56 protein-coding genes and 1 other RNA gene (1 of these 57 only partly in view) are annotated in these 54949 nt (G+C 66.2%); 29 read left to right on the plus strand and 28 right to left on the minus strand.

All coding sequences use genetic code 11. The annotated features are described in order from the left end of the window. Together ACQR0Z_RS04215 and ACQR0Z_RS04220 are read right to left on the minus strand one after the other, a co-directional pair. A protein-coding gene (locus tag ACQR0Z_RS04215) for an EAL domain-containing protein (RefSeq protein ID WP_434856251.1) crosses the window boundary here: on the minus strand, positions 1-295 show its 5' portion. It extends 2582 nt beyond the left edge of the window; 295 of the gene's 2877 nt are visible here — the first part of the coding sequence; its start codon is at positions 293-295; the stop codon falls past the left edge of the window. 167 nt (positions 296-462) lie between these two features. Further along, positions 463-1461 carry an NAD(P)H-quinone oxidoreductase gene (locus ACQR0Z_RS04220; RefSeq protein WP_434917772.1) on the minus strand — a complete coding sequence of 333 codons (999 nt, stop codon included), beginning with the start codon at positions 1459-1461 and terminating at the stop codon, positions 463-465. 84 nt (positions 1462-1545) lie between these two features. Here ACQR0Z_RS04220 and ACQR0Z_RS04225 point away from each other — a divergent pair, with 84 nt between their 5' ends. Further along, complete coding sequence (locus ACQR0Z_RS04225; RefSeq protein WP_434856249.1) at positions 1546-1737, plus strand: DUF1192 domain-containing protein; 192 nt, start codon at positions 1546-1548, stop codon at positions 1735-1737. A 172-nt stretch (positions 1738-1909) separates the two neighbouring features. Here the strand turns inward: ACQR0Z_RS04225 and ACQR0Z_RS04230 are convergent, their stop codons facing one another. Further along, positions 1910-2119, minus strand: a complete 210-nt coding sequence (locus tag ACQR0Z_RS04230; RefSeq protein ID WP_434856248.1) for a hypothetical protein — start codon at positions 2117-2119, stop codon at positions 1910-1912. A gap of 205 nt (positions 2120-2324) precedes the next feature. Here ACQR0Z_RS04230 and ACQR0Z_RS04235 point away from each other — a divergent pair, with 205 nt between their 5' ends. Continuing rightward, positions 2325-2837, plus strand: coding sequence for a DUF1465 family protein (locus tag ACQR0Z_RS04235; RefSeq protein ID WP_434856247.1), 513 nt, complete (start codon positions 2325-2327; stop codon positions 2835-2837). A 146-nt stretch (positions 2838-2983) separates the two neighbouring features. Here ACQR0Z_RS04235 and rpmE read toward each other — a convergent pair whose 3' ends face one another. Then, the gene (rpmE, locus tag ACQR0Z_RS04240; protein ID WP_012046762.1) at positions 2984-3211 is read right to left on the minus strand and encodes a 50S ribosomal protein L31; all 228 of its coding nucleotides are present in this window, start codon (positions 3209-3211) and stop codon (positions 2984-2986) included. A gap of 222 nt (positions 3212-3433) precedes the next feature. On the opposite strand from rpmE, the gene ACQR0Z_RS04245 reads away from it, so the two are divergent. Next, the gene (locus tag ACQR0Z_RS04245; protein ID WP_434917773.1) at positions 3434-5287 is read left to right on the plus strand and encodes an ABC transporter ATP-binding protein/permease; all 1854 of its coding nucleotides are present in this window, start codon (positions 3434-3436) and stop codon (positions 5285-5287) included. Between the two features lie 142 nt (positions 5288-5429). Continuing rightward, complete coding sequence (locus ACQR0Z_RS04250; protein WP_006614616.1) at positions 5430-5630, plus strand: hypothetical protein; 201 nt, start codon at positions 5430-5432, stop codon at positions 5628-5630. Between the two features lie 190 nt (positions 5631-5820). Here ACQR0Z_RS04250 and ACQR0Z_RS04255 read toward each other — a convergent pair whose 3' ends face one another. From ACQR0Z_RS04255 to ACQR0Z_RS04265, 3 genes are read right to left on the minus strand one after another with little or no spacing between them, the layout of a single operon-like run. Then, the gene (locus ACQR0Z_RS04255; protein WP_434917774.1) at positions 5821-6279 is read right to left on the minus strand and encodes a GNAT family N-acetyltransferase; all 459 of its coding nucleotides are present in this window, start codon (positions 6277-6279) and stop codon (positions 5821-5823) included. Continuing rightward, positions 6276-7304: a peptidoglycan -binding protein gene (locus ACQR0Z_RS04260; RefSeq protein ID WP_434856244.1), complete on the minus strand. Its 1029-nt coding sequence runs from the start codon at positions 7302-7304 to the stop codon at positions 6276-6278. Before ACQR0Z_RS04260 ends, ACQR0Z_RS04255 begins: the two co-directional genes overlap by 4 nt. A 43-nt stretch (positions 7305-7347) precedes the next feature. Further along, a complete protein-coding gene (locus ACQR0Z_RS04265; RefSeq protein WP_434856243.1) occupies positions 7348-8337 on the minus strand; it encodes a flagellar motor protein MotA in 990 nt (329 codons plus the stop codon). 184 nt (positions 8338-8521) lie between these two features. Between ACQR0Z_RS04265 and ACQR0Z_RS04270 the strand changes: the two genes are divergently transcribed. The 5 genes from ACQR0Z_RS04270 (at position 8522) to ACQR0Z_RS04290 (ending at position 15979) form a co-directional block, all read left to right on the plus strand. Next, on the plus strand, positions 8522-9334 hold the full coding sequence (locus ACQR0Z_RS04270; protein ID WP_434917775.1) for a DUF1295 domain-containing protein: 813 nt from the start codon (positions 8522-8524) through the stop codon (positions 9332-9334). Between the two features lie 12 nt (positions 9335-9346). Next, positions 9347-10375 carry an SAM-dependent methyltransferase gene (locus ACQR0Z_RS04275; RefSeq protein WP_434917776.1) on the plus strand — a complete coding sequence of 343 codons (1029 nt, stop codon included), beginning with the start codon at positions 9347-9349 and terminating at the stop codon, positions 10373-10375. A gap of 270 nt (positions 10376-10645) precedes the next feature. Further along, the gene (locus ACQR0Z_RS04280; protein WP_434917777.1) at positions 10646-11839 is read left to right on the plus strand and encodes an efflux RND transporter periplasmic adaptor subunit; all 1194 of its coding nucleotides are present in this window, start codon (positions 10646-10648) and stop codon (positions 11837-11839) included. Positions 11840-11845: 6 nt separating this feature from the next. Next, positions 11846-14998, plus strand: a complete 3153-nt coding sequence (locus ACQR0Z_RS04285) for a multidrug efflux RND transporter permease subunit (protein WP_434856239.1) — start codon at positions 11846-11848, stop codon at positions 14996-14998. A gap of 372 nt (positions 14999-15370) precedes the next feature. Further along, positions 15371-15979 (plus strand): outer membrane protein, encoded by a 609-nt coding sequence (locus ACQR0Z_RS04290; protein WP_434917778.1) that lies wholly within the window; start codon positions 15371-15373, stop codon positions 15977-15979. A gap of 11 nt (positions 15980-15990) precedes the next feature. Here the strand turns inward: ACQR0Z_RS04290 and ACQR0Z_RS04295 are convergent, their stop codons facing one another. The 11 genes from ACQR0Z_RS04295 to tkt form a co-directional block, all read right to left on the minus strand. Then, positions 15991-16521 (minus strand): hypothetical protein, encoded by a 531-nt coding sequence (locus tag ACQR0Z_RS04295; RefSeq protein WP_434917779.1) that lies wholly within the window; start codon positions 16519-16521, stop codon positions 15991-15993. 77 nt (positions 16522-16598) lie between these two features. Next, positions 16599-17390: an inositol monophosphatase family protein gene (locus ACQR0Z_RS04300; RefSeq protein ID WP_434856236.1), complete on the minus strand. Its 792-nt coding sequence runs from the start codon at positions 17388-17390 to the stop codon at positions 16599-16601. Between the two features lie 131 nt (positions 17391-17521). After that, positions 17522-18625, minus strand: coding sequence for a tetratricopeptide repeat protein (locus tag ACQR0Z_RS04305; protein ID WP_434917780.1), 1104 nt, complete (start codon positions 18623-18625; stop codon positions 17522-17524). Between the two features lie 9 nt (positions 18626-18634). Next, complete coding sequence (locus ACQR0Z_RS04310; protein WP_434917781.1) at positions 18635-19312, minus strand: thiamine phosphate synthase; 678 nt, start codon at positions 19310-19312, stop codon at positions 18635-18637. Next, positions 19313-20335, minus strand: a complete 1023-nt coding sequence (locus tag ACQR0Z_RS04315; RefSeq protein WP_434917782.1) for a class I fructose-bisphosphate aldolase — start codon at positions 20333-20335, stop codon at positions 19313-19315. 455 nt (positions 20336-20790) lie between these two features. After that, the gene (gene fba, locus ACQR0Z_RS04320; RefSeq protein WP_434856232.1) at positions 20791-21858 is read right to left on the minus strand and encodes a class II fructose-bisphosphate aldolase; all 1068 of its coding nucleotides are present in this window, start codon (positions 21856-21858) and stop codon (positions 20791-20793) included. Positions 21859-22069: 211 nt separating this feature from the next. Further along, positions 22070-22339 (minus strand): hypothetical protein, encoded by a 270-nt coding sequence (locus tag ACQR0Z_RS04325; RefSeq protein WP_434917783.1) that lies wholly within the window; start codon positions 22337-22339, stop codon positions 22070-22072. Positions 22340-22384: 45 nt separating this feature from the next. Continuing rightward, positions 22385-23575 (minus strand): phosphoglycerate kinase, encoded by a 1191-nt coding sequence (locus tag ACQR0Z_RS04330; protein ID WP_434917784.1) that lies wholly within the window; start codon positions 23573-23575, stop codon positions 22385-22387. Positions 23576-23602: 27 nt separating this feature from the next. Beyond that, complete coding sequence (locus tag ACQR0Z_RS04335; RefSeq protein WP_434917785.1) at positions 23603-23746, minus strand: hypothetical protein; 144 nt, start codon at positions 23744-23746, stop codon at positions 23603-23605. Positions 23747-23856: 110 nt separating this feature from the next. Further along, a complete protein-coding gene (gap, locus tag ACQR0Z_RS04340; protein ID WP_434856228.1) occupies positions 23857-24864 on the minus strand; it encodes a type I glyceraldehyde-3-phosphate dehydrogenase in 1008 nt (335 codons plus the stop codon). Between the two features lie 215 nt (positions 24865-25079). Next, positions 25080-27065: a transketolase gene (gene tkt / locus ACQR0Z_RS04345; RefSeq protein ID WP_434917786.1), complete on the minus strand. Its 1986-nt coding sequence runs from the start codon at positions 27063-27065 to the stop codon at positions 25080-25082. Positions 27066-27335: 270 nt separating this feature from the next. On the opposite strand from tkt, the gene ACQR0Z_RS04350 reads away from it, so the two are divergent. Both ACQR0Z_RS04350 and ACQR0Z_RS04355 read left to right on the plus strand, forming a co-directional pair. Further along, positions 27336-27683: a DUF4164 domain-containing protein gene (locus ACQR0Z_RS04350; RefSeq protein ID WP_009029343.1), complete on the plus strand. Its 348-nt coding sequence runs from the start codon at positions 27336-27338 to the stop codon at positions 27681-27683. Then, positions 27680-28063 carry a cell division protein ZapA gene (locus ACQR0Z_RS04355; RefSeq protein WP_434856226.1) on the plus strand — a complete coding sequence of 128 codons (384 nt, stop codon included), beginning with the start codon at positions 27680-27682 and terminating at the stop codon, positions 28061-28063. Before ACQR0Z_RS04350 ends, ACQR0Z_RS04355 begins: the two co-directional genes overlap by 4 nt. Positions 28064-28196: 133 nt before the next feature. On the opposite strand, the gene ACQR0Z_RS04360 is transcribed toward ACQR0Z_RS04355, so the two are convergent. Together ACQR0Z_RS04360 and ACQR0Z_RS04365 are read right to left on the minus strand one after the other, a co-directional pair. Continuing rightward, positions 28197-28583, minus strand: coding sequence for an ester cyclase (locus tag ACQR0Z_RS04360; RefSeq protein WP_434917787.1), 387 nt, complete (start codon positions 28581-28583; stop codon positions 28197-28199). A gap of 67 nt (positions 28584-28650) precedes the next feature. Beyond that, entirely contained in the window at positions 28651-28854 is a 204-nt protein-coding gene (locus ACQR0Z_RS04365) for a hypothetical protein (RefSeq protein WP_434879949.1), read from the minus strand. Between the two features lie 207 nt (positions 28855-29061). Between ACQR0Z_RS04365 and ACQR0Z_RS04370 the strand changes: the two genes are divergently transcribed. Both ACQR0Z_RS04370 and ACQR0Z_RS04375 read left to right on the plus strand, forming a co-directional pair. Continuing rightward, positions 29062-30336 carry a serine hydrolase domain-containing protein gene (locus tag ACQR0Z_RS04370; RefSeq protein WP_434917788.1) on the plus strand — a complete coding sequence of 425 codons (1275 nt, stop codon included), beginning with the start codon at positions 29062-29064 and terminating at the stop codon, positions 30334-30336. A 3-nt stretch (positions 30337-30339) separates the two neighbouring features. Continuing rightward, positions 30340-30981: a glutathione S-transferase family protein gene (locus ACQR0Z_RS04375; protein ID WP_434879947.1), complete on the plus strand. Its 642-nt coding sequence runs from the start codon at positions 30340-30342 to the stop codon at positions 30979-30981. Positions 30982-31134: 153 nt separating this feature from the next. Here ACQR0Z_RS04375 and ACQR0Z_RS04380 read toward each other — a convergent pair whose 3' ends face one another. After that, entirely contained in the window at positions 31135-32382 is a 1248-nt protein-coding gene (locus ACQR0Z_RS04380) for a TAXI family TRAP transporter solute-binding subunit (protein ID WP_434917789.1), read from the minus strand. A 111-nt stretch (positions 32383-32493) separates the two neighbouring features. After that, on the minus strand, positions 32494-32949 hold the full coding sequence (locus ACQR0Z_RS04385; RefSeq protein WP_434917790.1) for a DsrE family protein: 456 nt from the start codon (positions 32947-32949) through the stop codon (positions 32494-32496). Positions 32950-34360: 1411 nt separating this feature from the next. On the opposite strand from ACQR0Z_RS04385, the gene ssrS reads away from it, so the two are divergent. The 3 genes from ssrS to ACQR0Z_RS04400 all read left to right on the plus strand — a co-directional run bounded on the left by ssrS (position 34361) and on the right by ACQR0Z_RS04400 (position 36034). After that, positions 34361-34522, plus strand: a non-coding RNA gene (gene ssrS / locus ACQR0Z_RS04390) — 6S RNA. Positions 34523-34626: 104 nt separating this feature from the next. Continuing rightward, positions 34627-35208 (plus strand): 5-formyltetrahydrofolate cyclo-ligase, encoded by a 582-nt coding sequence (locus tag ACQR0Z_RS04395; protein ID WP_434879961.1) that lies wholly within the window; start codon positions 34627-34629, stop codon positions 35206-35208. 1 nt (position 35209) lies between these two features. After that, a complete protein-coding gene (locus ACQR0Z_RS04400; protein WP_434879945.1) occupies positions 35210-36034 on the plus strand; it encodes a TIGR00282 family metallophosphoesterase in 825 nt (274 codons plus the stop codon). 41 nt (positions 36035-36075) lie between these two features. Here ACQR0Z_RS04400 and ACQR0Z_RS04405 read toward each other — a convergent pair whose 3' ends face one another. Next, a complete protein-coding gene (locus ACQR0Z_RS04405) occupies positions 36076-37821 on the minus strand; it encodes a methyl-accepting chemotaxis protein (RefSeq protein ID WP_434917791.1) in 1746 nt (581 codons plus the stop codon). Between the two features lie 227 nt (positions 37822-38048). Here ACQR0Z_RS04405 and ACQR0Z_RS04410 point away from each other — a divergent pair, with 227 nt between their 5' ends. The 7 genes from ACQR0Z_RS04410 (at position 38049) to ybgC (ending at position 43037) form a co-directional block, all read left to right on the plus strand. After that, entirely contained in the window at positions 38049-38795 is a 747-nt protein-coding gene (locus tag ACQR0Z_RS04410; RefSeq protein WP_009026704.1) for a YebC/PmpR family DNA-binding transcriptional regulator, read from the plus strand. A gap of 74 nt (positions 38796-38869) precedes the next feature. Beyond that, positions 38870-39397: a crossover junction endodeoxyribonuclease RuvC gene (ruvC, locus tag ACQR0Z_RS04415; protein WP_172109985.1), complete on the plus strand. Its 528-nt coding sequence runs from the start codon at positions 38870-38872 to the stop codon at positions 39395-39397. Then, positions 39394-40011, plus strand: coding sequence for a Holliday junction branch migration protein RuvA (ruvA, locus tag ACQR0Z_RS04420; RefSeq protein WP_434917792.1), 618 nt, complete (start codon positions 39394-39396; stop codon positions 40009-40011). The genes ruvC and ruvA overlap by 4 nt, the downstream gene beginning before the upstream one ends. Positions 40012-40057: 46 nt before the next feature. Then, positions 40058-40477 carry a cytidine deaminase gene (locus ACQR0Z_RS04425; RefSeq protein ID WP_434856215.1) on the plus strand — a complete coding sequence of 140 codons (420 nt, stop codon included), beginning with the start codon at positions 40058-40060 and terminating at the stop codon, positions 40475-40477. After that, the gene (gene ruvB, locus ACQR0Z_RS04430) at positions 40474-41523 is read left to right on the plus strand and encodes a Holliday junction branch migration DNA helicase RuvB (protein ID WP_434917793.1); all 1050 of its coding nucleotides are present in this window, start codon (positions 40474-40476) and stop codon (positions 41521-41523) included. Before ACQR0Z_RS04425 ends, ruvB begins: the two co-directional genes overlap by 4 nt. An 83-nt stretch (positions 41524-41606) precedes the next feature. Next, positions 41607-42527 carry a metallophosphoesterase gene (locus ACQR0Z_RS04435; protein WP_434917794.1) on the plus strand — a complete coding sequence of 307 codons (921 nt, stop codon included), beginning with the start codon at positions 41607-41609 and terminating at the stop codon, positions 42525-42527. A 60-nt stretch (positions 42528-42587) separates the two neighbouring features. Further along, positions 42588-43037: a tol-pal system-associated acyl-CoA thioesterase gene (ybgC, locus tag ACQR0Z_RS04440; protein WP_434879941.1), complete on the plus strand. Its 450-nt coding sequence runs from the start codon at positions 42588-42590 to the stop codon at positions 43035-43037. A 4-nt stretch (positions 43038-43041) separates the two neighbouring features. Here the strand turns inward: ybgC and ACQR0Z_RS04445 are convergent, their stop codons facing one another. Further along, on the minus strand, positions 43042-47802 hold the full coding sequence (locus ACQR0Z_RS04445; protein WP_434918022.1) for a DUF3320 domain-containing protein: 4761 nt from the start codon (positions 47800-47802) through the stop codon (positions 43042-43044). Between the two features lie 87 nt (positions 47803-47889). After that, positions 47890-48534: a glutathione binding-like protein gene (locus ACQR0Z_RS04450; protein ID WP_434917795.1), complete on the minus strand. Its 645-nt coding sequence runs from the start codon at positions 48532-48534 to the stop codon at positions 47890-47892. Positions 48535-48625: 91 nt separating this feature from the next. Between ACQR0Z_RS04450 and ACQR0Z_RS04455 the strand changes: the two genes are divergently transcribed. Further along, positions 48626-49297 (plus strand): TetR/AcrR family transcriptional regulator, encoded by a 672-nt coding sequence (locus ACQR0Z_RS04455; RefSeq protein ID WP_434856211.1) that lies wholly within the window; start codon positions 48626-48628, stop codon positions 49295-49297. A 4-nt stretch (positions 49298-49301) separates the two neighbouring features. Here ACQR0Z_RS04455 and ACQR0Z_RS04460 read toward each other — a convergent pair whose 3' ends face one another. After that, entirely contained in the window at positions 49302-50267 is a 966-nt protein-coding gene (locus ACQR0Z_RS04460; RefSeq protein ID WP_434879938.1) for a 2-hydroxyacid dehydrogenase, read from the minus strand. A gap of 89 nt (positions 50268-50356) precedes the next feature. On the opposite strand from ACQR0Z_RS04460, the gene ACQR0Z_RS04465 reads away from it, so the two are divergent. The 5 genes from ACQR0Z_RS04465 (at position 50357) to ACQR0Z_RS04485 (ending at position 53331) form a co-directional block, all read left to right on the plus strand. Continuing rightward, the gene (locus tag ACQR0Z_RS04465; protein WP_434917796.1) at positions 50357-50644 is read left to right on the plus strand and encodes a hypothetical protein; all 288 of its coding nucleotides are present in this window, start codon (positions 50357-50359) and stop codon (positions 50642-50644) included. A gap of 99 nt (positions 50645-50743) precedes the next feature. Beyond that, positions 50744-51112, plus strand: coding sequence for a YciI family protein (locus ACQR0Z_RS04470; RefSeq protein ID WP_434917797.1), 369 nt, complete (start codon positions 50744-50746; stop codon positions 51110-51112). Further along, on the plus strand, positions 51109-52380 hold the full coding sequence (locus tag ACQR0Z_RS04475; protein WP_434917798.1) for an RNA polymerase sigma factor: 1272 nt from the start codon (positions 51109-51111) through the stop codon (positions 52378-52380). Before ACQR0Z_RS04470 ends, ACQR0Z_RS04475 begins: the two co-directional genes overlap by 4 nt. A 138-nt stretch (positions 52381-52518) precedes the next feature. Then, positions 52519-52887, plus strand: coding sequence for a DoxX family protein (locus ACQR0Z_RS04480; protein WP_434918023.1), 369 nt, complete (start codon positions 52519-52521; stop codon positions 52885-52887). A 24-nt stretch (positions 52888-52911) separates the two neighbouring features. Next, positions 52912-53331, plus strand: coding sequence for a VOC family protein (locus ACQR0Z_RS04485; RefSeq protein WP_434917799.1), 420 nt, complete (start codon positions 52912-52914; stop codon positions 53329-53331). A 106-nt stretch (positions 53332-53437) separates the two neighbouring features. Here ACQR0Z_RS04485 and ACQR0Z_RS04490 read toward each other — a convergent pair whose 3' ends face one another. Together ACQR0Z_RS04490 and ACQR0Z_RS04495 are read right to left on the minus strand one after the other, a co-directional pair. After that, positions 53438-53884 (minus strand): hypothetical protein, encoded by a 447-nt coding sequence (locus ACQR0Z_RS04490; RefSeq protein WP_434917800.1) that lies wholly within the window; start codon positions 53882-53884, stop codon positions 53438-53440. A 21-nt stretch (positions 53885-53905) separates the two neighbouring features. Beyond that, positions 53906-54706, minus strand: coding sequence for an SDR family NAD(P)-dependent oxidoreductase (locus ACQR0Z_RS04495; protein WP_434879935.1), 801 nt, complete (start codon positions 54704-54706; stop codon positions 53906-53908). Positions 54707-54949 lie beyond the last annotated feature (243 nt).

The raw sequence follows: 54949 nt of genomic DNA on the forward strand, positions 1-54949 counted from the left end.
CCACGATCAGGCGGTCGAGCTGGTCGTCGGTATTGTTGGCGAGCGCGAACACGATCCAGTGCTGGCCGCCCTCGCGAGCGCGCACCTCGATGCGGCGGACGATGCCGTCGGTGCCCGGCGCGGTCGAGACCTGGATGCGGTCGTTTTCGCTGCGCTGATGATCGAGGATGCCGGTGAGGTCGATGGCAGGCGCGTCGCTGCGAACGCTGACGGCGTCAACGGCCCGCGCGGCGGTAACGGCACCACACATCACGAGACCCAGCGCCAGTGACGCAAGGCACCTGATCAGACGCAATGTCAAATCTCCGCGTTCGACACCAACTCAGAGCGCAACAAGCCAATTCGAAAGACGTCGTCGCAGGCGAATGGAGCCGTTCCAGGCACGGTTCAGATGTGCGCGATCATTGGCACGAAAGCGAGGAAAATCAAAGAGTTTCCAAACACGCTCTGTTTAGACCGCGCCTAGATTTCCAACACAATTTTGCCAATATGTTGGCTCGTCTCCATGCGTGCATGCGCTTTTGCTGCATCCACCAGTGGAAAGGTCGAGTCCATCAGCGGCTTGATGCGGCCTTCACGCAGGAACGGCATCACCTTGGCCTCGATCGCGGCCACCATTGCCGCCTTATCGGCATTGCTGCGCGGCCGCAGGGTCGAGCCGGTGTGGGTGAGACGTTTCACCATCAACTTGACGAAGTTGACGGTCGCCTTGGGACTGCCCAGGAAGGCGATCTGCACGATCCGGCCATCGGTCGCGGCCACGTCGTAGTTGCGCTCGATGTAGTCGCCGCCGACCATATCGAGGATGACGTTGGCGCCCTTGCCACCGGTGGCTTCCTTCACCACGGCGACGAAGTCTTCCGTCTTGTAGTTGATGGCGCGGTCGGCGCCGAGCTTGACGCAGGCGCCCGCCTTGTCCTGCGAGCCGACGGTGACCAGCACCTTGGCGCCGAACGCCTTGGCGAGCTGGATCGCCATCGTGCCGATGCCGGAGGAGCCGCCGTGCACGAGCAGGGTCTCGCCGTCCTTCAGGGCGCCGCGCTCGAACACGTTGTGCCAGACCGTCATCAGGGTCTCGGGCAGGGCTCCGGCCTCCAGAATCGACAGCGCGGGTGGTACCGCCATGGCCTGAGCGTCCTGCGCGATGCAATATTCAGCGTAGCCGCCGCCGGCGACCAGCGACATCACGGTGTCGCCGAGCTTGTGCCGGACAGCGCCTTCGCCGAGCGCCACGACTTCGCCGGCGACCTCCAGGCCCGGCAGGTCGCTGGCACCGGGCGGCGGCGGGTAGCTGCCGGAGCGCTGCGCGACGTCGGGCCGGTTCACACCTGCGGCTTTGACCTTGATCAGGATCTCGCCGGGGCCGGGCTTCGGAACCGGCCGCGTCTCCGGCTTCAGCACCTCGGGTCCGCCGGGCTGGCTGATGGCGACCACGGTCATTTGCGCAGGCAGCTGTTCCATGAGAAATCCTCGGAAGGCGATGAAGCGTGTGCTGCGGCGTGCTTAAGCCAGCCGGGGCATGGCTGGCAACCGGGAGAGGACCAGATGGCAAATGACGATGACGACCGGCCGAAAAAGGCCGTTTCGCACGAGATCGGGCAGGATCTGTCGATGCTCTCGGTCGAGGAGCTGACCAGCCGGGTGGCGCTGCTGCGCGGGGAGATCGAACGGATCGAGCAGGCGGTCGCCAGGAAGCGTGCCTCGCGCGACGCAGCCGCCAGCATCTTCAAATCGTAAGGCAGTCGCCACGTAGAAACACGGTCGGCCAGTGGCCGACATGGCTAACGAAGTTTGAAAAATTTTCGCCATTTACGGTTGATTAAGCTTTCGGGTTTACAACCGGAACTGTCCTCGTTTGGACACCGAGTGGCTCCTGTCCACTCTGTTTGACGCCTCCCTGTTATCAACTTCAAAGCCGCCGGCAACGGCGGCTCTTTTTTTGCGCGCTCGCGATCGGCCCGTCGCGGATGCTCGGCCGGCGCGCCTGGAACGATGCCCAGACGCCGTGCTTGAAGAACGTCGCTTGCGCGAGCAGCGGCAGGACCGAGCTAACAATCCTGTGCAGCGCAATGTGGATGATGAGGATCGTCCGGTTACCGCAAACTATTGCCGCGATCATGTCTGCTAATAGCGCAAGCGCAGCAAATCGGCCTGATCAGCCGCATCACAGCTGCAAGTGGTACGAGGGCACGGCATGTCCCACGCCGTGGAAACCATAAACGGCGTTGCTGCTGGACTCTCGAAAGCGGCCGCGCAATGATTTGTTCATCATACCGGCGCGGTTGCCGGATTGCGTAACCAGTCGCGTTTAAGAGGCGTTAACCATGTCGGACCGTTTGCTGGGCGATGGCGCTCTTGTTCAGTTCAATGAGCGGCTCACCAACTCAGCTGCATTCGGCGCGCTGTTCCGGGAAGGCATGGATCTGGTCGAGGAGACCGCTGCCTATCTCGACGGTGACGGCCGCAACGAGGCCAAGGCGCTCGACCGCGCCGTCAGCCTGACCTACGCGACGGAGAGCATGCGGCTCACCACGCGGCTGATGCAACTCGCTTCATGGCTGCTTCTTCACCGCGCGGTGAAGGAGGGCGAGATGACCCTGAGCCAGGCCAACCGCGAAAAGACCAAGGTCAAGCTGACCGCCGCCGATCCGGGCCCGGACGATATGCTGGAGAAGCTGCCGCAGCAGCTGCAGGACCTGATCGCCCGCTCGATGAGCCTGCAGACCCGGGTCCGCCGCCTGGACTCGACCATCCATTCGCCGCCGCCGGACCAGAGCGCGATCGGCAATCCCCTGGTGCCGCATCTGAACCGGCTGAAGGCCGCTTTCGAGCAGTAAGCCCGGCTCCGGGCGGCTTGGTCGATCCGGGCCGCTCCTCCCGATCCGCCAGCGGACCAGAAACAAAAACGCCCCCGTTTCCGGGGGCGTTTTGCTGTCTGCCATCCGTCGGGCGGGGGCCAAAGGCCGGCGCCACGGCGCAAGGATCAATCCTTCTTGAGGAAGCCCTGGAACTTCTTCTGGAAGCGCGAGACGCGGCCGCCGCGGTCCATGATCTGCTGGGTGCCGCCCGTCCAGGCCGGGTGCGACTTCGGGTCGATGTCGAGGTTGAGCTTGTCGCCCTCTTTGCCCCAGGTCGAGCGGGTCTGGTACTCGGTGCCGTCGGTCATCACGACCGTAATCGTATGATAATTCGGGTGAATGTCGGCTTTCATGGCTTCATCCTAGGGCAATGCGAAGACATGACCTCGCGCGGCCGCGCCTGATCCTGTCGTCACTGAAGGGGGACAATTGGCGCGCTCTATAGCCCAAGGTCCCGCCCAAAACAAGCCAAGCTCATGGATGAGCACCTTGGTACGTTTCCGGATTTGCAAACTCCGGCCCGGAAGGCCTATCTGGACGAAGAACCGGTATTTGGAAGAATTCTCAGGTGGCCCATGAGCGCAGTGGAACGGCTTGACGAACGGCATAATGCTGCCGGGCAGGATCCGGTCGGAGATGCCGTCGCGGCCGTCGAGGCGCTGGCCGAACCGGCAAGCCCGGTCCGTCGCTCCAAGCTGCGACCGCTGCTCGCGCTCGCCCCCTATATCATGCGCTATCGGGGCCGCGCCGTGCTGGCGCTGATCGCGCTGACGGTTGCCGCGCTGACCACGCTCCTGGTGCCGGTCGCCGTCCGCCGTATGATCGACTTCGGGTTCACGCCGAAGGGCATCGAGCTCATCAACAGCTACTTCAGCGTCATGATCGCCGTCGTGGCCGTGCTCGCGGTGGCGAGCGCCGCCCGCTACTACCTCGTGATGACGATCGGCGAACGCATCGTCGCCGACATCCGCCGCGACGTGTTCGCGCATCTGATGTCGCTGTCGCCGTCCTTCTTCGATTCCGCGCGCTCCGGCGAGCTGGTCTCGCGCCTGACGGCCGACACCACCCAGATCAAATCGGCGGCCGGCGCCTCTGTCTCGATCGCGCTGCGCAACCTGCTGCTGTTTCTCGGCGCGACCGGGATGATGGTGTTCACCAGCCCGAAACTGTCACTGTTCGTGCTGCTGGCGATCCCGCTGATCGTGCTGCCGCTGGTCGCGTTCGGCCGCTGGGTGCGGCGGCTGTCACGCAACGCGCAGGACACCCTCGCCGATGCCTCCGCCTATGCCTCCGAGCTGGTCGGTGCGATCAGGACGGTGCAGGCCTATACCAGCGAGAAGCTCGCGGCCGGGCGGTTCGGCGGCGAGGTCGAGCAGGCCTATGAGGCCGCCCGCGTCTCGACGCAGGCGCGCGGCGTGCTCACCGCGATCATCATCTTCATCGTGTTCTCCAGCGTGGTCGCCATCCTCTGGGTCGGCTCGCACGACGTGCTGACCGGCAACATCAGCGCCGGCCGGCTCGGCCAGTTCGTGCTGTACGCAGCGTTCGCCGCTGCCGGCCTCGGCCAGCTCTCGGAAGTCTGGGGCGAGGTCTCGGCCGCCTCCGGCGCGGCCGAGCGCCTGTTCGAGCTGCTGCACGTGCAGCCCGAGATCAAGCCGCCGGCGCGTCCGCTTGCGCTGCCGGAGCCGGCGCGCGGCGACATCGGCTTCGATCATGTCGGTTTCGCCTATCCGAGCCGTCCCGACGTCCGCGTGCTCGAGGAGGTCTCGTTTTCCATCCGCGCCGGCGAGAAGGTCGCGATCGTCGGTCCGTCCGGCGCCGGCAAGAGCACGCTGTTTCATCTGCTGCTGCGGTTCTACGATCCGGCCTCGGGGTCGATCTCCGTCGATGGCGTGCCGGTGCGCGCGGCCGACCCGCGCAAGGTGCGCGAGCGCATGGCGCTGGTGCCGCAGGAGTCCGTCGTGTTCGCGGCGAGCGCGCGCGAGAACATCCGCTTTGGCCGGCCCGAGGCGAGCGACGCCGAGGTCGAGCGCGCCGCCGATCTGGCTCATGCCAGCGAGTTCATCCGCCGCCTGCCGGAAGGCTTCGACACCCCGCTCGGCGAACGTGGCGTGACGCTGTCGGGCGGCCAGCGCCAGCGGATCGCGATCGCGCGCGCGATCCTGCGCGATGCGCCGCTGCTGCTGCTGGACGAGGCGACCTCGGCACTCGACGCCGAGAGCGAGACCCTGGTGCAGACCGCGCTCGAAGGCCTGATGAAGGACCGCACCACGCTGGTGATCGCGCATCGCCTCGCGACCGTGCTGTCCTGCGACCGCATCCTGGTCATGGACCGCGGCCGCATCGTCGAGCAGGGCACGCATACGTCGCTGGTGGCGGCGAACGGACTCTACGCGCGTCTGGCGCGGCTGCAATTCGAGGGCGTGTAGTTTCAGCCACATTGTGGGCGGCCGGCAACACTGCGAATTTGCGCCGCAGACCCTGCAACTTTTCTTCGGCCTTGTACGTTCCCTGCGCGAAACTTCACGGCGCCATTCATGCTGTGGCGCCCTTCGCACAGGATGGACGACCATGCCCTATCGCCGCGGCAGCTTTGCCCTCACGCCCCCGTCTTTCGTGATCTTCGCCATCGCGCTGGTGCTCGCACTCGTCGCGATGCTCGCGCACTACATGCACGCCTCGGTGCCGCTGCTGTCGGCCGCCCACGCCTTCGACGCGCTGGCGATCGCCTTCGTGGTGCTGACCATCGGCGTCCTGTTTCGCGGCGTGTAGTTGCAGTTCGGCCCACACTCGGTGTCGTCCCGGCGAACGCCGGGACCCATAACCCCGGTCGAATGTTTGGTCGACGAACCTCGCCACGTCGTTCTTCGCAACACCTCTGCTGCGGAGTATGGGTCCCGGATCTGCCCTCGCTTCGCTCGGTTGTCCGGGACGACGGTTGTGGGTGTTGCTGCGTGCCGGGCTAACGGGCCTCCGGCCTCCACGCCATGCGCACCACGGGCCGCCCGGAGGTCGGATTGACGTCCTCGCCGGCCTCGACGAAGCCGCTGCGCTGGTAGAAGCGGATGGCGCGGGTGTTGTCCTTGTTCACCAGCAGGGTGATTCCGCCAGGGGATCGCCGCTTAGCGGCATCAACTAATTGCGTCGCCAGCGGCGAGCCCCAATGCTCCGGTGACACGACCAGCTGATCGAGATAGCCCGCCGCATCGATCGTGACGAAGCCGGCGAGCGTGCCTTCCGCCTCGGCGACGATCACCTCAGCCTTCGGCACCAGCTCGTCGCGCCAGCGCTCGCGCCACCACGGCACCCGCGCGGCGAAGTCGATCGCGGGGTAGGCGAGCTGCCACGTCGCCTGCCACAGCGCGATCGCCGCGTCCTCGTCCTCGGCGCGATACGGCCGCAGGGTGAAGCCGGCCGTCACCGCTCCGTCAGCTTCAATTCGATGCGGCGGTTGCGGCGGAACGCGTCCTCGGTATTCGCCGCATCCAGCGGCTGGAATTCGGCGAAGCCGGCGGCGACGAGGCGCTGGGCGGGGACGCCGAGCGAGATCATATATTGCACCACGGAGATCGCGCGTGCCGACGACAGCTCCCAGTTCGACTTGAACACCGGGCTGTTGATCGGCCTGACGTCGGTGTGGCCGTCGACGCGCAGCACCCAGGAGATCTCGGCGGGGATCTGCTTGTCGAGATCGATCAGCGCCGTCGCCACCGAGTTCAGCTCCTGCTGTCCCTCGGGCAAGAGCGTTGCCTGCCCGGTGTCGAAGAACACCTCGGACTGGAACACGAAGCGGTCGCCGACGACGCGGATATCGGGACGGTTGCCGAGGATGGCGCGCAGCCGGCCGAAGAACTCGGAGCGGTAGCGCGTCAGCTCCTGCACCCGCTGCGCCAGCGCAACGTTCAGCCGCGAGCCGAGGTCGGCGATGCGGTTCTGGGATTCCTTGTCGCGCTTCTCGGAGGCGTCGAGTGCGTCCTCCAGCGCGGCGAGCTGGCGGCGCAGCGCGCTGATCTGCTGGTTCAGCACCTCGATCTGCGCCAGCGCCCGCGCCGTGACCTGCTTCTCGGAGTCGAGGGCCCGGTTGAGCTCGTTGGCACGGCCGGTGGCATTGCTGCCGGCGTTAGCGAGGCCGTCGTACAGGCTCTTGACCCGGTCGCGCTCGGCCTCGGCGCTGGACAGCCCGGCGCGCAGCTGCGCGACCTGGTCGTCCAGTGACAGCTTGCCGAGCTTCTCCAAGGACAGCATCTCGTTGAGCTGCGCGATCTTGGCGTTGAGCTGCTCCAGCGCCTTGTCCTTGCCCGTGACCTCCTGCGACAGGAAGAACTGCACCACCAGGAAGACGGTCAGCAGGAACACGATCGACAGCACGAGCGTCGACAGCGCGTCGACGAAGCCCGGCCAGTAGTTCAGGCCGGAGTCGCCCCGGCGGGTACGGGCAAGCGCCATTCAGCGTCTCCTCAAGTCACTCGAAGCCAGCGCGGCGGACGCGCTAGCTCTTCTCCGTCTGCCGGGCCAGCCGCTCCAAGAGCCGCTTGATCTCGCGGTTCTGCTCGCCCTGGCCGTCGGCCCATTCGCGGATCATCTGCTGCTCGGTGCGCATGTGCGCGACCAGGCCCTGGATCGCCTCGGCGAGGTTGGCCATGGCGGCGGTGGCGCCGCGGTTGGAGCCTTCCTCCATGGCGGTGCGGAGCCGCTCGATGGCCACGGAAAGATCGGCGCCTGTGTCTCCGGTGCCGCCATATTCCCGCACCGTGCCGGCGAGCCAGTCCTCCAGGTCGGTATAGAAGCGGTTCTGCGCCTGGCTGGACTGCAAATCGAGGAAGCCCAGGATCAACGATCCGGCGAGGCCGAACAGCGAGGACGAGAACGAAATGCCCATGCCGCTGAGCGGCGCGGCGAGGCCGCCCTTGAGGGTGTCGAACAGCGCGCCGGCATCGCCACCGACCTTGAGCCCGTCGATGACCTTGCCGACCGAGCCCACCGTCTCGATCAGGCCCCAGAAGGTGCCGAGCAGGCCGAGAAACACCAGCAGTCCGGTCATGTAGCGGGAGATGTCGCGGGCCTCGTCGAGGCGGGTGGCGATGGAGTCGAGCAGATGCCGCATGGTCTGCTGCGAGATCGACATCCGCCCGGTGCGCTCGCGGCCGAGGATGGCGGCCATGGGGGCCAGCAGGGTCGGGTGGCGGTGCACCGCCAGGCCGGGATCGGCGATGCGGAAATTATTCACCCAGGAGACTTCCGGATAGAGCCGGATCACCTGGCGGAACGCCAGGATGACGCCGATCAGCAGCACCGCTCCGATCAGCGCGTTCAGCCCGGGATTGGCGAAGAACGCCATGATGATCTGCTTGTAGAGCACGACGCCGACCAGGGCGCACAGCACCAGGAAGACCAGCATCCGCACCAGGAAGATCCGGGGCGTGGACAGTTTGGTCGGTTCGACGTCCATCGCGGAGCGGGAAGGGGAGCCTTGAGGCATTGTCGATGACATCCGTTGCGGGGGGACCGGTCCCGAAATTCCACTATGGCACAGCAGCGGCGGGAGAAAAGCCGCGATCGGCGCAATCCCCGTCCCCTGCGCGGAACTTTGGCTGAAACCGGCGGGCGTCCGCGGCGTAGTTAGTCCCGTGGTTCATATCTAGCGGGAACGCCCTGGCTTTGTCATGACCGTCGTTGATTATCTGCTGGCGCTCCTGGCCATGGCCGTGGCGATGTCTGTGCTGATGAGCCTGGCCTGGGTGGTGCAGCAGCGCACCGGGAATTCCGGCTGGGTTGACACGATCTGGACATTTTCCGTCGGATTGGTGGGCGCTGTCGGCGCCATCTGGCCGGCGGGCGGGGCGACACCCCACGCGCGGCAATGGCTGGTCGCGATCCTGGTGGCGGTCTGGTCGCTGCGGCTGGGTGGCCATGTTGCGGTGCGCAGCCGCGGCATCACCGACGATCCGCGCTACGCGGAGTTCGCCCGGCAATGGGGCGAGGCGGCGCCACGGCGGATGTTCGTGTTCCTGCAGCAGCAGGCCTTGGGCGCGATTCCCCTGGTGTTCGCGATGTTCGTCGCGGCCCATGCTCCGGCCCCCGAGCTGCGCTTGCAAGACTATCTCGGCATCCTCGTGCTGTTCATCGGCATCGCCGGCGAGGGGCTGGCCGACGCCCAATTGAAGGCGTTCCGCACCGATCCGGCCAACAAGGGCAAGGTCTGCGATGCCGGCCTGTGGCGCTGGTCGCGCCATCCCAACTACTTTTTCGAGTGGATGTGCTGGCTCGCTTACCCCGTCATTGCGTTGTCACCTGACAACCCCTGGGGGCTCGCCAGCCTGCTGGCCCCGCTGCTGATGTACTACATCCTGGTCCACGTCACCGGCATCCCGCCGCTGGAGGAACAGATGCTGCGCTCGCGCGGCGACCGCTACCGGGCCTATCAGGCGCGCACCAGCGCCTTCTTTCCTCTCCCGCCGAACCCCGCCGGCAAGTAACGGAGCCACCGCATGAGCTTCATCTCGACCATCATCGGCGCTGCCGAGCGCGTGCCGCTCCCCGACGCCGTGATCCGCGCCGCGATCTACGAACTCTGCGCGCGCACGGCCACACGGCTCGCAGGGCCGCAGGCGATGGGCGATGCGGAGTTCGCCCGCCTGCTGACGACGCGCCCGGTCGCCGAGCATACGGATGCGGCGAATGCCCAGCACTACGAGGTGCCGGCGGCGTTCTTCGCCCGCGTGCTCGGTCCTAACCGCAAATACTCCTGCTGCTTCTACAAGGAGCCGGTCTCGACCTTGCAGGAGGCCGAGGAGGAGGCGCTGCGGCAGACGGTGGCCAATGCCGATCTGCAGGACGGCCAGAGCATTCTCGAGCTCGGCTGCGGCTGGGGCTCGCTGTCGCTGTTCATGGCCCGCCAGTTCCCGCACGCGAAAATCACGGCGGTGTCGAACTCGCACTCGCAGCGCCGCGCGATCGAGGAGATGGCGCAGGCTCGCGGCCTGCTCAATCTGCGCGTCATCACCGCCGACATGAACCAATTCGCGCCCGACGGGCGCTTCGACCGTGTCGTCTCGGTCGAGATGTTCGAGCACATGATGAACTGGCGCGAGCTGCTGTCGCGCGTGCGCTCATGGCTCACGCCCGACGGTCGGCTGTTCATACACATCTTTACCCATCGCTCCGGCTCCTATCTGTTTGATCGCAACGATCGCGAGGATTGGATCGCACAGCACTTCTTCACCGGCGGCATCATGCCGAGCCACACCTTGATCCGGCAGTTCGGCGATCTGTTCGCGGTCGAGAAGGAGTGGCGCTGGAGTGGCACGCATTATCAGCGCACGGCCAGGGACTGGCTCGCCAATTTCGACGCCGACCGCGACCGCATCCTCGAGGTGCTGCAGCCGGTCTATGGCGATGACACCGCCTTGTGGATGCGTCGCTGGCGCTGGTTCTTCCTCGCCACCGCGGGCCTGTTCGGTCACGATGAAGGCCGCGAATGGGGCATCAGCCATTACCGCCTGCAGCCGGTGACTTGATCGGGGAACCAGCGGCCCCGCGCGGGATTCGCGTTTCGCTCTGCGGAACCTGTGGGAACTCTCACGCCACAATCCGCTCACAATTGAGTGAGTCGTCAAAACGCGCAGTTAATCAGTCCCTTAGCGGATGTGACATACAGCCGCCCGACTGCTGCATTGCGTCGCAGCAGCGCGCTTTTATGGTGCGGCCACGCTCGGCACCAGAATGGCGCCATCACCCGGTCATCCGGTCGACTGTTTTCAAACATGATCGAGGGGGCACCACCGTCCATGTCTCGTTTTCGCGCGCCGCTGCTCGGCACTGCATTGATCCTCGTCGCGGCCATGCCGCTCGCCGGCTGCAACGAAACCACGCCCGCTCAGGCGTCCACCAACGAACAGGTCACCGTTCCCGACGTCGGCATCATCACCGTTGAGCAGAAGGCGCGCGCGATCGTGCGCGAGCTGCCGGGCCGCATCGCGCCGACCCGCGTCTCCGACGTGCGGCCGCGCGTGTCCGGCATCATCGTCGAGCGGCTCTTCCGCCAGGGCAGCGAGGTGAAGGCCGGCGATCCGCTGTATCGCCTGGATCAAAAGCCGTTCGAGGTCGAGATCATGTCGAGCCGCGCCGCGCTCGCCAAGGCGGAAGCCGTGCATGAGCGCGCCGTGCAGCAGGCGAACCGGATTGCGCAACTGTTCAAGGAGCGGGCGGCGCCGGCCGTCGAGAACGAAAAGGCGATTTCTTCGGAGCGCGAGGCCGCGGCCGACATCGAGGCGCGCAAGGCCGATCTCGCGCGCGCCCAGCTCAATCTCGACTACGCGACCGTCCGTGCGCCGATCGACGGCATCGTCGGCGCCGCCCAGCTCAGCGAGGGCGCGATCGCCGTGCAGAACGAGACCTCGCTGGTCACGATCCAGCAGCTCGATCCGATCTATGCCGACTTCACCCAGTCGGTCAGCGAGCTCAACCGCCTGCGCCGCGCCTTCGAGTCCGGCGATCTCGACCAGATCGCGCCCGACGCGATCAAGGTCCGCCTCGTGCTCGACGACGGCACGCCGTATTCGATTCCGGGCAAGCTGCTGTTCTCCGACGCCAAGGTCGATGCCGCGACCGGCCAGGTCACCTTGCGCGGCGAGTTTGCCAATCCCAAACGCGAGCTGTTGCCGGGCATGTATGTCCGCGTCCGCATCGAGCAGGGCATCGACAGCGATTCCGTCGGCGTGCCGCAGCAGGCCGTGCAGCGCAATGCCGCCGGCGGCTCCGAGGTCTATGTGATCCGCGACGACAACCGCGCGATCGCGCGGCCCATCCGCACCGGTCCGGTGCAGGATGGCCTGGTGCTGATCACCGACGGCCTGCGCGCCGGCGACAAGGTTGTCGTCGACGGTTTCCAGAAGTTTGCCGCGGGCGACAAGGTCACGCCGCAGGCCTGGACAGAGGTCAGCACGGCGACGCAGCTCGAAACCAAATCAGCGTCGCGGTAAGTCCCGATGCCGAGTTTCTTCATCGACAGGCCGATCTTCGCCTGGGTCGTCGCGCTGTTCATTTGCCTGATCGGCGCGATCGCGATCCCGCTGCTGGCGGTGGCGCAATATCCGATCATCGCGCCGCCCTCGATCTCGATCTCCACTAGCTATCCCGGCGCCTCGCCTGAAAATCTCTACAACAGCGTGACGCGGCTGATCGAGGAGGAGCTCAACGGCGCCTCCGGCATCCTCAACTTCGAATCGACCAGCGACTCGCTGGGGCAGGTCGAGATCACCGCCAACTTCGTCCCGGGAACGTCGACCAACGACGCCTCGGTCGAGGTGCAGAACCGCCTCAAGCGCGTCGAGGCGCGGCTGCCGCGCGCAGTCATCCAGCAGGGCATCCTGGTCGAGGAGGCCTCGGCCGCGGTGCTGCAGATCATCACCCTGCAGTCGACGGACGGCAGCCTCGACGAGGTCGGCCTCGGCGACTTCATGATCCGCAACGTGCTCGGTGAAATCCGCCGTATCCCCGGCGTCGGCCGCGCCACGCTGTATTCGACCGAGCGCTCGCTGCGGGTCTGGCTCGATCCGGCCAAGCTGATCGGCTACGGCCTGACCGCCGACGATGTCACCAAGGCGATCGGCGCGCAGAACGCGCAGGTCGCCTCCGGCAGCATCGGCGCCGAGCCGGCCACGACCGTGCAGCGCACCTCGGCGCTGGTGCTGGTCAAGGGCCAGCTCGATTCGCCGGACGAGTTCGGCGCGATCATCCTGCGCGCCAATGCCGACGGCTCCACCGTGCGGCTGCGCGACGTCGCGCGCATCGAGATCGGCGGCCTCAGCTATCAGTTCAACACCCGCCTCAATGGCAAGCCGACCGCGGGTCTCTCCGTGCTGCTGTCGCCGACCGGCAACGCGCTGGCGACCGCGAGTGCGGTCGAGGCCAAGATGAAGGAGCTGTCGCGCTTTTTCCCCTCGAACATCGCCTACGAGATCCCCTACGACATCACGCCCGTCGTGAAGGCCTCGATCAAGCGCGTGCTGATGACCCTGGTCGAAGCGGTCGTGCTGGTGTTCGTCGTGATGTTCCTGTTCCTGCAGAACATCCGTTACACCATCATCCCGACCATCGTCGTGCCCGTGGCGCTGCTCGGCACCTGCGCGACGCTGATGCTGGTCGGCTACTCCATCAACATGCTGACGATGTTCGGCATGGTGCTCGCGGTCGGTATCCTCGTCGACGACGCCATCGTCGTGGTCGAGAACGTCGAGCGCATCATGACCGAGGAGGGGCTGTCGCCGAAGGAGGCCACGCGCAAGGCGATGGGCCAGATCACCGGCGCCATCATCGGCATCACGCTCGTCCTAATGGCCGTGTTTGTGCCGATGGCGTTCTTCCCCGGCTCGGTCGGCATCATCTACCGGCAGTTTTCGGTCACCATGGTCGCGGCGATCGGCTTCTCCGCGCTGCTCGCGCTGTCGCTGACCCCGGCGCTGTGCGCGACGCTTCTCAAACCGGTCCAGGCCGGGCACGGTCATGCGAAGAGGGGCGTGTTCGGCTGGTTCAACCGCTTCATGGACGGCAGCCGCAACCGCTATGTCGGCGTCGTGCGCGGCGGCCTGCGCCGGACCGGACGGCTGATGCTGATCTACGCGATCTTCCTGGCCGGTCTCAGCTACGCCTTCATCCAGTTGCCCGGCGGCTTCCTGCCGGTCGACGACCAGGGCTTCATCACCACCGACGTGCAGACGCCGGCGGATTCATCCTACGCGCGGACTCAAGCCGCCGTCGAGGCGGTCGAGAAGTACTTGGCCAAGCGCGACGGCATCGAGGACGTCACCTTCCTCACCGGCTTCAGCTATGCCGGCCAGGGCGTCAACACCGCGCAGGCCTTCATCTCGCTGAAGGACTGGTCCGAGCGCGGCAAGCACGACAGCGCCGCGGCGCTGGTCGCCGACATCAACCGCGATCTCGCCTCGCTGCGCGATGCCAAGATCACCGCGCTGCAGCCGCCGCCGATCGACAATCTCGGCAACTCCTCCGGCTTCAGCTTCCGCCTGCAGGACCGCGGCCAGAAGGGCTACACCGCGCTCGTTGCGGCTGCGGACCAGCTGATCGCGGAAGCCAATGCCAGCCCGGTGCTGCAGAAGGTCTATGTCGAGGGCCTGCCGCAGGGACCTCAGGTCAATCTGATGATCGACCGCGAGAAGGCCGGCGCCTTCGGCGTCACCTTCGAGGACATCAACAACACGATCTCGACCAATCTCGGCTCGAACTACGTGAACGATTTCCCCAATCGCGGCCGCATGCAGCGCGTCGTGGTGCAGGCCGACCGCATCAGCCGCATGAATGCGGACGACATCCTCAACTACAGCGTCAAGAACGCCAAGGGCCAGCTGGTGCCGTTCTCGTCGTTCGCGACCATCCAGTGGGCCAAGGGACCCACCCAAATCGCGGGCTTCAACTACTATCCGGCCATCCGCATCTCCGGCGAGGCGAAGCCAGGCTTCACCTCGGGCGATGCGCTCAACGAGATGGAGCGCCTGGCGGCCAAGCTGCCGCGCGGCTTCGGCTATGAATGGACCGGACAGTCGCTGCAGGAGAAGCTGTCGGGCTCGCAGGCGCCGCTACTGCTCGGCCTGTCGGCGCTGGTCGTGTTCCTCTGCCTCGCCGCGCTGTATGAGAGCTGGACGATTCCGCTCGCGGTGCTGCTCACCGTGCCGCTCGGCATTCTCGGCGCCGTGGTGGCGGCCAATCTGCGCGGGCTCTCGAACGACGTCTACTTCACGGTGGCGCTGATCACGATCATCGGCCTCGCCGCCAAGGACGCGATCCTGATCATCGAGTTCGCCAAGGATCTGCGCGCCCATGGCAAGCCGCTGGTCGAGGCGACCGTCGAGGCGTGCTCGCTGCGCTTCCGTCCGATCATCATGACCGGCCTCGCCTTCGTCTGCGGCGTGCTGCCGATGTCGATGGCCACAGGCGCCGGCGGCGCTAGCCAGCAGGCGCTCGGCACCAACGTGATGGGCGGCATGATCGCGGTGGTGATCCTGGCGCTCTTGATGGTGCCGGTGTTCTTCGTCTCGGTGCAGCGCGTGCTGGCGGGCGATCGGGAGAAGGCGCCAGCGGCAGAGCGCGAGGCATATGGGCCGCCGGCGCCGGTGAAGTCGTAGCTGATTACGATCGCAATAGCTCGCTCGGCCGATTGAGCCACGATCTCGCCATGCGATCGGTGCGCTCCCCTCCCCCTTGCGGGGAGGGGTCGGGGGTGGGGGTCTCCGAATTCCGCTCGATGTGATGAAATCCATTTCCATCACACGGGCACTCGATCCGGGTGAGCGAGAACGGACCCGTCTGCTCTTCCGTTGGCGCACGAAGATGTGTGCCTTCCACGACATTCGGGGTTCGCGGACCCCCACCCCCGACCCCTCCCCGCAAGGGGGAGGGGAGCGCACCGCGGGTGCCGCGACATGGTGCTTCAATCCGCGTCACTGGAGTTCCCGAGGCGACGCATGTATGCTCCGCCGACATGTAACGGGTACGGCATGTCGATGCTCTCTCGCAAATCTGCTCTTGCCTTCGCGCTCGCTGGCCTCTGCTTCGGCGGCCATGCGGCTCTCGCCCAATCCGGTCCTGTCAAATACTGGCTGCCAAGCTGGCCGATCGGCTTCAGCACCGATCCCGGCGTCGTGCAGAGCCTCGACTCCTACAGCAATGTCCCGGGGTTTACGACGACTGGCAGCAACAGCGGCTTCTTTGCGCGAAGCTACAGCGTGACGAACAATTGGGCGGCGCTCTCGGGCGTCGGCCTGGCCTCCAACATCGCCAACCGCTACGGCGGGCTGGGGTCTTACACCACCGAAGGCGCGCAATACGGCTACACCTTCAAGAGCGGCGTCAGCTTCTACGGCGGCTTCGACACCTTGAAATACAATCCCGGTCTCGGCGGCCCGTTCGCGACCTTCGATGGCCGCTCGAGCTCGACGCCCGCTTACGCCATCAATGGCGGTGTCGAATTCAAGCCGACGTCCAACATCAGCCTGTCGCTCGGCTTCAGCTATGCCGGCCAGTCGTCCGACCGCGTCGACAGCGACATCAACTCGCCGGCCTTGCCCGGCGCGACGCCGCAGGCGTTCATCAGCGGGCGCAGGTAGCTATAGGACATTCATCGTGGCGCGGCTTTTCGCGCCTCGGATTTGGCCCGCTCCCGGGCGTCGCGGTACCAGCGTTGCTTTTCCTCCGGGCAATATAAGGCCTGCCAAGCCGGGGCAGTAAACTTGCCGTAGAGAGTCTTGCGAACCGACAATGTGTTTGTGTCGATCCTCTTCAGCAGCATGACTTCCCTGAATTTGCGTTCGTAAGGATGAGGATCGCCAAGCGAGATAGCCAGATTGTAGTCGTCACAGATGAGGCTCAATCGGATCGCGCCGGGCGCCGTATCCGTGAGCTTGGCGATCTTGCAAATTCGCTCATTGCTCAAGATGGCCTTTTTGGAGAGTTCGAGGATGAAATCTCCGAACTCGCCACATACCTCGTCGAAATTGTTGTCAGGGGCGGCATAGGTGCCGTCCGGCGGGCGCCAAGTTTCGGTCGGTCTTTGAAGAATATCCTGACCTTGAGCGAGTGCCGAGCCAAGGAAGCAGAAAGCGGCCGCAATGCTCGCGGACACCACCGAACTGGCGACTCCATGCACCATCTTGTGGGATCCCTCACCGGCGCAGCATTTCGTCCGCGGATCGATTCCAGGCCGATCCTGGCCGTCGCCGAATCGAGCTAACCCGCGGCCTTCAGCACCTTCACCATCTCGCGGTGAATGATCTCATTGCCGCACACGACGTGCCCCGTCGCCAGCGCATCTTCCTTGCCGTCGATGCCCGACACGGTGCCGCCGGCCTCGCGCACCATGATCATGCCGGCGGCGATGTCCCAGGGCTGCAGGTCGCGTTCCCAATAGGCGTCGAAGCGGCCGGCGGCGACGAAGGCGAGGTCGAGCGAGGCGGCGCCGAAGCGGCGCAGGCCTGCGACCTTGACCTGCAGCGAGGTCATCTCGCGCAGGAACAGCTGGTGGTCGCCGCGGCCGATATGCGGCAGGCCGCAGGCGATGACGCATTCATGCAGCTGCTTGCGCGCGGCGACGCGCAGCCGCTGGTCGTTGAGGAACGCGCCCTTGCCGCGCTCGGCGATGTACAGCTCGTCATTGGCCGGATTGTAGATCACGCCGGCGATCACGGTGTCCTCGCGCTGGAGCGCGATGGAGATCGCGAATTGCGGGATGCCGTGCAGGAAGTTGGTGGTGCCGTCGAGCGGATCGACGATCCAGGTGTGCGACTTGTCGCTGCCTTCGCGCTTGCCGCCTTCCTCGCCGAGAAAACCATAGCCGGGACGCGCCTTGGAGAGGTCCTCGTACAGCATCTCCTCGGCCTTCTTGTCGGCGCGCGAGACGAAATTGGCGGGTCCCTTCAGCGACACCTGGAGGTGCTCGATCTCGCCGAGGTCGCGCTTGAGGTTGCGGCCGGCGCGGCGCGCGGCCTTGACCATGACATTGATGAGGGCGGAATGAATCATGTGCTCGATGCGCTGGTCTGGTCGCACCTTGCGGTGCGCGCCTTGCCGGTAGCGGGGGGCGGAGGCGGATGAAAATGGGGTGGCTGTGGGTGCCCTGAAGGGGCGGCCGCGTCAAGGCCGGAAGCGGCGGATCACTTGATGGTGCCGAGCCAGCGCTTGGCGGCCTGCTCGCCCTTGGCGCGGTCCTCGGGCGGCATGTCGGCGAATTTCTCGTCGAGCTTGGGGTCGCCCTTGCCGGCGGTCTTAGCCACCAGGTGCCATTTGTAGGCCTCGACCTTGTCCATCTGGGTCGCGATTCCATACAGCAGCACCCAGGCCAGCCGGTTCTGGGCCACCGGGCTGTTCTGACGGGCCGCCCGTCGCAGCAGCGCGATGGCCGCCGGCTGGTTCTTCGGGACGCCGGTGCCGTTGAACAGCGCGATGGCATATTCGACTTCGGCGTCGACATTGTCAGCGATCGCTGCCGCCTGCAGCAGGCGGGCGGCCTTTTCGAGGTCCTGCGGAACGCCGGTTCCTTCCTTGTAGAAGGTTGCCAGCGCATATTGCGCCTCCGGATTGCCGGCATCCGCCGCCATGCGCAGCAGCTCGGCCGAGCGCTTCAGGTCCTGCGGCAGGGTCTGGCCGTCGAGATAGAGCAGCGCCAGGTTATACGCCGCCTTGGGCTCGCCGAGCTTCGCTGCGGAGGCCAGCAGCTTGACCGCTTCCGGCTTGTCGACCGGGCCGCCGCGTCCCGCCAGCCGCATCATCGCCAGCGCGAACATCGCCTCGCGGTCACCGGCCTCGGCGGCGCGCTTGTACCAGATCGCCGCCTTCTCATAGTCGCGGCGGATGCCCTGGGCATTCTCATAGAGCTGGCCGAGCATCGCCATCGCCTTGGGATCGCCAGCCTGCGCGCGCGGCGTGGCGAGGTCGAAGGCGGTTTTGTACTGGCCGCGCTGATAGGCGCCGTAGACGACATCGACGTTCGGGTCATTGGCGGATGGCTGCGCCGTGGCGGCCGGCGTAGGCGCGGCCGGCTTGGCCGACGGGGCAGGGGCGGGGCTCGCCTTTTTCGCGGCAGGGGCCGGCGCCGGCGGCTTCGGCTTCTCCGCGGCCTTGTCGGCGGGGCGCTCGGCCGGCTTGGGCTTTTCGGCGGGCTGCTGAACCGCGGGAGGCGTCAGCGAGATCTGCGCATGTGCGCCCGTCGTCGCTACCGCGAACGCAGCAACAAGACATTTCAGGCGCAGCTTCGTCATGGGCGGCGGTCAGCTCTGCCCGGCCACGGCGACCGGCGCGGCCGCATGGGCGTTCCGGATCACGGTGCCGATCTCGGCCAGCGCCGCGGCAGGCCCGCGGGCGTCGTTCCAGACGAGGTCGTCGACCAGCACGAAGTCCGCTCCGGCCGCGACGAAATCGGCGGCTTCCTTCAGCGAGATCGCGTAGCCGACGCAGGGCGGCTCGAACAGCTCGGCCCACCAGGCCAGCCGCTCGTTGACCGCATCCGGCGACGGCCGCCGGCCGTGCGCATCGCGCTCGCCGAACAGCACGTAATCGGCGCCGAGCTCGCCCGCGCGCATCGAATCATGCCGCGTCGACAGGCCGCCGCCGCCGGCGATGCGGTCCGGCTTCAGACCCGGCAAGGCCTCCTCCAGGGCGGCGATGCCGGTCAGATGTGCCCCATCCGCCCCGGCGCGGGCGACAATGTCGGGATGGCCGTCGATCAGCAGGGCAGCGCCGGTGCCCTGGATCGCGGGCGCCAGCGCCTTGACCGTCGTGATCATGCTGCGGGGGTCACTCTCCTTCAGCCGCACCAGCACCGCGGCCACGTCGGCGCTGGCGAGGATCGCCGGCAGGCTGGCGGCAAGGGCCGCCGCGTCGGTGACGACGGGCGTCGCGAGATAGAGGCGCGGCTCGGGCCGCGCGGATGTGGTCTTGGCGGTCACTTATGCAGCCTCGTGCTCGAGCGCCGGCGTCCATTGGCCGAGGCTCGCCTTCGCGTTCATGCGGGCGCGGTGGGTGAAGGCGCGCTGGCCCGCGGAGGCATTCTCGGCCTTGCCCGACCAGGCGCGCTGAGGCGCGGCCTGCAGCGCGCGGCCATAGGAGAAGGTGAGCTTCCACGGCAACGGATCCCGCCGGTTCATCGCATCGAGATGGGCCGTGGCCTGCGCCTCGGTCTGTCCACCGGACAGGAAGGCGATCCCGGGCACCGCTGTGGGCACGCACTCCTTGAGCAGCCGGATGGTCTTTTCCGCCACTTCTGCCACGTCGGCCTGCTCGGGGCATTTCTGGCCGGAGACCACCATGTTGGGCTTCAGGATCATGCCTTCCAGCGCGACCCTTTGCAGGCGCAGTTCACCGAACACCTCGTTCAGAACGCGGCGCGAGACATCGAAGCAGCGATCGACGGTGTGATCGCCGTCCATTAGCACCTCGGGCTCGACGATCGGCACGAGACCGGCGGCCTGGCACAGCGCCGCGTAGCGGCCGAGCGCATGTGCATTGACATGAACGGCGGTCATCGAAGGCAGCGTGTCCTTGTCGATCTCGATCACGGCCCGCCATTTGGCGAAGCGCGCGCCTAGCGCGTAGTACGCTTGCAGCCGATCCGCAAGCCGGTCGAGGCCGACCGTGACAGTCTCGCCCGGGCAGGCGGGCAGCGGCTGGGTGCCCTCGTCGACCTTGATGCCGGGAATGCTGCCGGCGCGCTTGATCAGCTCGACTAGCGGTGTGCCGTCGGCGGCCTCCTGGCGGATCGTCTCGTCATAGAGAATGACGCCGGAGATCGAGGCCATGCCCTCGCTGCGAAACAGCATCTCGCGATAGTCGCGACGGCTCTGCTCGGTCGACTCGACGTGGATGGCATCGAAGCGCTTCTTGATCGTCCCCGTCGATTCATCGGCGGCGAGGATACCCTTGCCGGGCGCGACCATGGCAAGGGCGGTGGTGTTCAGTGCGGAGAGATTCATGCGTGGCTCCAGACACCTGCCCTGCCCATCAAAATAGACGGTTCTCGGGCGGTTGCCGAGCAAACATTGGCCGCAGGTAAGGCAGCCTCTCGGAGAGGTGAAGGAGAGGTTGCTTATTTACGCAATCTCTCACCTCCGCGGCGGTCTGCTCCCCTCCCCCTTGCGGGGAGGGGTCGGGGGTGGGGGACTCCGGGCGCTGAATTCAGTGAGATGCGACGAGAATCCTCAGCGGTCCAACCGTCGAATGCTCGCGAAGTACGATCACGCCTCAATACCACTCATCGGAGCCCGATGGACCTAAGCGCAACATCGAACCCATTACTGATAGTCCGACTCGGGGACCCCCACCCCCGACCCCTCCCCGCAAGGGGGAGGGGAGCTCACTGCCGTTGCGGCGACGACCGCGACTCTCAACGATGCATGCGCGAACGATGCGAGTGGCGCGAGCGATGCGCTCACGCCACCTTTGGATCGAGCTCGCCCTTGGCGTAGCGCTTGGCCATTTCCGCGGTGGTCAATACGCGCTTGATCTTGCCGGCTTGGCCCGCGGTGTTGAACTCCTCGAAGCGCTGCTTGCAGAGCTTGGTCATCGCTTCCATCGCCGGCTTCAGGTACTTGCGCGGATCGAACTCTTCCGGGTGCTGCGACAGCACCTTGCGGATCTGGCCGGTCATCGCCATGCGGTTGTCGGTGTCGATGTTGATCTTGCGCACACCGTTCTTGATGCCGCGCTGAATCTCGGCGACCGGCACGCCCCAGGTCGGCTTCATCTTGCCGCCGAAGGAGTTGATGATCTCCTGCAGGTCCTGCGGCACCGACGATGAGCCGTGCATCACGAGATGCGTGTTCGGCAGCTTGCGGTGGATCTCCTCGATCACGTTCATGGCGAGGATGTCGCCGTCCGGCTTGCGCGTGAACTTGTAGGCGCCATGCGAGGTGCCCATGGCGATCGCGAGCGCGTCGACCTTGGTCTCCTGAACGAACTTCACGGCCTCGTCGGGATTGGTCAGCAGCTGGTCGTGCGACAGCTTGCCCTCGGCGCCGTGGCCGTCTTCCTTGTCGCCCATGCCGGTCTCGAGCGAGCCGAGCACGCCGAGCTCGCCCTCGACCGAGATGCCGCCGAGATGCGCCATCGTCGTCACGGTCCTGGTGACGCCGACATTGTACTCCCAGTCGCCGGGGGTCTTGCCGTCGGCCTTCAGCGAGCCGTCCATCATCACCGAGGTGAAGCCGGACTGGATCGCGGTCATGCAGGTCGCCGGCTCGTTGCCGTGGTCGAGATGCACGCAAATCGGGATCTGCGGATAGATCTCGGTCAGCGCGTCCATCATGTGCTTGAGCATGACGTCGTTGGCATAGGCGCGGGCGCCGCGCGAGGCCTGGATGATGACCGGCGACTCCGTCGAGCTCGCCGCTTCCATGATGGCCAGCGCCTGTTCCATGTTGTTGATGTTGAAGGCCGGGACGCCGTAATCGTGCTCCGCCGCGTGATCGAGCAATTGACGCAACGTAATACGAGCCATGGCTGGAACTCCCTGATGAAGAATTGGACCGTGCGGCGGCTGACGCACGCCTCGAAATCGCTGCACCGTGCATAACGCGGTGGTGAACGGAATCCAAGGGTGGCGGCGACGCAGCCGGGACAAGCAAGTGCTTGGGCGTTGTTTAGGTTAGCAGCGAGAGCGTATTCTGTCGGCTGACAACGCCATGGGGGCGAGCGCTGGTCTTGGCAGTTCAGCTCTTCCTGGCTTCGAGAGCCGCCATGCGCTCTTCAACCGCGCTGACCCGCTCGTCGAAATCACTCGCCGCGGCGCGCATCATCACCAGCATGCCAGCGGAATCGCGGCGCTGTTTGCGGATTAAAGTCTCCAGGGCGTCGAGCCGCTTTTCTGTCGATTCTCTAAACGAGCCGAGCTCCGATCGAAACTCCGCTCGGAGCGCAACGATGCTCTCCTGGATCTTGATCAGGATCTGCTGGACAGCGTCTGTCGGGGTCTCGGCCATGGGTGGAACATAACAGAAACATCCATGGCCGACAAGCTCAGAGTCTCAGGCTTTCAGCACCTCAACGCCGGGCAGCGGCTTGCCTTCCATCCATTCGAGGAAGGCGCCGCCTGCGGTCGAGACGTAGCTGAAATCGCCGGCCACGCCGGCCTGGTTGAGGGCCGCGACGGTGTCGCCGCCGCCGGCCACCGAGATCAGCTTCTTGGCCTTGGTGCGCTCCGCCGCGTGCTTGGCGGCGACCATCGTGCCTCGGTCGAATGGCGTCAGCTCGAAGGCGCCGACCGGACCGTTCCAGACCAGGGTCGCGGCGTCATCGATCGCGGCATGGATGCGCGCGGTCGATTGCGGGCCGACGTCGAGGATCATGCTGTCAGGCGGGATCGCGTCGAGGCCGTAGGCGAACGACGGCGAGTTGGCCGCGAAGTGGAACGACACGGTGGCGTCGACGGGCAGGATGATGGCGCAGTTCGACGCCTCCGCCTTGTCCATGATCCGCAGTGCGGTGGCGGCGAGATCCTTCTCGGCCAGCGACTTGCCGATCTGCACGCCCTGCGCATGCAGGAAGGTGTTGGCCATGCCGCCGCCGATGACGAGCGCGTCGACCTTGGTGACGAGGTTCTCCAGGAGGTCGATCTTGGTCGAGACTTTGGCGCCGCCGACGATCGCGATCACCGGCTTGGCGGGCCGGCCCAGCGCCTTCTCGAGCGCGTCGAGCTCGGCCTGCATGGTGCGGCCGGCATAGGCCGGCAGCTTGTGGCCGAGGCCCTCAGTCGAGGCGTGGGCGCGGTGCGCGGCCGAGAACGCGTCGTTGACCCAGATGTCACCGAGCTTGGCGAGCTCGGCGACGAAGGCCGGATCGTTCTTCTCTTCCTCTTTGTGGAAGCGGGTGTTCTCAAGGCACAGCACATCGCCGTCTTTCATCGCGGCGATCGCGTTTGCCGCCGGCTCGCCGATGCAATCATCGGCGAAGGCGACCGGGCGCTTGATCACTTGCGACAGCGCCGCCGCGACGGGCTTCAGCGAGTCCTTGGCGTCGCGGCCCTTCGGCCGGCCGAAATGCGCGAGCAGGATGACCTTGCCGCCCTTGGTCGCCATCTCGTTGATGGTCGGCGCGACGCGCTCCAGGCGCGTGGCGTCGGTGACGTGGCCATTCTCCATGGGCACGTTGAGATCGACGCGCAGCAGCACGCGCTTGCCTTTGACATCGACGTCATCGAGGGTTCGGAATTGGGTCATTGAAGCCACCGTAATACGAGGGACTCATCAGCGGTGATTAAATCCGTCGGTGTTCTCCGGCGGACTGCCTTCCGGTTTGGTCGTCACCCGCATGCCCTGGCGGAAGCCATAGGCGATCAAGCCGATCAGCAGCAGTACGCCGGGGATGCCGAGCCAATTTGGAAGGGTCATGTCGCTTCCTCGGAACGTCATTCCGGGGCGATGCGAAGCATCGAACCCGGAATCTCGAGATTCCGGGTCTGGTCCTTCGGACCATCCCGGAATGACGATCGAGAATGCAGTTACAGCAGCTTGCCCATCGCGACGGCCGTGTCGGCCATGCGGTTCGAGAAGCCCCACTCGTTGTCGTACCAGGACATCACGCGCACGAGGTTGCCGTTCATGACCTTGGTCTGGTCCATATGGAACGTCGAGGAGTGCGGGTCGTGGTTGAAGTCGATCGAGACGTTCGGCGCGGTGGTGTAGCCGAGCACGCCCTTGAGCTCCTGCTCGGCGGCGCGCTTGATCGCCTCGTTGATCTCCTTCGGCTCGGTGTTGCGCTTGGCGACGATCTTGAGGTCGACCACCGAGACGTTCGGCGTCGGCACGCGGATGGCGACGCCGTCGAGCTTGCCCTTGAGCTCCGGCAGCACCAGGCCGATCGCCTTGGCGGCGCCGGTCGAGGTCGGGATCATCGACATCGCCGCCGCGCGGCCGCGATAGAGATCCTTGTGCATCGTGTCGAGCGTCGGCTGGTCGCCGGTGTAGGCGTGGATCGTGGTCATGAAGCCGGTCTCGATGCCGACGGTGTCGTTCAGCACCTTGGCGACCGGCGCCAGGCAGTTGGTGGTGCACGAGCCGTTCGAGACGACGAGATGATCCTTCGTCAGCGTCGTGTGGTTGACGCCGTAGACGATGGTGGCGTCGGCGCCGTCGGCCGGGGCCGAGACCAGCACGCGCTTGGCGCCGGCGGTCAGATGCGCGGAAGCCTTGTCCTTGGAGGTGAAGATGCCGGTGCATTCCAGCGCGATGTCGACGCCGAGGTCCTTCCACGGCAGCTTCGACGGATCACGCTCGGCGGTGACCTTGATCTTGCCGCTGCCGATATCGATGCTGTCGCCGTCGACCGTCACGGTGTGGGGGAAACGGCCGTGCACGCTGTCGAAGCGCAGCAGGTGGGCATTGGTCTCGACCGGGCCGAGATCGTTGATGCCGACCACCACGATGTCCTTGCGACCCGATTCCGCGATGGCGCGCAGAACGTTGCGGCCGATGCGGCCAAACCCGTTGATCCCGACCCGGACTGCCATGTTCGTCTCCTTCAATGACGTTTCTCGTCCCCCGCAGCCGCCCCTGGCGAAGGGCTCTACGAGGGTTTGGACCTGGTGACGCCCGGTTCTGCCGGGCGGGAGCGGACGATATGCGCCTTTCGTAGTCCTTTTTTTGCGTCCGCTCAACCGTCGCGAATCAGTTGGCCGCGCGGGGCTCTCGATGTGGTGAACCGCCGCGCGATGTCTGGGATGCTTTACGCCAGCCGTTGCACCGCCGCCTCGACGGCCGCCTCGGCGGTGATGCCGAAATGCTTGTAGAGCTCCTTGGCGGGACCGCTCTCGCCGAATGAATGCATGCCGATGAAGATGCCGTCCTGGCCGATCACGGCGTCCCAGCCCCAGCGCACCGCGGCTTCGATCGCGATCTTGACCGGCGCGTTGCCGATGATCTTGGCCTTCGCCTCGGCCGGCTGCTCCAGCAGCAGCTCCAGCGACGGCACCGACACGACGCGGGCGGGGATGCCGCGCTCGGCGAGCTGCTTCTGCGCGGCGACCGCAATCTCGACCTCGGAGCCGGTCGCGAACAGCGACACCTTGGCCTCGCCCTGGGCTGCGACCAGCTCATAGCCGCCATGGCTGCAGGGATTGTCGGCGGGGGCATTGGTGCGCAGCTGCGGCAGGTTCTGCCGCGTCAGCGCCAGCACCGTGGGGCCGTTGGTGCGGTTGAGCGCCAGCTCCCAGCATTCTGCGGTCTCGACCGCGTCGGCCGGGCGGAACACGCGCATGTTCGGGATCGCACGCAGCGCCGCGAGATGCTCGACCGGCTGGTGCGTCGGGCCGTCCTCGCCCAGGCCGATCGAATCGTGCGTCAGCACGTAGACGACGCCCGCGCCCATCATCGCCGACAGCCGCATCGCACCGCGGGCGTAGTCCGAGAACACCAGGAAAGTGGCGCCGTTCGGCGCGAAGCCGCCATGCAGGAAGATGCCGTTCATGGCCGCGGCCATGCCGTGTTCGCGGATGCCGTAATGGATGAAGCGGCCCTTCGGCGTCTTGGCCGAGAACGAGGTGGCCGATTTCGCCTTGTTGTTGTTGGAGCCGGTGAGGTCGGCGGAGCCGGCCACGAATTCGAACGGCATCGCCGCCGCGATCACTTCGATCGCCGCTTCCGACGATTTGCGAGTGGCGATGTTGAGCGGATTTTCCAGCAGCGCCTTCTTGTGGTCCTTCAGCGCCTTTGCCAGCGCGGCGGGCCGCTCGTGGCGCAGCCGGCGCTCGAACTCGGCGCGCTTGCGCGGGCCCATGTCGGCAAGCCGCGTCTCCCACTCGGTCCGCGCAGCCGCGCCGCGGCGGCCGGCCTCGCGCCAGGCGGCGAGCACGTCGTCGGGCACGGAGAACGGCTCCTGCGAAATGCCGAGCTTCTCCTTGGCGCCCTTCAGCTCCTCGGCGCCGAGCGCCTCGCCATGCACCTTCGAGGTGCCGGCCTTGGTCGGCGCGCCGTAGCCGATCGTGGTCTTGCAGGCGATCAGCGACGGCTTCGAGGACTTCTGTGCCCGCGCGATCGCCGCGGCAATCGCCTCCGGGTCATGGCCGTCGATCAGCTCGGCGGCCCAGCCGCACGCCTTGAAGCGCTTCACCTGGTCGACGGAGTCGGCGATCGACAGCGGGCCGTCGATCGAGATGCCGTTGTCGTCCCACAGCACGATCAGCTTGTTGAGCTTCCAGTGCCCGGCCATCGCAATCGCTTCCTGGGAGATGCCCTCCATCAGGTCGCCGTCGGAGGCCAGCACGTAGGTGTGATGGTCGACGATCTTCTTGCCGTACTCCGCCTGCAGCATCTTCTCGGCCAGCGCCATGCCGACCGCGGTGGAAATGCCCTGGCCGAGCGGGCCGGTGGTGGTCTCGATGCCCTTGGTGCGGAAATTCTCCGGATGGCCCGGCGTGAGCGAATCGACCTGGCGGAAGCGCTTGATCTGGTCGAGCGTCATCTCCTCGTTGCCGGTCAGATACAGCAGCGCGTAGAGCAGCATGGAGCCGTGGCCGGCCGACAGCACGAAGCGGTCGCGGTCCGGCCAGGCGGGCGCGGCCGCATCATATTTCAGCACGCGGGTGAACAGCACGGTGGCGACGTCGGCGGCACCCATCGGCAGGCCGGGATGACCCGATTTCGCCTTTTCGACGGCGTCCATTGCGAGCGCGCGGATGGCATTGGCCATGCGGGAGTGATCGACCTGCGTCATGCTGGAATCCGTCCAAACGTGAAATGCTGATGACAGGAGAGCCGCCGGTATCGCTGGCGGGCCGGGATTTTGCGGCTGATTAGCACCTCAGTTCCGGGAATCAAAGGCAATGCAACGTCCCGGGCGTCCCAAAAGTTGCTTAGTAGTGCATAGTTTCGGCCGAGCGTTGCGCTTGGCTCGCCCAGCACGTAAGATTCTCCTCCTAAGCGCTTGCCGGACAGCGGCTTTTGTCGCAATCCGGGCGTGGTGGAAGGGCCTCGCATCCGTGTCATGAACGATCACCCTGCCAATCTTGCCGGCCAGGTGGAACCCGGCGCTGCCGATCTGGAGGCGGCGACGCGGCGCCTCATGACGGCGCTCGACGCGCTGGAGAGTGCGGTCGAGCGGCGGCGCGAGGCCGATCGCGACGAGGATGAGCTTGCGACGCGGATCCAGGCACTCGGCGCCGACCGCTCGCGCCTCGCCGACGAGCTCGACGGTTCCCTGATGAAGACGCGCCGGCTGGAGCGCACCAACCGCGAGATCGCCGAGCGCCTCGACACCGCGATCGGCACCATCCGCGCGGTGCTCAATGGCGCCGGCCAGGACGGCGCCGAAGACGACGAGGATGACGAATGAGCCACATCAACGTCACCATCAACGGCCGCCAATACCGCATGGCCTGCGAGGAGGGCCAGGAGCTGCGGCTGCTCAAGCTCGCCGAGAGTCTCGAGACGCGCATCACCAATCTGCGCGGCAAGTTCGGCGAGATCGGCGACGCGCGGTTGACGGTGATGGCCGCGCTCACCGTCTGCGACGAACTGATCGACGCCAATCAGCGCGTGCAGACATTGGAGCAGGAGCTCGAAAGCCTGCGCAACGTCCGCAGCCAGTCCGCCGACCGCGCCCGCGCCACGCAGGTCGCGGTGGCGAAGGCCCTGAACGCCGCGGCCGAGCGCATCGAGCGTACGACGCAGGTGCTGAACCGCACCATCGGTGGTGGGGTGGCGATCGGGTAGGGCAGGCGAACTAATAAATTCTGGTTTTGCGCGATCTCTGTCGACTTGCTCCGTCATTGCGAGCGCAGCGAAGCAATCCAGGGCCGAGCAAGGACTCTGGATTACTTCGCAGCGCTCGCAATGACGATCGTAGTCAGAGCTGCGCCTCGATCGCTGCCTTGTCGATGACCGACCACACTTGCGCGATCCTGCCATCGCGGAATTCGTAGAACACGTTCTCGCTGAAGGCGACGCGCCGGCCGTTCACGGGCAGGCCGAGGAATTCGCCCTTCGGCGTGCAGTCGAAGTCCAGCCGGCTCGCGATGCGCGGCGGGTCGGACAGCAGCAGGCCGATGTTGAAGCGGAGATCGGGAATGTCGGCGAAGTTGCCGATCAGCATGTCGCGATAGCCGGTCAGTCCGAGCTCTCGGCCATTGTGGATGACGCGCTCATGCACGAAATCGCCAAGCGCCGGCCAGGCCTGCGCATTCAGGCAGACGATATAGGCGCGATAGTGATTGGCGAGCTCGGCTGCGGTCATCGGCTGCGCTTCATTCGGAACGAGAATGGGCCAACCTCTCGCAAGGGCAACGGTTCCGGGGACGTGATCAGAGACCTTCCAGGATCAGTGCGATCAGCTCCAACGGAAATGCTGCGGCCAGCGCGCCGATGACCAGGCCGACAAGGCCCAGCACCACCGCGCCGATCCAGCCGCCGGAGTGAAGGCCAACGGCGACGCCCACGAATGCTCCGGTGGCCACCGCACACACAGCCCAGATCGCGTGAACGACCCGTCCGATCGCCTTCAGCATGCGTGACCTCGCGTAGCAGCGGGCCTCACCCGTCCCCCAATCATGGGTCTTGCCACACGGCGATTGTGCAGCAGCGAATGCGATCACATCGGCGCGATGCGTCGTGTTGCGAGCGCTTGTCGTTCGCTGCGTGCTGCCCTACTCCTTAGGCAGGCGGACATCGTCGAATCCCGTGACCACAAGCGGGATCGTGTCCGCCTCAGGGAGGTGCTCTTGAACAGACTGATCCTCGCGGCGGCCGCCGCGGCCGTCACCGCGCTCGCCACGCCGCTCGCCGCCGCGCCGCTGCCCGAAGCCAAACCGGACGAGGTCGGCTTTTCGCAATCCGGCCTTGCCCGCATGGACGATTTCTTCGCCCGCGAGATCGCGGCCAAGCGTGTGCCCGGCGCGGTCGTCGCGATCGCCCGTGACGGCAGACTGGTGCACTACAAGGCCTATGGCCAGCTCGATCCGGTCAAGGGCACGCCGATGCCGCTGGACGCGATCTTCGCGCTGGCGTCGATGACCAAGCCGATGGCGGCGGTGGCGGGGCTCACCCTGATGGAGCAGGGCAGGCTGCCGCTGCAGGCGAAGCTCGCCGACTACTATCCCGCGTTCGCCGACATGAAGGTCGGCGTGGTGCAGGAGAACGGCGCGCTGCAAATGGTGCCGCAGGCGAGGCCGATCCTGATCCACGATCTCTATCGCCACACCTCGGGCCTGATGTATGGCGGCCGGCCCGACAGCGCGAGCCCCGTGGCGCGGCTCTATCCAGACGGCATCGCGCCGGCGATCGAGGGCGACACCCAGGCCTTCATCGAGCGCCTGACCAAACTGCCGCTGGCGCATCAGCCGGGGACGCAGTTCGAATATGGCTTCTCGATCGACGTGCTCGGCGCCGTCGTCGAGAAGGTCAGCGAGCAGCGGCTCGGCGAATATCTGTCGAACAACGTCTGGAAGCCGCTCGGCATGCAGGACGCGACGTTCGCGCCGACAGACGCCCAGCGGCCGCGTCTGGCGCGGCCGTTCCCGAACGATCCGCTGACCGGCAAACCGCAGGCGATCAGGCTTCTGGATGTCACGACCAAGTCGGACTGCGGCGGCGCCTGCTCGTTCGCCACCATCGGCGACTACATCCGCTTCGGCCAGATGCTGCTCAATGGCGGCGAGCTCGATGGCGCGCGGATCCTCAGCCCGAAGACGGTACACCACATGACCTCGAACCATCTCGGGCCCGAGATCAAGAACACGGTGGCCAACATCGAGCCGCATCGCGCCGGCTTCGGCTTTGGACTGAGCGTCGCCGTGCGGACCAGCGAAGGCCTGTCGGCGGTGCCCGGCAATCCCGGCGAGTTCAGCTGGAATGGCGCCTTCGGCACGCAGTTCTTCTGCGATCCCAAGGAGCGGCTCGTGGTGGTGGTCGGCACGGCCGCTCCCGGCGATCTGCGCAAATATTATCGCGAGCAGGTGCAGGACATCGTCTACGGCGCCATGGTAAAGTAGCGCATGCTCACCGTACATCATCTCGGCAAGTCCCAATCCGAACGCATCGTCTGGCTCTGCGAGGAGCTGGAGATTTCCTACGAGTTGAAATGCTACACGCGCGACGCCAGGACCATCCTGGCGCCGGCGGAGTACAAGGCGCTGCATCCGATCGGCGCCGCGCCGGTCATCACCGATGGTGATCTCGTGCTCGCCGAATCCGGCGCCGTGGTCGAGTACATCCTCGCGAAATACGGCCAGGGCCGGCTGCGGCCGGGGCCCGAGGATGCGAACTTCGCGGCGTATCTCTATTGGTTCCACTTCGCCAACGGCACGTTGCAGGCCGCGATGGGGCGCGTGATGATCCTCAACCGGCTCAACCTGCCGGACGACAATCCGCTGCTCGGCGCCATGCGCGCACGGCTCGGCCTCGCCTTCGCCGCCGTCGAGACCCGCTGCGGCGAGGCCGACTATCTCGCGGGCGACGCGCTCACCGCCGCTGACATCATGTCGGTGTTCTCACTCACCACCATGCGCTACTTCCTGCCCTACGATCTCGGACCCTATCCCAACATCCGCGCCTACCTGTCGCGGATCGCCGCCCGCCCGGCCTATCAGCGGGCGATGGCGAAGGGTGACCCGGGGATGGAGTTGCTGTTGAGCTGATCGAGCACGGCCGCACCTCGCTTCTGCACGGCGACTATCTGTGACTCTTTCTTGCAGGGCGACGCAGAGCGCGGCACGACCGGTCAGCTCCCTCTCCCCGTGAAGAACGGGGAGAGGGAGCTGACTGCCCGAGCCGCTGTCACCGTCTACTCTTCACTTCTGCCGCTTGCGGCTCCATTCCAGGAATGAGCGGTACAGCTCCTCCTTCTCGGCCTTGGAGGTCGGCGCCTTCGCCTGCGACGCCAGAAACGCCTCGAAGCGCTCCTGCTGCGCGAGGCTGCCGGGCGCGGCCGGGGTGAGGCCGACATCGGCTTCCTTTCGCATCCGCTCCAGCACGATGTCGACATAGGGATAGCGCTGCCAGCCCGGCACCTGCGCCTCGAGATTGAGGTCCTTCCAGCCGGGATGGAACGGCGGCTGCTGCAGCCGCGCGAGGTTGGTGAACAGCGTGTCGACGAAGCGGTTGACGCGGTCGGCGCGGTCGCTGCCGGGCTTCCAATTGTACACCGCCAGCACCGAGGGGACGGCGATGGTCTCCACCGCGGTGTCCGGCGCCACCAGCCCGGGATAAGTCTCCGCCTTGATGCTGGTCGGATAGTAGAAGTCCGCGAACTGCTGCGTATACGGCACCGGCACGAAGTGGAATCCCGGATCGGACTTCTTGCCGCTGAACAGCTCGCCTGGCTTGGAGGCGACATACACCATCGCGGCGATTTCGCCCTTGTGCAGCTTTTCCAGCGCGACCGGACCGCCGACGGGCACGGTCTCGATGTCGATGCCGAGCCGCCGGAAGATCAGCGGTCCGGTGTGCGCGGCGGCCACCCCCGAGGTGCCGACCGCGATCTTCTGGCCCTTGAGATCCTGCAGCGTCTTGAACTCCTCGCGCGCATAGATGTGCACGTCGGAGATGAAGAAGCGCAGCACGTAGCGGATGCGGTCGTTGATGTTCGAGAGCCCGGCCTGCTTGGCATAGAAGTCGAAGGCGTCGGCATAGGTGATGCCGACATCGACGCCGCGCAGATACAGGAGGTCGGCGATGTTCGACGTCGTCCCGCGCGTCACCATCGGAATCAGGCGCATGTTGTCGCCGTCGTCCATCGTGCGCGCCATTTCGCTGGCGAAGCGGACGAAGCCGCCGTCCGGCAGGCCGGCGGCGAGTCCCACGGTCCATTGATTCATCCGCGCCTTGATCGCGACCTCGTCCGACGCGCTGCGCGGCTCGGCCGCGCGGGCCTCGATGATCCGCGGCTCGACGGCACGCCGGTCCGGCGCGCGCGCGGGTTTCAGCGACAGTGGCGCCGCAGGCTGATCCTGCGCGAGCGCGGCGGTCTGGGCGGTGAACAGGACAGCAGAGGTCATTGCCAGCGCCATCAGCGCTGGGCCAGCGAACGTTCGACGCATGATGTTAGTCCCCGATCGCGTCTGCCCCCGCGAGCAGACTGGCTTTAGATTTTCAATCTAAGGTCGTATATCTGTGCGACGTAAACCTGGCGGATTTGGGGCGACAACTACCTAGGGTTTCAGGTAGCTCCAGCCGCTCTCCTGCAGCTCCATCAATCGCACGGCGCCGGACGGCACCAGGCTCGCCTCAGAGACGATCGCGATCGGATGCCCCTCGCGCTTCTCCATGCCGCGCTTGGTGATGTTGCAGGCGGAGAACCTGATCTTGGCGGGAAAGCTGAGCTCGGCGATCTGCTTGACCCGGTCTTTCACCGGCGACGTGTCTTCGCGCAGCATGTTCAGGCCGGGTCCGTAGGTGACGAGCTCGATCTCGACCTCCTCGCCCTTCTCCTTGAACGTCTCCATGATGTTGGTGGCGTTGTTGAGCGCCAGATTCATCACCGCGGGATCGTTCTGATCGACCTGAATCGCGACGCGGTGAATCTTGACGTCGGCAGCGGGGCTCGCACCCGCCGATACGATCAGCAGCACGCAGGCCGCCGTGAGAGCTTTGAGTTCGAAGCGCATGCCAGGACTCCAGTGTACGCAACAGGAATGCACGATAACAGGCATTGGATGTAGTTAAGATTTTCTACAACCTCCGCTGCCAACCGATGAGCCCCAATCATGGCGAGACTATGCGCAATCGACGCGGCGTTGCCGCGTGGGCGCCGCGATGATGCTGGCGGGTGATCACGCGCGATTGCCCGGGGCTGGGGAATGTCGTGTGTGCCACCGCCCTCGCCATGCACACGCTGTCGTCAAGGCGGGCGCAGGGACCCATATCCACCGCTATTAGTTGGCTGCACTCAACGACTGCCATCGTGCCATTATGGATGGATTCCGCGGTGATCCGGCGTTCGCCGGGATGACGGCGGAGTGTTGGAATCCGTCATGGACGATCAATGCACGCAGCTCATCTCCCGACGGCCCGTCGGGCCATCTGCGCATGTCGGTCATGCGCCAACTGCCCGTCGCGTTACGATGTCGCAGCCGGCCTCACTTGTCGTGTCGGGCAAATCAGGTCGATGCTCTCGCTCGTCCTGCTGTCGCATGAGGGGCGTGTCGCGACCGTCACGAGACGTTGGCAGTGGGATGCGATGGGCGTGTGTCGACGCAGCGTGAAGCGATTTGCGCGGACGAACGGCGAGGCACGACCGGTCAAGTCGCGTGGTCCTGACACCCCGATGCTGGTGTCCAGCATGATGCGCGTGAGCGCGTCGTGCGACATGGTGGCCAACAAGCCCGGCGCACCAGGGAGATCGCGAAGCAGCCGTTCAACCATCGCGCAGGGGAGGCCGGGCGAGTCCGGCTGCACCTGTGGTACCTGCCGCCTGCATTTTTTCTCGCAGGCGGGCCATGGGCGTCAGCCGACGCCCGGCCTTCCCTGCGCCCTCTGTTGGAAGAGGGCGATCTCGATGACCCACTCGGACGCAAAGCGCCGCGAGAGTGCGAGCCCATGCCTGAAGCGGTCATTGGGATGTGCCCGTCGGAGGACGCGGAGATGATGAGGTCGAACGGTTTCGCCCAGTCCAGTGCCCGCGCCAGCGGGGCCTCATGGTTCGAGACGCGCCGCCGCGGGCACCTGTCGCGAGGCGGGCTACGGAGCACGGCGCTCCTCACCATGAGGGTCTGGCACCCAGCGGCGTCCTGCACACCGATCATGAACATGCCGAGAGAGGCGTTCGTGGACAGCCGCGTTATTCGGTCTCATGCTCCTTCGTCCCGCACGTTCTTGACCCTCACCCTGAGGAGCCCGCCGGAGGCGGGCGTCTCGAAGGGCGAGGCCCACGTCGTGGCCTCATGGTTCGAGACGCGCCGCAAGGCCGGCGCTCTTCGCCATCACGGGCAAGCGGTGAGGGCGGCTGGCGCCCCTCCATCCCGTCCCGTGGCTTCACAGAAGCTGGCAAAATCACCGCACCATGGTTACATTGCCCCGGCGAGGCTGCGACGCGCGTCCGGAACCAACATATCCCCGGGGCCTTATCGATCCTTAAGGGAACTGTCCCTGGCCAGGTCCGTGGACCTGGACATATGGTGCCCACCTACTTTCGTAGGGAACTCCGGGATCGAGCGTTTCAACGGCGATTGCGGCTTCGCTCTGATCTCTTGTCCAGTCCTCCCCGGTTGCCGACCTGCCGCGTTTGACGACAACGTCCGAATGCCCGCGCCCGCGCGTCCCAACGGAGGTCGCCTCGCATGCCGATGAAGGCCGCTCAGCATACCAAGCAGCAGCTTCGCGCGGCCGCCCTCGCCGCGCGTGACGCGCTCAGCGAGGAGGCCAGGTCCGCCGCCGCGGAGGCCATCGCCGCTCGCGGCCTGCCGTTCGCGCTCAAGCCGGGCGCGGTGGTCTCCGGCTACGCGCCGATTCGCAACGAGCTCGATCCGATGCCGCTGATGCGCGCGCTGGCCGGGCAGGGGGCGCGGCTCGCGCTGCCGGTGGTGCTGGCGCGCGGCCATTCGCTGTCGTTTCGCGCCTACGCGCCGGGTGACCGGTTGACGCTCGGCGCGCTCGGCATCCCCGAGCCGTCGCCCGTCGCGGCCGAGCTGGTGCCGGACATCATGCTGGTGCCGCTCGCCGCGTTCGACCGCACCGGTCATCGCATCGGCTATGGCGGCGGCTATTACGATTACACCTTTTCGCACCTGCGGAAGTCGCATCACGTGATCGGCGTCGGCCTCGGCTTCGCCGTGCAGGAAACCGAGGAGGTCCCGGCCTTGGCCCACGACGCCGCGCTGGATTATGTGCTAACCGAGCGCGAGACCTTGGATTTCCGGAGCATTTGAGTTGCGCATTCTCTTCGTCGGCGACGTCGTCGGCCGGGCCGGCCGCAGCGCCGTCACAGACCATCTTCCTGGCCTGATCCGCGACTGGCGGCTCGATCTCGTCATCGTCAATGGCGAGAACGCGGCCGGCGGATTCGGTATCACCGAGGCGATCTATCAGGAGCTGGTCGATGCCGGCGCCGACGCCGTCACGCTCGGCAACCATTCCTGGGACCAGCGCGAGGCACTGGTGTTCATCGAGCGCGCGCCGCGCCTGGTGCGCCCTGCGAACTATCCGCCCGGCACGCCCGGACGCGGCGCCGCGCTGGTCGAGGCCAAGACCGGCGCCCGCGCGCTGGTGGTCAATGTCCTGGGACGGGTGTTCATGACGCCGTTCGACGATCCGTTCGCGGCCATCGCGCGCGAGATCGGCGCCTGTCCGCTGCGCGAGGCTGCCGATGCCATCGTGGTCGATGTGCATTGCGAGGCCACCAGCGAGAAGCAGGGCTTTGGCCATTTCTGCGACGGCCGCGTCAGCCTCGTCGTCGGCACCCACACCCACGTGCCCACGGCCGATCACCAGATCCTGCCGGGTGGCACGGCCTACATGACCGACGCCGGCATGACCGGCGACTATGACTCCATCATCGGCATGCAGAAGGACGAGCCGCTGCGCCGCTTCCAGTCCGGCATCCCGTCGGCGCGGTTCGAGCCGGCGATGGGCGAGGCGACCTTGAGCGGCGTCGCGGTCGAGACCGACGACAGGACGGGCCTGGCAGAGAGGATTGCGCCGGTGCGCATCGGCGGCCGGCTGTCACAGACCAAGCCGTCGTTCTGGGGCGCCTGAGGCAGTGCGAGCGAGGCGTGGGACCGATGCTTCGCCTCATCTCACAATTTGTAGGCGGTGCGGAAGCCGCCCCAATGCCGGCCGCGGATGCGAATGGGGACATCGATCTCGCGCATCATGACGGTGTTGCCGTTGCCCATGTCGCGCGCGTAGCTCTGGATCAGATAGGGCCGCTGGTTGCGGCCCGCGGCAAGGCCCGCGGGATCGTTGAAGATGCGGCGGTTGCGGCTGTTGGCGGTGTTGAAGGCGACATCGCCCGGCCGCTGCGGATGCGAGTAGATTTTGTTGTGCACCGGCAGATAGCCGTTGCGATCGATCGCGACGCAGAACGCCATGCGCTGATCCCGGGCCAGGAACGCCTCCTGAAAGGCGGGCAGCGCGCGCTCGGCCCAGTCGAGGATGCGGCTGCGGTGCTGCTGCGGATTGGTGCCGGTGATCTCGACATAGTTGGTGTCGAACATGTCCTCGAGCGCGATCTCGCCGCGGGCGACGGCGCTCTCGAAGATGCGGTTGAGCTCGGTGCCGGCCTCCATGGCGCGGGCGACGAACTCGTTGTTCTCCTCGTGCAGCGCCCAGAGCTTGTCCTCGATCTTCTCGCGCAGCTCCGCGCCCGGTGCATCAAACCGCGCCTGCGCGCCGGCCTTGACCTGCTCGGTGATAACAAGCCGGCACGGGCCGACATCCTCCAGCACGGCGTCGAAGCGTTCGTTCACGGGCAGTCGGCTCGCCTCGGGCCCGGTGATCAGCACGCCGTCATTGGAGATCTCGTAAACCGGCGCGGTGATCGTGCGCCCGCCCGACTTGATCTCAAGCTTGAGATGGCAGGGCAGGCGCTCGCTGCCGCTGCGCGCGGTGCGGTCGCCCTGGCGCAGCAGCACGGCGCAGCGGGCCTTCAGCTTCTGGGCGTACATGGTCACCGCGCGGCCGGCGCTGGTGACGCGCTCGCCGTAACTCTCGGCCTGTTTCGTCGCGCTGCCGATATCGGCCGCGCTGTCGACGACCGAGGAGATGAATTGCGAGGCCTGCGCGGCATTCTGCGACATCTCGCCGGTGGTCTGGTTCTGCTCGGCCACCGCGCCGTTGACATTGGTGAAGACCGGCCGGATTGCCTCGATCGCCTGCGCAATGCGATGCACCGCATCGGCGGAGCCGGCCGCGTCCCTCTGCAGCGCCTCGATCTTGCGGGTGATCTCCTCGGTGGCGTTCTGGGTCTGCACCGCCAGCGCCTTGACCTCGGTCGCGACCACCGCGAAGCCGCGGCCGGCCTCGCCGGCCCGGGCGGCCTCGATCGTCGAGTTGAGCGCAAGAAGAGTGGTCTGGCGGGCAATCTGCGAGATCAGATTGACGACATTGCCGATCGCGGCCGAGGATTCGCGCAGCCGGTCGACGTTGTCGCGCGCCTCGCGGGCGGCGGCGCTGGCCTGGTCGGCGAGCTGGCCGGCGTCCTGGACCTGGGCGCGGATGCCATGGGCGGATTGGGTCACCTTCTCGGCGGCCTGGGCGAAGGTCGTGGCCGTGCCCTGCGCGGCGCTGCTGCGCCCGCTCAGCGCGTCGGCGCGCTGGCGGATGTCGGTCAGCGTGCCCGCGGTCGCCTCGGCGCCGTTGGCGACCGCATTGGCGGCGCGCTCAAGCTGGCGGATCATGCCGCCGAGCTCGAGCTCCAGGAGGTCGAGAATGGCCTTGGCCGAATCGTCCGGCGCTGCCGCCGGCTCGGGCGCGGCGACCGGTTTCGGCTCGACCACCTGCACGGGGGCAGGGGCACGTCTTGCAAGGAAAGCAAACGCCATTGGGGTGGACCCCTGGTCGCGCGTGAAAAGGTGCGGATGCGCGGTATCCTTGCACTTGACAGTGAAGCCATGGTTAACAATTGGCTTATGGGGCAAGGTGGCGCAGGGATCCCCCGGGGGACCGCTCACCCCCCTTGAAACCACCCCAAATCTTTGATTTTGACGATTCCCCGGCCTATAAGGCCGCGCTTCCCCACTGACCTCCAGACGATTGCAAGAGATCTCGCATGGCCGGCCATTCCCAATTCAAGAACATCATGCATCGCAAGGGTCGGCAGGATGCGATGAAGTCCAAGCTGTTCGGCAAGCTAGCGCGCGAAATCACCGTCGCCGCCAAGCTGGGCACGCCGGACCCGGCGATGAACCCGCGCCTGCGCGCCGCCGTGGTCGCCGCCCGCGCCGAGAACATGCCGAAGGACAATATCGAGCGCGCCATCAAGAAGGCGCTCGGCGGCGAGGGCGAGAACTACGCCGAGATCCGCTACGAAGGCTATGGCCCGGGCGGCGTCGCCGTGATCGTCGAGGCGCTGACCGACAATCGCAACCGCGCCGCCTCCGACATCCGCTCCTTCTTCACCAAGTCCGGCGGCAATCTCGGCGAAACCGGCTCGGTCTCGTTCATGTTCGACCGCGTGGGGATCATCGAATTCGACCGCAGCGTCGCCTCCGATGACGCCGTGCTGGACGCCGCGATCGAGGCCGGCGCCGACGACGTGATTTCGGGCGAGGGCGGCCACGAGGTCTATGCCTCGCCGGACAGTTTCCACGAGGTCGCCAAGAACCTCGAGGCCAAGTTCGGCGAGCCGCGCAAGGCGGCGCTGACCTGGAAGCCGCAGAACACGGTGGCGGTCGACGACGAGACCGGCGAGAAGCTGGTGAAGCTGATGGATCTGCTGAACGAGCACGACGACGTCCAGAACGTCTATGCCAATTTCGAGATTTCCGACGCGCTGATGGCGAAGATGGGCGGTTGACGGACGGTTAACCACGGGGCGTCCGCCGTTCCGTTTATGTTTCCACCAGGGCGGCGCGAGGCTATCTCTAACCCATGAAAGCCCAGCCGATTCGCGCAGCCGTCCGCATCATCGGGATCGATCCCGGCCTCCGCCGCACCGGCTGGGGCGTGATCGAGAGCGAGGGCAACCGGCTGATCTATGTCGGCTGCGGCTCGGTCGAGCCGCCCGACGACCTGCCGCTGGCGAACCGGCTGCTGGCGATCCACGAGGGGCTGGCGAAGGTGCTCGCCGACTTCCAGCCGCTGGAGGCGGCGGTCGAGCAGACCTTCGTCAACAAGGACGGCGTCGCCACCTTGAAGCTCGGCCAGGCCCGCGGCATCGCCATGCTGGCGCCGGCGATGTTCGGAATTTCGGTCGCCGAATACGCCCCCAATCAGGTCAAGAAGACCGTGGTCGGAGCAGGGCATGCCGACAAGGGCCAGATCGCGGTCATGCTGAAGATCCTGCTGCCCAAGGCCGAGCCGCCCTCGGCCGACGCGGCCGATGCGCTGGCCATTGCCATCACCCACGCCCATCACCGCCAGGGTCAGGCGCTGCGCATGAAGGTGGCCGGCCTATGATCGGCAAGCTCAAGGGGCTGATCGATTCCTACGCCGAGGATTTCGTGATCCTCGATGTCGGCGGCGTCGGCTACCAGGTGCACTGCTCGGCGCGCACGTTGCAGGCCTTGCCGTCCCCCGGCGAAGCCGCCACATTATCGATCGAGACCTATGTGCGCGAGGACCAGATCAAGCTGTTCGGTTTTCGCTCGGATGTCGAACGGGAATGGTTTCGTCTTTTGCAGACCGTGCAGGGCGTCGGCGCCAAGGTCGCTCTTGCCGTCCTTGGCACCTTGCCGCCGGCCGATCTCGCCAACGCGATCGCGCTGCGGGACAAGGCCGCGGTGGCGCGCACGCCGGGCGTTGGCCCGAAGGTCGCCGAGCGCATCGTCACCGAGCTGAAGGACAAGGCGCCGGCCTTCGCCGATGTCGATCCCGGCGTGGTCAAACTGTCTGGCGCGATCGAGGAGTCCCGCGCGCCGCAGCCGATCGCGGATGCGATCTCCGCGCTCATCAATCTCGGCTATGGCCAGCCGCAGGCGGCCGCCGCGATCGCCGCCGCCTCGCGTGCCGCCGGCGACAAGGCCGAGACCGCGCAACTCATCCGCCTCGGCCTCAAGGAGCTGGCGAAATAGCCGCGCGCCGCTGTGACGGGCGCGCAGAAGGACAATCATCTCGACCATGGTGAGCAAGAAGGACAAGGAGCTGATCGAGGCGGCGAAGTCGGCGGTAAAGAGCCGCTACCGCAACGATTGGCAGGAGGTCGGCGCGGCGATGCGCACCCGCGACGGCCGTATCATCACCGGCGTCAACATCGACGCCTATCTCGGCCGCAACGCCGTCTGCGCCGAAGCCATCGCCATCGGCCGCGCCATCACCGAGTTCGGCGACCATGGCATCGAGACCATCGTCGCGGTGCGTCATCCCAAGCCCGGCGAGCCCGGCGAGGTCGCCGTGGTCTCGCCCTGCGGCACCTGCCGCGAGCTGATCCATGACTACGACGCCAAGGCGCGCGTCATCGTGCCGTCCAACGGCAAGGGGCCTGCGACGGTGACCATCGGCGAGCTGCTGCCGAACAAATACCGGCGCGGCAACGAATGAAGCCGCCTGCGCGCATGGTGAGCCCGGAGCGGCGCTCCGACGATGTCGGCGACACCGCGCTGCGGCCGCAGCAGCTGTCGGAGTTCGTCGGCCAGCAGCAGGCGCGCGCCAATCTATCGATCTTCATCGAAGCGGCGCGCAAGCGCGGCGAGGCGCTCGACCACGTGCTGTTCGTCGGCCCGCCCGGGCTCGGCAAGACGACGTTGGCGCAGATCGTGGCGCGCGAGCTCGGCGTCGGATTTCGCGCGACATCCGGCCCCGTGATCGCCAAGGCCGGTGATCTCGCCGCGCTGCTCACCAATCTCGAAGAGCGCGACGTGTTGTTCATCGACGAGATCCATCGCCTCAGCCCGGCGGTCGAGGAGGTGCTCTATCCGGCGATGGAGGACTTCCAGCTCGATCTCATCATCGGCGAGGGCCCGGCGGCGCGGTCGGTGAAGATCGATCTTTCGAAGTTCACGCTGGTGGGCGCGACGACGCGCGCGGGTCTGCTCACCAATCCGCTGCGCGACCGTTTCGGCATTCCGATCCGGCTGAACTTCTACACGGTGGAAGAACTGGAAGGCATCGTCACCCGCGGCGCCCGCGTGCTCGGCGTCGGCATGACGCCTGATGGCGCCAACGAGATCGCCCGTCGCGCCCGCGGCACCCCGCGCATCGCCGGAAGACTGCTGCGGCGCGTGCGCGACTTCGCCTCGGCCGCCAATGCCAGCGCCATCGATCGCGCGATTGCCGATCACGCGCTGTGCGCGCTGGAGGTGGATGCCGCCGGGCTCGATGCGATGGACCGGCGCTATCTTTCGACCATCGCGCTGAACTACGGCGGCGGGCCGGTCGGCGTCGAGACCATGGCGGCGGCGCTCTCCGAGCCGCGCGACGCCATCGAGGACATCATCGAGCCCTATCTCATCCAATGCGGCTATCTGCAGCGCACCCCGCGCGGCCGGCTGCTGACCTCGCATGCCTTCAAGCACCTCGGCATGGCCGAGCCAGCCAACCGCGATTCCACCCAGATCGGCCTGTTCGGGAATGACGACGATGATTAACGAATCTGCTGACAATCTGCACAGACGCACCCGAAATCGGTTGCAATGAACGAGGAAAAGGATTGCGTGCGAGGAGTTCGTCCATGCTGTCACGCCGCCGCTTTCTGAAATTCTCGGGCGCTTTCGCCGCCACCGGTTTTTCCACCGCGACCTACGGAGTCGGCATTGAGCCGCTCCGCCTCGGCGTGACCGACTACCACGTTCGCCCGCGCAACTGGCCGGTCGGCTTCAAGCTGAAGATCGCGGCGATCGCGGACATCCACGCCTGCGATCCCTGGATGTCGCTGATGCATATCGACGGCATCGTCCAGCGCACCAATGCGCTGAAGCCGGACCTGATCGTCCTGCTCGGCGACTACGTGGCCGGTCATCGGCATCATCTCGGCCGGATCGACGCCGCGGCGTGGGCGCCGGTGCTCGGCGGCCTCAAGGCGCCGCTCGGCGTCCACGCCATTCTGGGCAATCACGACTACTGGGACGACAAGACGGTGCAGCGCGACGGTCACGGCGCACCATACGCACAGAAGGCGCTCGAGGCTGCCGGCATCCCGGTCTATGAGAACGAGGTCGTCCGACTCACCAAGGATGGCCATGCCTTCTGGCTGGCCGGCCTCGGAGATCAACTCGCCTACATGGCCGCGCGGCGGTTTCGCCCGGTGCCGCGGATCGGGATTGATGATCTTGCTGGCACGCTACGCAAGGTCACGGACGGTGCGCCGGTCATCTTGCTGGCGCATGAGCCTGACGTCGCATTGCGTGTCCCGTCGCGGGTCTCGTTGCAACTGTCCGGTCATACGCATGGTGGCCAGGTGCGCGTGCTCGGCTGGTCGCCCGCCGTGCCGGCCCGCAACGGAGTCGACCTTGCTTATGGCCACATCCGCACGCAGTGCGACGTGATCGTCTCCGGTGGTCTCGGCTGCAGCCTGATGCCCGTGCGGATCGGGATGCCGCCTGAGATCGTGCAGGTCACCGTCGGCGGGGAACCGATGGAGGTGACCTCTTGAGCTTGCGCTCGCGGCTCACTTGCGCGAAACGATCGCATTTCCGGCGATCGAGGATTTCCAGTGACCCAACCCCATCTCGACGGCGAGATCCGCGACGGCCGCCACCACATGCAGGTGCGCGTCTACTACGAGGACACCGATTTTTCAGGCATCGTCTACCACGCCAATTACCTCCGCTTCATGGAGCGCGGCCGCACCAATCACCTGCGGCTGATGGGTGCGGAGCAGCATGCCCTCTTTGCGGAGGCCGCCAGCGAAGTCCCGGGCTTCGCCTTCGTCGTGCGTTCGATGACTTTGGACTTCCTGCGCCCGGCGCGGATGGACGACGTGCTCGATGTCGTGACATGGCCGATCGCGGTCAAGGGCGCGTCGATCACGCTGGCGCAGGAGGTGCGGCGGGCTGAGGAGGTGCTCGTCAAGGCCGACGTCCGCGTCGCCTTCATCAGCGGCGGCAGGGCGCAGCCGATCCCGAAGGCGCTGCGCGACCTGATGAAGGCGGACCTCGCTTAGCGGATCACGCCGGTGAGGCGGGCGAGGCCTCCGGCTTGGTGAGCAGATCTCCCTCGCGCCGCAGGCGCCCCGATTGAAGCAGATCCTCGAGGCCGCCCTGCACCGCCTCGCGCAGCTGGGCGCTGGTTGCTCCGAACCCGAACAGGCGGGCCACCGCCTGGATCAGCTGGTCCTCCTCGGCGCCAAAGTTCTGCTCGACGACCTGCAGGATGGCCGCCTTGATCTCCTCCGGCGGCAGCATCTCGGGCTTCCGCAAGGTCGTCGACTGCACGTCCTCCCGGTTTCGCACGACGACCGCCTGACCGGGCACATGATAGAACGGACCGCCCGCGATCTGTCCCTTCGCCACCGCCGCGTTCAGCGCCGCCTTCACCGCGTCGCGAATGCGGTTGCCGGCGCGGGCGAGGCCCCAGGACGATCGGATCCGGACGATGATTTCCGATTCATGCACCGGCCCTTCGACGGCGACGATCTCGACGACGTGCTTCGTCATGGTGGCCAGCGACGTCTCGTGCGGCTCGGTCTCGCGCCGTACCCGCAGCTTCGCCTCCTCGTAGGCAACAGCTGCCGGCGCCTGTGCGATAATCTCTGGGTGCCGGGCCTCGGACGGCTCCGGCGATGGCTCGGTTGGCTGCGCCGGCGGCTCGGGTTGCTCCTCGGTGGCGCCTTCGTCGATCTCCTGCCAGTGCGCCTTGGCGGCATCGATGGCGCGCAGCACCTTCTCGGTCTCCTCCTTCGGGCGGAGAAACCAGTCTGTTGACCATATCCGATGCAGCACCCAGCCATGTGCTTCCAGCACGTTCTGCCGCAGGCGATCGCGATCCCGTGCCGAGCGCGAGGCGTGATATTGCGCGCCGTCGCATTCGATGCCGAGCAGGAAGCGGCCAGGTTTCTCAGGATCGACGATCGCGAGATCGACGAAGAAGCCGGCGGTGCCGATCTGCGTCTTCACATCATGGCCGAGCGCCCGCAGCCCGGCCGCGACCTGCTCCTCGAACACCGAGTCGGGATCGCGGCCGGTCTCCTGCGCGATCCCGAGTTGGCCGGTCTGCGCGAAGGTCAGGAACGTCTTCAGCGCCGCGATGCCGTGGCCCTTGGCGCGCGACAGGTCGATGTCGTCGCCGGTGATCGAGGAGAACACCTCGCACCGCAGCTTGGCGCGGGAGATCAGCACATTGAGGCGGCGTTCGCCGCCGTCCGAGTTCAGCGGGCCGAAGCTCATCGAGACGAAGCCTTCCTTCGTCCGGCCGTAGCCGATCGAAATGAAGATGACGTCGCGCTCGTCGCCCTGGATGTTCTCGAGATTCTTGACGAAGAACGGTTCGCTCGATCCGCGAGAGAAGAACTCCTCGGTGTCGGGGCTCTCCTTGCGCAGGATTTCGAGCTGGTCCTGAATGGCCTGGCGCTGCGCCACCGAGAAGGTCGCGACTCCCAGGCTTCGTTCCGGGGTCTCGCGCGCGTGGCGCATGACGGCCTCGGCCACGAGTCGCGCCTCGTGGGGATTGGTCCTGCTGCTGCCGCGCTCGTAATGAGCTTCGGGGTTGTAGTTGAACTTCAGCCCCATGCCCGCCACGGCGTCATAGGGGCTCGGCACGATGAACAGCCGGTTGTCATAGAACTGCTTGTTCGACACCGCGATCAGCGACTGGTGCTTGCTGCGGTAGTGCCAGTTCAGCATGCGATGCGACAAGCCCTTGGCGAGGCAGAGGTCGAGGATGCTCTCGGCGTCCTTCACCTGGAAGGTCGGCTGATCCTCATCGTCGGCATCCTCGTCTTCGTTCCCCGTCAACTTCGCGAAGAAGCGCGTCGGCGGCAATTGCCGTTCGTCGCCGACCACCACCATCTGCCGGCAGCGCGCGACCGCGCCGAGCGCGTCGACCGGCTCGATCTGCGAGGCCTCGTCGACGACGAGCAGGTCGAATACGATCGCGCCGGGCTTCAGGAACTGGGCCACCGACAGCGGGCTCATCAGGAAGATCGGCTTGATCTGCTGGACGACCGGACCCGCACGCTCCAGCAATTGGCGGATCGGCAGGTGATTGCGCTTCTTGGCGAGCTCGCCATTGAGCACGCCGAGCGGGCCGATGCCGCCGGCGTTGCGTGGCAGCGCCGCGGCGTGCTCATAGGCGATCTGATCGCGGGCCAGCTGCATGCGCTCGACGTCGAGCTTACGGAAGCCGTCGACCAGCCGGTCATGCGACTCGCCGTCAAAGCGCTTCAGCTGTGGATGCTGGGCGAAGATAACGCTGCGCATCGCGTCGTAATAGGAATTGTCGAAGGTCTGTTCCAGGGCGTCGCCCGGCAGCGAGCCATCGAGCGCGCGATCGACCAGCGCCGCGAGACCGTCCGCACGTGCGAGTCGGATCCGCTCCATGAACGCGATCCAGCGGGTCAGGCGCTCGGTGGAGTTCTGCCACTCGGCCACCGTCTGCGACAGCTCGCCGAACCGCAGCTGATCGACTGCGTCGAGCGGGATTCGCTCCGGCTCCAACTGCAGGAATGCGGTCAGGTGCCGAAGGCCAGAGCCCAGACTCGCGAGATCGCTCCTGAATTGATCGATCGCTTGCCTGTCGTCAGAGGACAGCGTGAGATGCGTCAGGCGCTGACGCATGCCTTCGGTCGCAAATGCTTTGGGAAAGGCGATCCACCAGGCCGTCAGCTTTGCGAGAGCATCCCAGTCCGACTGCTCCTTTTGCCACGCGGTTCCAAAGGCTGCGCGGCCGGCACTCTCCACCTCCTCGAAGGATTTGCGCGCGGCTTGGGCGGCGATAAGGCCGTCGATCAGCAGAAGCCGCTGATCGAGCGACTTCGGCATCGGCACTTTCAGGTACGAAGCCAGCAGCGCCATCTGTCCGCGATAGCGGGCGCTGAGAAAGCGCAGCCAGGAACCGCCTTTCTCCGCGATCACCTTGCGGCAATCCACCATCGAGGACTCCCAGGCCGACTCGACGAAGGCGGATTCGAACGCAGCTTTCAGCTTGGCGTAGCGGAGTCCCTTGTCGACGATATCGGTAACTTCCTGCGGCCTGCTCCAGATCGGATCGCAGAAGGCAGTCTTGTCGCATTCCGGCATCGCGGCTGTGGCTTCGGCGAAGGCCAGCAGTCCCGCGGCGTCAGCGAACGTGACCGGTGGCGGCTCCTCGAGCGGTGTACTCACGCGCGCGGCACCTGCCGTCACTTGGCCGAGAACGCTTGCGACGTCGTCCAGCGATTTCCGCAGCTGCGCCATCTCGGCCGGATCGAGCGCGTCACGGCCGACGCCCCGCCAGGGGTGCAGATGAGGTGCCCCGTCGGCTGCAATCCGCTCGGCGAGCTCTGCGATCAGCTCGCGCCGCCGCTCCAGGTTCAGCGGCGTCCAGGAGGGCGCGCCTTGCAACGGAAGCGGCGGCTGTGCGGCGGTCTCGCCGCAACGTACGAGATGGCCAAGCAACCGGAACGGTGTGAGCTCGCTCGGCTGATGCGGCTGGTGCATCATGTCGGCGTGGCGGTTAAGACTGTCGCGACTGTCGGTCAGGCGTTGCACCAAGGTTGCCTCGGCACGCGGCGCTTGAGCTGAAGCTGATTTGCAGCGCTTCAGCTCCTCGAGCAGGACGCGCTTGTTCGCCTTGTTGGAGTGCAGTTCGAGCGCGAGGGACCCGAGGCCTACGGCTTTCAGCCGCCGATGCACGACGTCGAGCGCCGCCATCTTCTCGGCCACGAACAGCACCGTCTTCCCCTCGGCCGCAGCCGAGGCGATGATGTTGGTGATGGTCTGCGACTTGCCTGTACCCGGCGGGCCCTTGACGACGAGATCGCGGCCGCGGACGACTTCCTCGATCACCACGGCCTGCGACGAATCCGCGTCGACGACGTGGTTCATCGCGATCGGCTGGATCACGGGATCGATCTTGCCGTTCTCGGCAACGATCGGCGCAGACGCTTCGAAGCCGTTCTGCAGCAGCGCCGTGATCAGCGGATGGCGGTCCAGTGCGCCGTCTGACGGCCAGTTCTCCGGATCGAGGTCGCGATACATCAGGAACTTGGAGAAGGAGAAGAAACCAAGGACGACTGCGTCCGTCTTCACCTCCCATCTCTTCTTGTTCGCGACCGTCTCGGCGACGCCGGCCAGATATCCCGCGATGTCGACATCGTCCTCGTCGCCGAAATCCGCGAGCTTCAATCCGAACTCGGCGTCGAGCTTGGCCTGCAGGGACAGATTCGGCGAGGGTGGCTCGGCGCGCGAGACCAGATGAAACCGATCAGCCGCGCTGCTGCGTTCGAGTCGGACGGGAAGAAGGACGAGCGGCGCGAAGCGCTCGGTGTCGGACTTGTCGTCCTCGAACCATTTCAGCAGTCCGAACGCGAGATAGAGGATGTTGACGCCCTGTTCCTCTTCCAGCGTGCGCGCGTCGTACCAGATGTCGAGGAGACGCTTCTGCAAGGCCTCGGACGACAGGCGGGTCTGCAGGCGCGTGTCGGCTGGCCGAGGCTGTGTCTCCGAAACGTTCTCGGCCTGGCCTGTGCTCGCGGGCGGCGTGCTGGATGGGGGCAGCGGGAGAGCCGGAGCGGTGTCCGGCGTTTCGGCAGGCCGTTCCACCTTGTCTGCAGGCATCTCCGCCTTCGTCGGCAGGAACGTGAAGCGCTTGCCCTCGCCGAGCAACTCGAACAGTGTCGCAGAGCGTGCGCCGACGATGTCGATCGTGCGGGTGGTCTTGGTCTTGAGCGGGATGTGCACGAGCCGGTTGCGCGTGCCCAGATCGAGCAGCGCGCGCCGGTCCGCCAACAATCGTTCTCGTACGGATGGGCCTGCCACGTGCAATCCTCCTGCGATTCGAGGATTGCAACTCGGCATGACCGCGGTCAAGCATCGCGGCTAGGCAGCCGCCTTGTGTCGCGCGAGTTCCGCCTTGTAGAGCTCGAACTCCTCGGCGATTGCGCGTGCAATCGACGGCCGCGCACGCAGGCGCTCGTAGTAGGCTTTCACGGCGGGCCATTTGGCGAGCTCGATCGGCGGTGTGGCCATCGTCCAGTTGATCACGGTGACGAGATAGGCGTCGGCGACGGTGAAATGATCGAGCAGAAACGCGCGATCGCGCAGATGGTTGTCGAGATGGTCGAGCCGCGTCAGGTTCTTCTTCAGAACATGGACCTTCATCTCCTCGGGCGCGGTTCTGTCGAGGATCGGGATGAAGAGACCCTTGTGCAATTCGGTGCCGATGAAGCAGAGCCATTGATGCAGCCGGCTGCGGTCCATGCCGGGGCTCGTGCCGAGCTTCGCGTCGGGAAAGCGGTCCGCGACGTACTGAAGGATGGCCGCATTCTCGGTGAGCAAGTCGCCGTCATCGGTGCGTACGGTCGGGACGAGGCCGAGCGGGTTCACGATACGGAAATCAGATCCGTCATTGAGGACGATCTTCGTCTTCGGGTCGACCTCGAGATAGGTCGCTGCCGCGCCGACCTCGTAAAGCGCTATGCGGGTGGCGAGCGAGCAGGCGAGCGGTGAGAAATAGAGATCCATGAACGTTCTCCCTGAAACTCCGACCCGGAGCGTTAATTGATTTTTATACTGTCTCGCATAATATATGGCGGGTCAAGGAATTTAGTGCGAAATGGTACAAAAAAAGAAAGGGCCGCCGCATGGCGACCCACCGGCAGAAAAACCCGCGGCGCCGGCCGAGCCGAAGCGGCGCGGACGGCCGCGGGCCTATGAGCCGGAGGTCGCGCTCGGCAAGGCGCTCGATCTGTTCCGGACGACGGGTTTTGCGGCGACCTCGCTCGACGATCTCAGCGCCGCAACCGGCATGAACCGGCCGAGCCTTTATGGCGCGTTCGGCGACAAGCGTGAGCTCTACATCAAGAGCTATCAGCGCTACCGCGACAATGCCCGCGCGCTGATGGGCGACATCTTCCGCCACGACTGGCCGGTGCGCCGACAGCTGGAGCAGATCTTCGCCACCGCGCTCGACATCTATCTGTCCGGAGAAGAAGGGCCGCGCGGCTGCTTCACGGTGATGACGGCCGGCTCCGAGGCGGTGGCCGACCCGGACATCCGCGCCATGGTGCAAAACGCGCTGACCGAGCTCGACAAGGCGTTCGCGCATTGCTTTCGCCGCGCCAAGGAGAAGGGCGAGCTGCCGGAGCATGCCGACCCCATGGTGCTGGCGCAAATGGCGTCGGCGACGATCCACTCGATTGCGGTCCGCGCCCGGGCGCGGGAGCCGCGTGAGAAGCTGGAAGCGATCGTCGCCGGCGCGATCGATGTGATGCTGGGCGGCAAGTAACGTCTCAATACCCCCTGACGCGGTCGACCAGATTGCGCAGCGTGCCGCCGGCCTCGAACGTCGCGATCTGTTCGCCAACATAGCGCGAGATCGCGTCGGCATCGGTGTCGGCGGCGTTGTGCGGCGTCAGCACCACCTTCGGATGGGTCCAGAACGGGCTGTCCGTCGGCAGCGGCTCCTGGCCGAACACGTCGAGCGACACCGCCCCCAGCGTGCCGTCATCGAGGCAAGCCAGAATGTCGGCCTCGTTCTGCAGGCCGCCGCGGCCGGCATTGATCATGATGGGCGCGCCGAGCGGCGAGGAGCGCCGCAGACCAGCGAACATCTTGCGATCGAGAATGCCGCGCGTGTCCGGCGTCAACGGCAGCAGCGACACCAAAATGTCGGTCCGGGCCAGGAACGCGCCGAGCTGCGCTGCACCGTGGAAGGTCTCGATGCCATCCACCTGCTTGTCGCTGCGGCTCCAGCCGGCGACCTGGAAGCCGATCCGCTTGAGCACCTCGGCGGCGTCGATCCCCAGCGTGCCCAATCCGAGAACGCCGACGTTGATCGCCGCCGCGGGCCATTGATATTTCGGCGCCCAGCGCTTCACCCGCTGCGACTCGCGCAGATAGAGCTCCTGGCGATGGTGCATCAGAACATGCAGCACGACCCATTCGGTCATCCGCTGCGTGAGGTCGTCAACGGCGACGCGCACCAGCGGCACGCTCGGCAGGGTCTTGTCGGCCATCAGCGCATCGACGCCAGCGCCGAGATTGAAGATCACGCGCAGGTTCGGAAAGCCGGCGAGCTCGCCGGGCACCGGTTTCCACACCGCCGCGTAGTGCACGTCAGCCGGATCGAGCCCGGCATCGGGCAGCAGCACCACCGGACGGTCGGCGCAGACATCGTTGAAGCGCGCCTTCCAGCGCTGCGGCGACCAGTTATCGGTGCCGCCATGGATCAGGAGCGCCAGCGCGCCTTTGGTCATCGGATCGTCCTCGAAGCGTGAGTGATCTGTTCCACATACCAGATCGCGCGCGGCCGCCAATCTCCGGCCATCATCAAGGAGACATCCCCATGCGCAAACTGCTTCTCGCCGCCGCTTTTCTGGTGACCGCCACCGCGTCCCAGGCCCAGACCGTCGACGTCGGGTCGATCCTGTCGTCCAATGGCATTTCGATCGGCAAGGGCGGCCAGCCGCAGGCCGGCCAAGGCCAGGGCGGGATGTCGCAGGCCGCCAACAGCCAGGGCGCCGCGGGCCAGGGACAGTCGCAGCGTCGCGCCGGGCGCGCCAAACAGCCGCGCGAAAGCGCCGCGGAGACGCGTGCGCGCAACATCGCGGGCAAGTACGGCATCTCCTGGTAGGCGGTCGTTCCGATCGCCGGAACCGGTGAAAATTCTTCGCCGGCCTGTCGGCTGCGGGCATACTCCCCCGTCTTGATAAACGAAGGGAGAGGTTCGCCGATGCTGTACGCGCTGCTTTGCTATCACGACGAGGATGTCGTCTGCGCCTGGAGCAAGGACCAGGATGCCGCCGTCATGGCCAAGCTGGCGGTCATTCAGGAAAAGCTCGCCAAGCAGGGGCGGCTCGGGCCGGTGGCCCGGCTGCTGCCGACCACGGCGGCGACCACGCTGCGCAAGGAAGATCCGCCGCTGGTGCTCGATGGTCCCTACGCGGAGACCAAGGAGCAACTGCTTGGCTTCTATCTCGTCGACTGCGCCAATCTCGATGAGGCGCTGGAGGTTGCGCGCGAGCTCGGCGAAGCCAACCCCGGCGGCTCCTACGAGATCCGGCCCGTCGGCACGTTCCGGCCGGGTGGAGTGCTGGCATGAGCGATGCGGCCTGGATCGATGCGACACTGACATCAGCACGCCCCCAGGCCGTCGGCGCGCTCCTGCGCTATTTTCGTGATCTCGATACGGCCGAGGAGGCGTTTCAGAATGCCTGCTTGCGGGCGCTGAAGAGCTGGCCGCAGAACGGACCGCCGCGCGATCCCGCGGCGTGGCTGATCATGGTCGGCCGCAACGCGGGGATCGACGATGTCAGGCGCACCCGGCGCGAGCAGCCGCTGCCGGAGGACGAAGCGATCTCTGATCTCGGCGACGCCGAGAGCGCGATCGCCGACCGGCTCGACGGCTCGCATTATCGCGATGATATTCTCCGCCTGCTGTTCATCTGCTGCCACAAGGAGCTGCCCGCGACGCAGCAGATCGCGCTGGCGCTGCGCGTGGTGTCCGGCCTGACGGTGAAGCAGATCGCCCGCGCCTTCCTGGTCAGCGAAGCTGCCATGGAGCAGCGCATCACCCGCGCCAAGGCGCGCGTCGCGCAGGCGAATGTGCCGTTCGAGACGCCCGGCGCGGTCGAGCGTTCCGAGCGGCTGCTGGCCGTCGCGGCGATGATCTACCTGATCTTCAACGAGGGCTATTCCGCCAGCGGCGAGACGGCCGCGCTGCGTCAGCCGCTCTCCGAGGAGGCGATCCGCCTGGCGCGGCTGCTGCTGCGGCTGTTTCCGGGCGAGCCGGAGATCATGGGGCTGACGGCCTTGCTGCTGCTGCAGCACGCCCGCAGCGCGGCCCGTTTCGACGCCGAGGGAATGCCGATCCTGCTCGACGACCAGGATCGCACGCTGTGGAATCAGCCGCTGATCGCCGAAGGCCTGGCGCTGATCGACAAGGCGATGCGGCATCGCCGCAGCGGCCCGTATCAGATCCAGGCGGCGATCGCGGCGCTGCATGCGCGCGCGGCGCGGCCCGAGGACGCCGACTGGACCCAGATCGATCTGCTCTACGGTGCGCTCGAAGTGGTGCAGCCGTCGCCGGTGGTCACGCTGAATCGCGCAGTGGCGGTTTCCAAGGTACGCGGTGCGCAGGCCGCGCTCGACCTGATCGCGCCGCTCGAGACCCGGCTCGGCAACTACTTCTATTTCTTCGGCGTGCGCGGCGCATTGCTGATGCAGATCGGGCGCAATGACGAGGCGCGGACCGCGTTCGATCGCGCCATCGCGCTGGCGCACAGCTCGGCGGAAGCCGCCCATATCCGCATGCAGTTGGATCGGCTGATGCGCGACAGCGCGACCGCGCAGGTCCGAGCAGGTCAGTGAAGTCGGGCCGAGATCGGAGCGGAAATCGTGTGCCTCATTGTCGGCGGCGGCGTGCCTCCGGCGTCCTTGGAGCAGCCTGATGGGGAGGAGCTTGGAATGTCGACGATCACCTTGGAGCAGCCGGTCTCGCGCGCCGAATTGTGGGGCGGCCGCATCCTGAGCGGGCTGGTGATCCTGTTCCTGCTGTTCGACGGCGCGATCAAGCTCATTCCGCTCGCTGTGGTCACGCAGACAATGGACCAGATGGGCTATGGCGGCAGCGACGGGATGGCGCGCGCGCTCGGGCTGATCACGCTGTTCTGCACCGTGCTCTATGCGCTGCCGGCGACCTCGCTGCTCGGCGCGATCCTGCTCACCGGCTATCTCGGCGGGGCCATCGCCTCGCATGTCCGCATCGGCAGCCCGCTGTTCAGCCACGTGCTGTTCGGCGTCTATCTCGGGCTGATGGTGTGGGGCGGCTTGTGGCTGCGCGACCGCCGGTTGCGCGCGCTGCTGCCGCTGCGCTGATCTTCTCAACCAAGGAGGATGTCGATGATCTGTCCCTATCTCACCTTCAACGGCGATTGCGAGCAGGCGCTCAAGCATTATGGCGAGGTGCTCGGCGCCAAGGTCGACATGATGATGCGCTATGGCGAGGCTCCGCCGGAGATGCCGTCGGCGCCGGAGCACAAGGACAGGATCATGCATGTCCGCTTCTCGATCGCCGGCGATGTCATCATGGCCTCGGACTCGCCGCCCGAATATTATCAAGGCGAGCCGAACGGCATCTCGGTGTCGCTCCAGATCAAGGACCCGGCCGAGGCCGAGCGCAAGTTCAACGCGCTGATCGCGGGCGGCGCCGTCACCATGCCGTTCGGCCAGACGTTCTGGTCGAAGGGCTTCGGCATGGGCGTCGATCGCTTCGGCATTCCCTGGATGATCAACTCCCCGGCTGACGGTTACGAGGCCTGACTTCGCTAAAGCGCGATGAGATCTGGATGAATCGTCATCACGCTTTAGAACTCTGTTTGCGCATGATCTTTTCGGAAAACCGCTGCGCACTTTTCCGGATCATGCTTCAGCGGCAGGAGGCGTACATCGCCTTCAGCTCGCGCCCGCGCAGCACCAGGAGCCGCGACGTCAGTCCGCCGCGGCGCTCGATCCAGTGGCGTACGGGCGTAGGATAGGTGCGCAAGACGATCTGCGAGGCCTCCGGCTCCGCATAGACGCGGCCGCGGCGGTCGACCGAGCGCGCCGCGTGGAAGCCGAGCGTGGCGCGGCGCGTGACGCAGATGCGCTCCTCCGGCACGATGCTCAGCACCAGCGTGCAGGCAGACAGGCAAGGACCGTCGATCACGACGCGCTCGCCGGAGGCGCGCACCTTCTCGAACAATTCCAGGAACGGGCCGACTTCGCCGCCCGGCGATGAGATGATCCGGACATCGGCGCGCGCCAGCATGGTCGCGATCCCCCACAGGACCACCGCGAGCAGCAAAGTCAGAATGATGCGCACCCGGCTCGGCATCGTCGCCTCACGCGTTTCTCGTCAAGCGTTCCTGCGCTGCCCTCGCAACGTCGGCAGCCCGATTCCGGCAGCGTCGAAGCCGCCGTCGACGGCCAGCACCTGACCTGTGATGTAGCTCGAGCGCTCCGAGCAGAGGAAGAAGATGGCTTCGGCCAGCTCTTCTTCAAGGCCGTAGCGGTTCAGCGGTATGGCATCGTGATAGTCGGCGCGGATCTCCGGCGTATGCACCGCCTTGGCCATCGCGGTTTCGACCGGCCCCGGCGCCACGGCGTTGACGCGGATGCCGGCGGAGGCGAGCTCGACGGCGAGTTGCTTGGTGAGATGCGCCAGCGCCGCTTTGCTGGTGCCGTAGGCGGAGCGCAAGGTCGAGGCGCGCACGGCCGAGATCGAGGTGATGTTGACGATCGCGCCGCCATGCTCGCGCATCAGCGGCACGGCCGCGCGCGTGCACAGGAACGGGCCGGTCAGGTTGACGTCGAGGATGCGCTGCCAGTCGGTCTCACTGGTCTCCATGATCGGCGCGAAGCGCGCGACACCGGCATTGTTCACGAGCGCGTCGAGCCTGCCGAACCTCTTGGCAATGTGCGACAGCGCGTCGGCGACCATCGCCGCATCCGAGACGTCGCAATGCAATGCCAGCGTTCGTTCAGGCGATCTGAGCGCGACGGTCGCATCGTCGAGCAGCTTTGTCTCGATGTCGAGCAGCGCGACGCGCCAGCCCTCCAACAGGAATCTCTTGGCGGTCGCAAGCCCGATGCCGCGCGCGGCCCCTGTGATCAGGGCGACCTTGTCGTCCGGCGTCGTCCTCAGTGATTCCGTCACGGCGATCGGCTCCTCCGGCCGGCGGCCCGGCTCTTGCTCGTTGTGAGTCCTATCACGCGCTGCGCAGGGTAGCTGTGAAGACCGTCACAATCCCTCACGTGCGTTAAATCCAACTTATGGAATACAGACAGGGCACCTAAGTTCGCGTGCGTTGTCAAACAGCCAACGGTAGTAATGGGCGCGGCAGTTCGCGTTCCCGCGGCACCGAAGCGCCCGAGTGTTACTGGTATCCTCGTCCCTCAC

Source organism: Bradyrhizobium sp. HKCCYLS3077 (genome assembly GCF_051167555.1).
GTDB lineage: Bacteria > Pseudomonadota > Alphaproteobacteria > Rhizobiales > Xanthobacteraceae > Bradyrhizobium.

Coding starts and splice junctions, on each gene's coding strand:
- tkt (WP_434917786.1), bottom strand. CDS start 27,065: ATGACGCAGGTCGATCACTCCCGCATGGCCAATGCCATCCGCGCGCTC.
- ACQR0Z_RS04385 (WP_434917790.1), bottom strand. CDS start 32,949: ATGCGCTTCGAACTCAAAGCTCTCACGGCGGCCTGCGTGCTGCTGATC.
- ACQR0Z_RS04235 (WP_434856247.1), top strand. CDS start 2,325: ATGTCGGACCGTTTGCTGGGCGATGGCGCTCTTGTTCAGTTCAATGAG.
- ACQR0Z_RS04305 (WP_434917780.1), bottom strand. CDS start 18,625: ATGACGAAGCTGCGCCTGAAATGTCTTGTTGCTGCGTTCGCGGTAGCG.
- ACQR0Z_RS04300 (WP_434856236.1), bottom strand. CDS start 17,390: ATGATTCATTCCGCCCTCATCAATGTCATGGTCAAGGCCGCGCGCCGC.
- ruvC (WP_172109985.1), top strand. CDS start 38,870: ATGAAAGCCCAGCCGATTCGCGCAGCCGTCCGCATCATCGGGATCGAT.
- ACQR0Z_RS04490 (WP_434917800.1), bottom strand. CDS start 53,884: ATGCCGAGCCGGGTGCGCATCATTCTGACTTTGCTGCTCGCGGTGGTC.
- ACQR0Z_RS04355 (WP_434856226.1), top strand. CDS start 27,680: ATGAGCCACATCAACGTCACCATCAACGGCCGCCAATACCGCATGGCC.
- ACQR0Z_RS04225 (WP_434856249.1), top strand. CDS start 1,546: ATGGCAAATGACGATGACGACCGGCCGAAAAAGGCCGTTTCGCACGAG.
- ACQR0Z_RS04475 (WP_434917798.1), top strand. CDS start 51,109: ATGAGCGATGCGGCCTGGATCGATGCGACACTGACATCAGCACGCCCC.
- ACQR0Z_RS04230 (WP_434856248.1), bottom strand. CDS start 2,119: ATGATCGCGGCAATAGTTTGCGGTAACCGGACGATCCTCATCATCCAC.
- ACQR0Z_RS04360 (WP_434917787.1), bottom strand. CDS start 28,583: ATGACCGCAGCCGAGCTCGCCAATCACTATCGCGCCTATATCGTCTGC.
- ACQR0Z_RS04270 (WP_434917775.1), top strand. CDS start 8,522: ATGACCGTCGTTGATTATCTGCTGGCGCTCCTGGCCATGGCCGTGGCG.
- ACQR0Z_RS04455 (WP_434856211.1), top strand. CDS start 48,626: ATGGTACAAAAAAAGAAAGGGCCGCCGCATGGCGACCCACCGGCAGAA.
- ACQR0Z_RS04220 (WP_434917772.1), bottom strand. CDS start 1,461: ATGGAACAGCTGCCTGCGCAAATGACCGTGGTCGCCATCAGCCAGCCC.
- ACQR0Z_RS04335 (WP_434917785.1), bottom strand. CDS start 23,746: ATGACCCTTCCAAATTGGCTCGGCATCCCCGGCGTACTGCTGCTGATC.
- fba (WP_434856232.1), bottom strand. CDS start 21,858: ATGGCTCGTATTACGTTGCGTCAATTGCTCGATCACGCGGCGGAGCAC.
- gap (WP_434856228.1), bottom strand. CDS start 24,864: ATGGCAGTCCGGGTCGGGATCAACGGGTTTGGCCGCATCGGCCGCAAC.
- ACQR0Z_RS04285 (WP_434856239.1), top strand. CDS start 11,846: ATGCCGAGTTTCTTCATCGACAGGCCGATCTTCGCCTGGGTCGTCGCG.
- ACQR0Z_RS04405 (WP_434917791.1), bottom strand. CDS start 37,821: ATGGCGTTTGCTTTCCTTGCAAGACGTGCCCCTGCCCCCGTGCAGGTG.
- ACQR0Z_RS04330 (WP_434917784.1), bottom strand. CDS start 23,575: ATGACCCAATTCCGAACCCTCGATGACGTCGATGTCAAAGGCAAGCGC.
- ruvB (WP_434917793.1), top strand. CDS start 40,474: ATGAAGCCGCCTGCGCGCATGGTGAGCCCGGAGCGGCGCTCCGACGAT.
- ACQR0Z_RS04485 (WP_434917799.1), top strand. CDS start 52,912: ATGATCTGTCCCTATCTCACCTTCAACGGCGATTGCGAGCAGGCGCTC.
- ACQR0Z_RS04315 (WP_434917782.1), bottom strand. CDS start 20,335: ATGAATCTCTCCGCACTGAACACCACCGCCCTTGCCATGGTCGCGCCC.
- rpmE (WP_012046762.1), bottom strand. CDS start 3,211: ATGAAAGCCGACATTCACCCGAATTATCATACGATTACGGTCGTGATG.
- ACQR0Z_RS04450 (WP_434917795.1), bottom strand. CDS start 48,534: ATGGATCTCTATTTCTCACCGCTCGCCTGCTCGCTCGCCACCCGCATA.
- ruvA (WP_434917792.1), top strand. CDS start 39,394: ATGATCGGCAAGCTCAAGGGGCTGATCGATTCCTACGCCGAGGATTTC.
- ACQR0Z_RS04395 (WP_434879961.1), top strand. CDS start 34,627: ATGAAGGCCGCTCAGCATACCAAGCAGCAGCTTCGCGCGGCCGCCCTC.
- ACQR0Z_RS04470 (WP_434917797.1), top strand. CDS start 50,744: ATGCTGTACGCGCTGCTTTGCTATCACGACGAGGATGTCGTCTGCGCC.
- ACQR0Z_RS04295 (WP_434917779.1), bottom strand. CDS start 16,521: ATGGTGCATGGAGTCGCCAGTTCGGTGGTGTCCGCGAGCATTGCGGCC.
- ACQR0Z_RS04260 (WP_434856244.1), bottom strand. CDS start 7,304: ATGGCGCTTGCCCGTACCCGCCGGGGCGACTCCGGCCTGAACTACTGG.
- ACQR0Z_RS04425 (WP_434856215.1), top strand. CDS start 40,058: ATGGTGAGCAAGAAGGACAAGGAGCTGATCGAGGCGGCGAAGTCGGCG.
- ACQR0Z_RS04380 (WP_434917789.1), bottom strand. CDS start 32,382: ATGCGTCGAACGTTCGCTGGCCCAGCGCTGATGGCGCTGGCAATGACC.
- ACQR0Z_RS04265 (WP_434856243.1), bottom strand. CDS start 8,337: ATGCCTCAAGGCTCCCCTTCCCGCTCCGCGATGGACGTCGAACCGACC.
- ACQR0Z_RS04280 (WP_434917777.1), top strand. CDS start 10,646: ATGTCTCGTTTTCGCGCGCCGCTGCTCGGCACTGCATTGATCCTCGTC.
- ACQR0Z_RS04325 (WP_434917783.1), bottom strand. CDS start 22,339: ATGGCCGAGACCCCGACAGACGCTGTCCAGCAGATCCTGATCAAGATC.
- ACQR0Z_RS04460 (WP_434879938.1), bottom strand. CDS start 50,267: ATGACCAAAGGCGCGCTGGCGCTCCTGATCCATGGCGGCACCGATAAC.
- ACQR0Z_RS04290 (WP_434917778.1), top strand. CDS start 15,371: ATGTCGATGCTCTCTCGCAAATCTGCTCTTGCCTTCGCGCTCGCTGGC.
- ACQR0Z_RS04245 (WP_434917773.1), top strand. CDS start 3,434: ATGAGCGCAGTGGAACGGCTTGACGAACGGCATAATGCTGCCGGGCAG.
- ACQR0Z_RS04465 (WP_434917796.1), top strand. CDS start 50,357: ATGCGCAAACTGCTTCTCGCCGCCGCTTTTCTGGTGACCGCCACCGCG.
- ACQR0Z_RS04375 (WP_434879947.1), top strand. CDS start 30,340: ATGCTCACCGTACATCATCTCGGCAAGTCCCAATCCGAACGCATCGTC.
- ACQR0Z_RS04350 (WP_009029343.1), top strand. CDS start 27,336: ATGAACGATCACCCTGCCAATCTTGCCGGCCAGGTGGAACCCGGCGCT.
- ACQR0Z_RS04435 (WP_434917794.1), top strand. CDS start 41,607: ATGCTGTCACGCCGCCGCTTTCTGAAATTCTCGGGCGCTTTCGCCGCC.
- ACQR0Z_RS04365 (WP_434879949.1), bottom strand. CDS start 28,854: ATGCTGAAGGCGATCGGACGGGTCGTTCACGCGATCTGGGCTGTGTGT.
- ACQR0Z_RS04410 (WP_009026704.1), top strand. CDS start 38,049: ATGGCCGGCCATTCCCAATTCAAGAACATCATGCATCGCAAGGGTCGG.
- ACQR0Z_RS04250 (WP_006614616.1), top strand. CDS start 5,430: ATGCCCTATCGCCGCGGCAGCTTTGCCCTCACGCCCCCGTCTTTCGTG.
- ACQR0Z_RS04275 (WP_434917776.1), top strand. CDS start 9,347: ATGAGCTTCATCTCGACCATCATCGGCGCTGCCGAGCGCGTGCCGCTC.